The organism is Paraburkholderia tuberum STM678 (assembly GCF_902833905.1).
GTDB classification, from domain to species: domain Bacteria; phylum Pseudomonadota; class Gammaproteobacteria; order Burkholderiales; family Burkholderiaceae; genus Paraburkholderia; species Paraburkholderia tuberum.
This window is the reverse complement of record NZ_CADFGP010000018.1, coordinates 1-57,296: the sequence shown is the minus strand read 5'-3', so window position 1 is coordinate 57,296 and position 57,296 is coordinate 1. Positions and strand designations below refer to the sequence as shown.

The 57,296-nt window shown below is 65.0% G+C and carries 50 protein-coding genes and 2 tRNA genes (1 of these 52 running past the window's edge); 17 read left to right on the top strand and 35 right to left on the bottom strand.

Annotation, left to right across the window (positions count from 1 at the left end):
• On the top strand, nt 1–749 hold the 3' portion of the coding sequence (gene iolB / locus HWY30_RS17560; protein ID WP_090801051.1) for a 5-deoxy-glucuronate isomerase. The gene continues 52 nt to the left of window position 1, outside the view; only the last 749 of its 801 coding nucleotides appear in the window; the start codon falls outside the window, past its left edge; its stop codon occupies nt 747–749.
• 22 nt (nt 750–771) lie between these two features.
• Here iolB and HWY30_RS17555 read toward each other — a convergent pair whose 3' ends face one another.
• From HWY30_RS17555 to HWY30_RS17515, 9 genes are all read right to left on the bottom strand, one after another.
• Nucleotides 772–1,497 (bottom strand): ABC transporter ATP-binding protein, encoded by a 726-nt coding sequence (locus tag HWY30_RS17555; protein WP_090801053.1) that lies wholly within the window; start codon nt 1,495–1,497, stop codon nt 772–774.
• The gene (locus tag HWY30_RS17550; protein WP_090801055.1) at nt 1,494–2,294 is read right to left on the bottom strand and encodes an ABC transporter ATP-binding protein; all 801 of its coding nucleotides are present in this window, start codon (nt 2,292–2,294) and stop codon (nt 1,494–1,496) included. The genes HWY30_RS17555 and HWY30_RS17550 overlap by 4 nt, the downstream gene beginning before the upstream one ends.
• On the bottom strand, nt 2,291–3,652 hold the full coding sequence (locus HWY30_RS17545; RefSeq protein WP_244144931.1) for a branched-chain amino acid ABC transporter permease: 1,362 nt from the start codon (nt 3,650–3,652) through the stop codon (nt 2,291–2,293). Before HWY30_RS17545 ends, HWY30_RS17550 begins: the two co-directional genes overlap by 4 nt.
• Nucleotides 3,645–4,583, bottom strand: coding sequence for a branched-chain amino acid ABC transporter permease (locus HWY30_RS17540; protein WP_090801056.1), 939 nt, complete (start codon nt 4,581–4,583; stop codon nt 3,645–3,647). Before HWY30_RS17540 ends, HWY30_RS17545 begins: the two co-directional genes overlap by 8 nt.
• A gap of 4 nt (nt 4,584–4,587) precedes the next feature.
• Nucleotides 4,588–5,037 carry an acyl-CoA thioesterase gene (locus tag HWY30_RS17535; RefSeq protein WP_090801058.1) on the bottom strand — a complete coding sequence of 150 codons (450 nt, stop codon included), beginning with the start codon at nt 5,035–5,037 and terminating at the stop codon, nt 4,588–4,590.
• Nucleotides 5,038–5,065: 28 nt separating this feature from the next.
• Nucleotides 5,066–6,214, bottom strand: coding sequence for an iron-containing alcohol dehydrogenase (locus HWY30_RS17530; protein WP_090801060.1), 1,149 nt, complete (start codon nt 6,212–6,214; stop codon nt 5,066–5,068).
• Between the two features lie 184 nt (nt 6,215–6,398).
• Nucleotides 6,399–6,929: an NUDIX domain-containing protein gene (locus tag HWY30_RS17525; protein WP_090801064.1), complete on the bottom strand. Its 531-nt coding sequence runs from the start codon at nt 6,927–6,929 to the stop codon at nt 6,399–6,401.
• A gap of 126 nt (nt 6,930–7,055) precedes the next feature.
• Nucleotides 7,056–8,087, bottom strand: coding sequence for a threonine aldolase family protein (locus tag HWY30_RS17520; RefSeq protein ID WP_090801065.1), 1,032 nt, complete (start codon nt 8,085–8,087; stop codon nt 7,056–7,058).
• Between the two features lie 87 nt (nt 8,088–8,174).
• Nucleotides 8,175–9,488, bottom strand: coding sequence for a YbfB/YjiJ family MFS transporter (locus tag HWY30_RS17515; RefSeq protein WP_090801067.1), 1,314 nt, complete (start codon nt 9,486–9,488; stop codon nt 8,175–8,177).
• Nucleotides 9,489–9,589: 101 nt separating this feature from the next.
• Between HWY30_RS17515 and HWY30_RS17510 the strand changes: the two genes are divergently transcribed.
• Nucleotides 9,590–10,510, top strand: coding sequence for a LysR family transcriptional regulator (locus HWY30_RS17510; protein WP_090801069.1), 921 nt, complete (start codon nt 9,590–9,592; stop codon nt 10,508–10,510).
• Nucleotides 10,511–10,579: 69 nt separating this feature from the next.
• On the opposite strand, the gene alaS is transcribed toward HWY30_RS17510, so the two are convergent.
• The gene (gene alaS / locus HWY30_RS17505) at nt 10,580–13,216 is read right to left on the bottom strand and encodes an alanine--tRNA ligase (RefSeq protein WP_090801071.1); all 2,637 of its coding nucleotides are present in this window, start codon (nt 13,214–13,216) and stop codon (nt 10,580–10,582) included.
• Between the two features lie 289 nt (nt 13,217–13,505).
• Between alaS and HWY30_RS17500 the strand changes: the two genes are divergently transcribed.
• Complete coding sequence (locus HWY30_RS17500) at nt 13,506–14,726, top strand: CaiB/BaiF CoA transferase family protein (RefSeq protein WP_090801073.1); 1,221 nt, start codon at nt 13,506–13,508, stop codon at nt 14,724–14,726.
• Between the two features lie 18 nt (nt 14,727–14,744).
• On the opposite strand, the gene HWY30_RS17495 is transcribed toward HWY30_RS17500, so the two are convergent.
• Complete coding sequence (locus HWY30_RS17495; RefSeq protein ID WP_279613290.1) at nt 14,745–14,954, bottom strand: RBBP9/YdeN family alpha/beta hydrolase; 210 nt, start codon at nt 14,952–14,954, stop codon at nt 14,745–14,747.
• A 55-nt stretch (nt 14,955–15,009) separates the two neighbouring features.
• Nucleotides 15,010–16,806: a gamma-glutamyltransferase gene (gene ggt / locus HWY30_RS17490; RefSeq protein WP_090805395.1), complete on the bottom strand. Its 1,797-nt coding sequence runs from the start codon at nt 16,804–16,806 to the stop codon at nt 15,010–15,012.
• 350 nt (nt 16,807–17,156) lie between these two features.
• Here ggt and HWY30_RS17485 point away from each other — a divergent pair, with 350 nt between their 5' ends.
• Together HWY30_RS17485 and HWY30_RS17480 are read left to right on the top strand one after the other, a co-directional pair.
• On the top strand, nt 17,157–18,866 hold the full coding sequence (locus tag HWY30_RS17485) for a glutamine--tRNA ligase/YqeY domain fusion protein (protein WP_090801075.1): 1,710 nt from the start codon (nt 17,157–17,159) through the stop codon (nt 18,864–18,866).
• A gap of 105 nt (nt 18,867–18,971) precedes the next feature.
• Nucleotides 18,972–19,961 carry a transporter substrate-binding domain-containing protein gene (locus HWY30_RS17480; protein WP_425199385.1) on the top strand — a complete coding sequence of 330 codons (990 nt, stop codon included), beginning with the start codon at nt 18,972–18,974 and terminating at the stop codon, nt 19,959–19,961.
• A 16-nt stretch (nt 19,962–19,977) separates the two neighbouring features.
• On the opposite strand, the gene HWY30_RS17475 is transcribed toward HWY30_RS17480, so the two are convergent.
• The 5 genes from HWY30_RS17475 to HWY30_RS17455 form a co-directional block, all read right to left on the bottom strand.
• Nucleotides 19,978–20,427, bottom strand: a complete 450-nt coding sequence (locus tag HWY30_RS17475; protein WP_090801079.1) for an NUDIX hydrolase — start codon at nt 20,425–20,427, stop codon at nt 19,978–19,980.
• Between the two features lie 46 nt (nt 20,428–20,473).
• Entirely contained in the window at nt 20,474–20,857 is a 384-nt protein-coding gene (locus HWY30_RS17470; RefSeq protein ID WP_090801080.1) for an RT0821/Lpp0805 family surface protein, read from the bottom strand.
• 114 nt (nt 20,858–20,971) lie between these two features.
• Nucleotides 20,972–22,537, bottom strand: coding sequence for a methyl-accepting chemotaxis protein (locus HWY30_RS17465; RefSeq protein ID WP_090805397.1), 1,566 nt, complete (start codon nt 22,535–22,537; stop codon nt 20,972–20,974).
• 190 nt (nt 22,538–22,727) lie between these two features.
• Nucleotides 22,728–22,804: transfer RNA gene (locus HWY30_RS17460), tRNA-Arg, on the bottom strand.
• Between the two features lie 119 nt (nt 22,805–22,923).
• Nucleotides 22,924–23,754, bottom strand: coding sequence for an undecaprenyl-diphosphate phosphatase (locus tag HWY30_RS17455; RefSeq protein WP_090801083.1), 831 nt, complete (start codon nt 23,752–23,754; stop codon nt 22,924–22,926).
• Nucleotides 23,755–24,340: 586 nt separating this feature from the next.
• Here HWY30_RS17455 and HWY30_RS17450 point away from each other — a divergent pair.
• The 5 genes from HWY30_RS17450 (at nt 24,341) to HWY30_RS17430 (ending at nt 29,261) form a co-directional block, all read left to right on the top strand.
• Nucleotides 24,341–25,249 (top strand): aldose epimerase family protein, encoded by a 909-nt coding sequence (locus HWY30_RS17450; protein WP_090801085.1) that lies wholly within the window; start codon nt 24,341–24,343, stop codon nt 25,247–25,249.
• A 154-nt stretch (nt 25,250–25,403) separates the two neighbouring features.
• Nucleotides 25,404–26,126, top strand: coding sequence for a peptidoglycan DD-metalloendopeptidase family protein (locus HWY30_RS17445; RefSeq protein WP_090801087.1), 723 nt, complete (start codon nt 25,404–25,406; stop codon nt 26,124–26,126).
• 94 nt (nt 26,127–26,220) lie between these two features.
• Nucleotides 26,221–26,547, top strand: a complete 327-nt coding sequence (locus HWY30_RS17440; protein ID WP_090801089.1) for a hypothetical protein — start codon at nt 26,221–26,223, stop codon at nt 26,545–26,547.
• A 996-nt stretch (nt 26,548–27,543) separates the two neighbouring features.
• Nucleotides 27,544–27,852, top strand: a complete 309-nt coding sequence (locus HWY30_RS17435) for a DUF2288 domain-containing protein (RefSeq protein ID WP_090801091.1) — start codon at nt 27,544–27,546, stop codon at nt 27,850–27,852.
• Nucleotides 27,853–27,878: 26 nt separating this feature from the next.
• Nucleotides 27,879–29,261, top strand: a complete 1,383-nt coding sequence (locus HWY30_RS17430) for an MATE family efflux transporter (protein WP_425199386.1) — start codon at nt 27,879–27,881, stop codon at nt 29,259–29,261.
• Between the two features lie 43 nt (nt 29,262–29,304).
• On the opposite strand, the gene HWY30_RS17425 is transcribed toward HWY30_RS17430, so the two are convergent.
• Nucleotides 29,305–29,472 (bottom strand): hypothetical protein, encoded by a 168-nt coding sequence (locus tag HWY30_RS17425; protein WP_167368601.1) that lies wholly within the window; start codon nt 29,470–29,472, stop codon nt 29,305–29,307.
• Between the two features lie 178 nt (nt 29,473–29,650).
• Between HWY30_RS17425 and HWY30_RS17420 the strand changes: the two genes are divergently transcribed.
• The 5 genes from HWY30_RS17420 to HWY30_RS17400 all read left to right on the top strand — a co-directional run bounded on the left by HWY30_RS17420 (nt 29,651) and on the right by HWY30_RS17400 (nt 32,189).
• Nucleotides 29,651–29,827 (top strand): hypothetical protein, encoded by a 177-nt coding sequence (locus HWY30_RS17420; RefSeq protein WP_018421224.1) that lies wholly within the window; start codon nt 29,651–29,653, stop codon nt 29,825–29,827.
• Between the two features lie 386 nt (nt 29,828–30,213).
• Nucleotides 30,214–30,372, top strand: a complete 159-nt coding sequence (locus HWY30_RS17415) for a DUF3309 family protein (RefSeq protein WP_090801093.1) — start codon at nt 30,214–30,216, stop codon at nt 30,370–30,372.
• Between the two features lie 101 nt (nt 30,373–30,473).
• Nucleotides 30,474–30,550: transfer RNA gene (locus HWY30_RS17410), tRNA-Pro, on the top strand.
• Between the two features lie 212 nt (nt 30,551–30,762).
• Nucleotides 30,763–31,221 (top strand): SixA phosphatase family protein, encoded by a 459-nt coding sequence (locus tag HWY30_RS17405; protein ID WP_018421227.1) that lies wholly within the window; start codon nt 30,763–30,765, stop codon nt 31,219–31,221.
• Between the two features lie 155 nt (nt 31,222–31,376).
• On the top strand, nt 31,377–32,189 hold the full coding sequence (locus HWY30_RS17400; protein ID WP_090801095.1) for a GNAT family N-acetyltransferase: 813 nt from the start codon (nt 31,377–31,379) through the stop codon (nt 32,187–32,189).
• 93 nt (nt 32,190–32,282) lie between these two features.
• On the opposite strand, the gene ppx is transcribed toward HWY30_RS17400, so the two are convergent.
• Complete coding sequence (ppx, locus tag HWY30_RS17395) at nt 32,283–33,935, bottom strand: exopolyphosphatase (RefSeq protein ID WP_090805400.1); 1,653 nt, start codon at nt 33,933–33,935, stop codon at nt 32,283–32,285.
• 204 nt (nt 33,936–34,139) lie between these two features.
• Here ppx and ppk1 point away from each other — a divergent pair, with 204 nt between their 5' ends.
• A complete protein-coding gene (ppk1, locus tag HWY30_RS17390) occupies nt 34,140–36,203 on the top strand; it encodes a polyphosphate kinase 1 (RefSeq protein WP_090801097.1) in 2,064 nt (687 codons plus the stop codon).
• Nucleotides 36,204–36,320: 117 nt separating this feature from the next.
• Here the strand turns inward: ppk1 and phoR are convergent, their stop codons facing one another.
• The 11 genes from phoR to HWY30_RS17335 all read right to left on the bottom strand — a co-directional run bounded on the left by phoR (nt 36,321) and on the right by HWY30_RS17335 (nt 48,668).
• On the bottom strand, nt 36,321–37,634 hold the full coding sequence (phoR, locus tag HWY30_RS17385) for a phosphate regulon sensor histidine kinase PhoR (RefSeq protein WP_090801098.1): 1,314 nt from the start codon (nt 37,632–37,634) through the stop codon (nt 36,321–36,323).
• An 85-nt stretch (nt 37,635–37,719) separates the two neighbouring features.
• Nucleotides 37,720–38,421 carry a phosphate regulon transcriptional regulator PhoB gene (phoB, locus tag HWY30_RS17380; protein ID WP_008922879.1) on the bottom strand — a complete coding sequence of 234 codons (702 nt, stop codon included), beginning with the start codon at nt 38,419–38,421 and terminating at the stop codon, nt 37,720–37,722.
• Between the two features lie 26 nt (nt 38,422–38,447).
• On the bottom strand, nt 38,448–39,152 hold the full coding sequence (gene phoU / locus HWY30_RS17375) for a phosphate signaling complex protein PhoU (RefSeq protein WP_027198295.1): 705 nt from the start codon (nt 39,150–39,152) through the stop codon (nt 38,448–38,450).
• 28 nt (nt 39,153–39,180) lie between these two features.
• A complete protein-coding gene (gene pstB, locus HWY30_RS17370; RefSeq protein ID WP_090801100.1) occupies nt 39,181–40,029 on the bottom strand; it encodes a phosphate ABC transporter ATP-binding protein PstB in 849 nt (282 codons plus the stop codon).
• Nucleotides 40,030–40,045: 16 nt separating this feature from the next.
• Nucleotides 40,046–40,942: a phosphate ABC transporter permease PstA gene (pstA, locus tag HWY30_RS17365; protein ID WP_090801102.1), complete on the bottom strand. Its 897-nt coding sequence runs from the start codon at nt 40,940–40,942 to the stop codon at nt 40,046–40,048.
• Nucleotides 40,939–41,940: a phosphate ABC transporter permease PstC gene (gene pstC / locus HWY30_RS17360; RefSeq protein WP_090801104.1), complete on the bottom strand. Its 1,002-nt coding sequence runs from the start codon at nt 41,938–41,940 to the stop codon at nt 40,939–40,941. The genes pstA and pstC overlap by 4 nt, the downstream gene beginning before the upstream one ends.
• Nucleotides 41,941–42,100: 160 nt before the next feature.
• Nucleotides 42,101–43,132, bottom strand: coding sequence for a phosphate ABC transporter substrate-binding protein PstS (gene pstS / locus HWY30_RS17355; protein ID WP_090801106.1), 1,032 nt, complete (start codon nt 43,130–43,132; stop codon nt 42,101–42,103).
• A 422-nt stretch (nt 43,133–43,554) separates the two neighbouring features.
• On the bottom strand, nt 43,555–44,913 hold the full coding sequence (glmM, locus tag HWY30_RS17350; protein ID WP_090801109.1) for a phosphoglucosamine mutase: 1,359 nt from the start codon (nt 44,911–44,913) through the stop codon (nt 43,555–43,557).
• Between the two features lie 29 nt (nt 44,914–44,942).
• A complete protein-coding gene (gene folP, locus HWY30_RS17345; protein WP_090805401.1) occupies nt 44,943–45,842 on the bottom strand; it encodes a dihydropteroate synthase in 900 nt (299 codons plus the stop codon).
• An 83-nt stretch (nt 45,843–45,925) separates the two neighbouring features.
• Nucleotides 45,926–47,815, bottom strand: a complete 1,890-nt coding sequence (gene ftsH / locus HWY30_RS17340; RefSeq protein ID WP_018421239.1) for an ATP-dependent zinc metalloprotease FtsH — start codon at nt 47,813–47,815, stop codon at nt 45,926–45,928.
• A 190-nt stretch (nt 47,816–48,005) separates the two neighbouring features.
• Nucleotides 48,006–48,668 (bottom strand): RlmE family RNA methyltransferase, encoded by a 663-nt coding sequence (locus tag HWY30_RS17335; RefSeq protein ID WP_090801111.1) that lies wholly within the window; start codon nt 48,666–48,668, stop codon nt 48,006–48,008.
• Nucleotides 48,669–48,865: 197 nt separating this feature from the next.
• Here HWY30_RS17335 and HWY30_RS17330 point away from each other — a divergent pair, with 197 nt between their 5' ends.
• Nucleotides 48,866–49,393 (top strand): YhbY family RNA-binding protein, encoded by a 528-nt coding sequence (locus tag HWY30_RS17330; protein WP_090801113.1) that lies wholly within the window; start codon nt 48,866–48,868, stop codon nt 49,391–49,393.
• 201 nt (nt 49,394–49,594) lie between these two features.
• Here the strand turns inward: HWY30_RS17330 and HWY30_RS17325 are convergent, their stop codons facing one another.
• From HWY30_RS17325 to HWY30_RS17305, 5 genes are all read right to left on the bottom strand, one after another.
• Entirely contained in the window at nt 49,595–50,104 is a 510-nt protein-coding gene (locus HWY30_RS17325) for a DUF4149 domain-containing protein (RefSeq protein WP_026225946.1), read from the bottom strand.
• A 20-nt stretch (nt 50,105–50,124) separates the two neighbouring features.
• Nucleotides 50,125–50,601 (bottom strand): transcription elongation factor GreA, encoded by a 477-nt coding sequence (gene greA, locus HWY30_RS17320; protein WP_026225947.1) that lies wholly within the window; start codon nt 50,599–50,601, stop codon nt 50,125–50,127.
• Between the two features lie 153 nt (nt 50,602–50,754).
• Nucleotides 50,755–54,009 carry a carbamoyl-phosphate synthase large subunit gene (carB, locus tag HWY30_RS17315; protein ID WP_090801115.1) on the bottom strand — a complete coding sequence of 1,085 codons (3,255 nt, stop codon included), beginning with the start codon at nt 54,007–54,009 and terminating at the stop codon, nt 50,755–50,757.
• 158 nt (nt 54,010–54,167) lie between these two features.
• On the bottom strand, nt 54,168–55,322 hold the full coding sequence (gene carA, locus HWY30_RS17310; protein WP_090801117.1) for a glutamine-hydrolyzing carbamoyl-phosphate synthase small subunit: 1,155 nt from the start codon (nt 55,320–55,322) through the stop codon (nt 54,168–54,170).
• A 462-nt stretch (nt 55,323–55,784) separates the two neighbouring features.
• Nucleotides 55,785–57,026: an MFS transporter gene (locus HWY30_RS17305; protein WP_090801119.1), complete on the bottom strand. Its 1,242-nt coding sequence runs from the start codon at nt 57,024–57,026 to the stop codon at nt 55,785–55,787.
• Nucleotides 57,027–57,296 lie beyond the last annotated feature (270 nt).

Sequence of the window (57,296 nt, the reverse complement as noted above, 5' to 3'; positions counted from 1 at the left end):
CGCCGCAGTCGGCCTGTTGGCGCTATGTGGGATTCGCCGCGTACCGGCTCGGCGCGAACGAACTCGTCTACGTGTTCGAGCCGGCGCGTGAAGCTTGCATCGTCGTGCTGAGCGGCGCGGTCGATATCGAAACGCCGGGCACGACGTGGAGTTCGCTCGGCTCACGCGACAGCGTGTTCGAAGACGCGGCGCCGTACGCGGTGTATGTGCCGCCGAATGTGCGCGCGACGGTGCGCGCATGCCGCGACGCGGAGATCGGTGTCGCGAGCGCGCCGGCCAAGGGCGAGTATCCGGCGCGGCTGATCGAGCCGGCGTCGATAAAGCGCTCGACGCGCGGTAAGTCGCTGAATACGCGTTACGTGTGCGACATTCTTCCGCACACCGAGCCGGCGGAATCGCTGCTGGTGGTCGAAGTGAGAACGCCGGGCGGTCACGCGTCGAGCTACCCGCCGCACAAGCACGACACCGACAATATCCCGCTCGAAAGCTCGCTCGAAGAAACCTATTACCACCGGCTCGATCCGCCGCAAGGCTTCGCATTCCAACGCGTGTACACCGACTCACGCGATATCGACGAATCGATGGCCGTCGAGGATCACGACGTCGTGATGGTGCCGCGCGGCTATCACCCGGTCGTCGTGCCGTACGGCTACGACTCGTATTATCTGAACGTGATGGCGGGCAGCCAGCGGGTCTGGCATTTCCATAACGATCCGGCGCACGAATGGATCATCAACAAGGATGCTTGACTAATTTGATCGTAGTCGCGCGTCAGCCCACCCCGAGCCATTCGCGCATCACGTCGTCGCGCGACATAAACGACGCCAGCGCGCCGTCGAACACGATCTCGCCGTGCCCCATCACCGCGACGCGGCACGCGATGTCCCGCGCGATCACGAGCCTCTGCTCGATCAGCAACATCGCGACGCCACGCTCGCGCAGCGCGTGCAGACAGGCGGCGACCTGCTGCATCACGAGACTCGCGAGCCCTTCGCCGGGCTCGTCGATCAACAGCAGATCGGGATCTCCGAGCAGCGCCCGCGCGAGCGCGAGCATCTGTTGCTCGCCGCCGGACAGCGCGCCGGCGCGCGTGCGCTTGCGCCCGGCGAGCACGGGAAAAAGCGCGTACGCGTCGTCGAGCGTGAAGCGCGGCGCGCGGCCGCGCGCACGCGATGCGGCAGCCGGCGCAATGCCGAGCAGCAGGTTTTCATGCACGCTCAGCGCGGCGAACACGTCGCGATGCTCGGCCACATAGCCGAGCCCGAGCCGCGCGATCTCGAACGTGCGCCGACCGGCGAGCGAACGCCCCGCGAAACGCAGTTCGCCCTCGCAGCGCACGAGGCCCATGATCGCGCGTGCGAGCGTCGAGCGGCCCGAGCCGTTGCGGCCGACCAGCGCGACCACTTCGCCTGGCTCGATGCTCAGCGTGACGCCGTGCAACGCCTGGCTCGCGCCGTACCACGCATTCAGGTCGCAAATGTCGAGCAGCGCGCTCATAGGCCTGCTCCGTGGTCCGGTTCATCACCCGCCCGCGCGCCTGAGCCGACGTCGAAGCGTTCACCCAGATACGCGGCCCGTACCGCCGCGTCGGCGCGAATCGCGGCCGGCGATCCACTTGCGATGATGCGCCCTTGCACCAGCACCGAAATGCGATCGGCGATCGCGAACACCGCATCCATATCGTGCTCGACCATCAGCAGCGTGCGGCCGGCGGTGGTGTCGCGGATCAGCTCGATCGCGCGTGCCGCTTCTGCGCGGTTCATGCCCGCCGTCGGTTCGTCGAGCAGCAGCGTGTGCGCGCCGCCCGCGAGCGCGATGCCGAGGTCGAGCGCGCGCTGCTCCGCGTAGCTGAGCGTGCCGGCCGCGACGTCGCGGCGCGCGCCGAGGCCGACCGCGTCGAGCACGTCGGCCGCGCGCGCATCGACCGCGGCCGTGCCGGTCAGACGCTGCCACCAGCGCGTGCGATCGCGCTCGGCAAGCTGCGCCGCGCAGCGCAGGTTGTCGAACACGGACAGCCGCGCGAACACGCTGGTGCTCTGAAAGCTGCGCGCGAGGCCACGGCGCGCGATCGCGGCCGGCGCGAGCCGCGTGATGTCCGCGCCGAACAGGTGGATACGCCCCGCGCTCGGCCGCGCGCCGCCCCCGATCAGGTTGAACAGCGTGGACTTGCCCGCGCCGTTCGGGCCGATCAGCGCGTGCCGCTCGCCTGGCTCGATCGCGAGATCGACGCCGCGCAGAATTTGCGTCGAGCCGAAACGCTTTTCGATGCCGTGGAGCGCGAGTGCGGGGATCATCGTGCGGCTCCGGGGAATCGTGCCGCGCGTGCGTGGGCCGTGACGCGCGCATGCGCGCGCAGCGCATGGCGCGTGGTCAGCGCAGCCAGAGCGGCGAGCGCAACGAGCGCCAGCGCAAGAGGAAGCGGCGAGGCGGCAAGCGCCGACAGCGGCGGCGCGACGGTGACATCGGTACCCGCGCCAGCGCCCGCACCTGCACCGGCGCCGAACCATGCGCCGAACAACCCACCTGAAGCCGCACCTTCGTCCGCGCCGAACTGCGCCGCATAGGCCCACTGCACCGCGAACACGATGGCCGCGAGCCACAGCAACCCCGCCGCCGCGCTCCACCAATACGCGGCGCGACAACGTCGCCAGCCGTTGGCGGCAATCCGCGCCGTCTGCCGCGAGGCAAAGCCGGCGAGCCCATCCGGCGCGGCCAGCACGACGACGACGAAAAACAGCCCGAGATAGAACAGCCACGCCCGCGTGACACTGGCGACCACCACGCTGAAAAACGTCAGCACGATCGCCCCCGCGACCGGCCCGAAGAACGCCGCCGTGCCGCCGATCACGGTCGCGATCAGCACCGCGCCCGAGCGCATCATGCCGACGCTCTCAGTCGATACGAGCTCGATATTGATCAGCCCGAGCGTGCCCGCGACGCCCGCGAAAAACGCCGACAGCACGATCACGCCATAGCGAATCCGCCGCGGATAGCAGCCGATCGCCGCCGCGCGCGCCGGGTTGTCGCGCACAGCGTTCGCGAGCCGCATGAACGGTGAGCGCGACAGCGCGAACAGCGCGACACTGGCGACGACGCTCCACAGCGCGATCAGCACATAGGCCTCGCGCGCCGGACCGAAGCTCCAGCCGCCGAAGAGTGGCCCGCTCGCACGATCGATCGCGACGCCCGCCTCGCCGCCAAACCAGCCCGGCAGCGTCCACGCGGCCGCGACGACGAGCTCGCCGAGACCGAGCGTGATCATCGCGAATGCGGTGCCGGCACGGCGCGTCGCGATGAAGCCGAACAGCACGCCGCACAGCGCGCCGCCGATGCCGCCGACCAACGGCAGCAGCACGAGCGGCATGCCGCCCGCGTTGAACACCCGCGCGGCGATCAACGCGCCGAGCCCCGCATAAGCGGCGTGCCCGAACGACAGCAGCCCGGTCCCGCCGAGCAGCAGGTTGTACGACAGCGCGAACACGATCATCGTCGCGCTTTGCGCGAGATAGCCGAGCAGCCAGCTGTGCGGCCAGATGAAAGGCGGTACGGCCAGAAAGGCGACGAGCGCGAGCCACGGCGCGAGCGCACGGCCGCCCCCGCGAGGCGGCACCTCGCTTTCCAGCGCGTTTGACGACCCGCTCCGCTTACGCATGATCGTCACGCCGTCCGAACAGCCCGCGCGGCCTCGTCGCCAGCACCGCGACGAGCAGCAGGTACGGCAGCAGCGGCGCCAGTTGCGCGAGCGTCAGCGCGTCCCATTCGGGCGGCAGCACCGCGCCGGCGAGCGACACCACGTCGCCCAACGACAGATCGCTCGCGACCGCCAGCGTTTGCAGGCACCCCACCAGCAGCGACGCGACGAGCGCCCCGCTCAGCGACCCGAGCCCGCCGATCACGACCACGACGAACACGATCGAGCCGAGCGACTCCGCCATCGCCGGCTCGATGACGAACAGCGGCGCGCCGATCACGCCGGCCAGCGCGGCGAGCGCGGTGCCGGCCGCGAACACGCCGGTGAACACGCGCGGCACGTCGTGCCCGAGCGCTTCGACGGCCTGCGCATGCGTGAGCGCGGCGCGCACGATCAAGCCAGTCTTCGACACGCGCAGCATCGCGACGAGCGCCGCGAGCATCGCGAGCGACACCGCCATCATGAACGCGCGGTAGCGCGTGAAGACCGCGCCGTACAGCGAGAACAGCGGACCGTCGAGCACCGCCGGAATCCTCGCCGACAGCGGACCGAGCCCCCAGCCGAGCTTGACGAGTTCGCCGAGCAGATAGGCGGCGCCGAACGTCAGCAGCAGTTCGGGCAGATGCCCGTGCCCGCGCACGCGCCGCAGCAGCCAGCGTTCGAGCGCCGCGCCGAGCAGCCCGACGAGGAGCGGCGCAACCACCAGCGCGCTCCAGAAGCCGGCGCGCGACGCCACCGAAAAGCCGACGTACGCGCCGAGCATATAGAAGCTCGCATGCGCGAAGTTGAGCACGCCGAGCATGCTGAAGATCAGCGTCAGCCCGGCCGACAGCATGAATAGCAACAGCCCGTAGCTCAGGCCGTTGAGCAGAGTGATGATGAACGACTGCACGCGTCTAGTCCGCCGGCCCGACGACGCACAACGGTTCGAGCGCCGCGCGCAGCTCGGCGGGCAGGTTCACGGGACGGCGCGTCGCGCGATCCACGTAGACGTGCACGAAGTGCCCTTGCGCGGCGGGCTCGGCGTCGCCGTCGCGAAATAGCCCCACCTCGTAGCGCACGCTCGACGTGCCGAGCCGCGCGACGCGCAAGCCCGCGTCGATGCGATCGGGAAACACGAGCGGCGCGAAGTAGTTGCACTGCGTCTCGACGACCAGCCCGATCGTCGTGCCGTGTTCGAAATCGAGTACGCGCGCGCGGACCAGATACTCGTTCACGACGGTGTCGAAATAGCTGTAGTAGACGACGTTGTTCACGTGGCCGTAGACGTCGTTGTCCATCCAGCGCGTGGTGATCGGCAGGAAATGCGGATACGCGGCGCGGCCGGCGGGGGCGGGTTTGTTCATCGGACGTGGCGGTGGGTGGATGCGAGGATCACAGCGACTCGGTCAGCATGCGGCGATAGTCGTCGGCGCTCGCCTCGCGCGGATTCGTGCGATGACAATGGTCGACCAACGCGCCCTGCACGACCTTGTCGAACATGCTTTCGTCGACGCCCATTTGCCTGAGGCCGGTCGGCAGTCCAAGCCGCGCCGTCATGTCGAACAGCGCCTGCGCGAGATCCGCATGCTCGGGCACCCCCATCACGCGACGCATGCGCGCATAGCGACGCTCGGCCACCACGCTCGGCGCGCGCTCGTTGAAGCGCAGCACCGCGGGCAGCACGACCGCGTTCAGCGTGCCGTGATGCAGCGACGTGCGGCCGTTCACCTTCAGGCCGCCCAGCGGATGCGACAGCGAGTGCACACAGCCGAGGCCCTTCTGGAACGCCATCCCGCCCTGCATCGACGCGCTCATCATATTCAGGCGCGCCTCGCGATCGCGGCCGTCCGCGCACGCGCGCTCGATGCTGTGCCACGCGCGTTCGAGGCCGTCGAGCGCGATACCGTCGGCGGGCGGATTGAAGGCCGGCGCGAGGAAGGTCTCGATGCAATGCGCGATCGCGTCCATGCCGGTCGCGGCGGTCAGCCCCGGCGGCAGGCCGAGCGTGAGACCGGGATCGCACAGCGCCGATTTCGGCAGCAGATTCCACGAGTGAAAGCCGAGCTTGCGGCCGTCGTTCAGGATCACGATCGCGCCGCGCGCGACTTCGCTGCCAGTGCCGGCGGTGGTCGGAATCGCGATCAGCGGCGCGACGGCGTCGGTGATCTTCGCGCTGCCGCCTTCGATCGTCGCGTACTGCGTGAGCGGCCCCGGATGCGTGGCCGCGATCGCGACGCCCTTCGCGAGATCGATCGACGAACCGCCGCCCACCGCGATCAGCCCGTCGCAGCGCTCGTCGCGATACACCTGGGCGGCCGCGAGCACCATTTCCTCGGTCGGGTTCGACGGCGTGTCGTCGAACAGCGGCACGTCGCCGAGCTTCAGCGCGTCGAGTGCCTGCCGCGCGATGCCGGCCGCGACGACGCCTTTGTCGCTGATCACCAGAGGCCGCTCGATGCCGATGCGCGTGCACTCGGACGGCAGTTGCGACAGTGCGTCGTAGCCCAGATGAATATGGGTCAGGTAGTAGATGTAGGCCATGCCGTTTTCTCCCTGAGCGTGCGCTCATTGACCGCCGGTTGACGTGGATGATCGGTTCGGTGATGCGTCGATGGATGTGCCGAGTCGTGTGGTGTCGCGTGCGTTGTGGGCTGTCTCCATGTTGGCTGTGATTTCTGCGTCGTCTGTGTGCTGGCGAATGTTGCGGCTCGACGGGCCGAACGCCTCACTGCCCCGGCCGCTCGACGAATTCGAACGGCAACCCGCGTCGCCGCATCCATTCGCCGAGCGCCTGGCCGGTGCCCGCGCGCCACGGCCGCAGCTTCGCGGGCTCGACGAGCCGGTATTCGAGCAGTTCGGGCGACAGCGCGATCGTCCCATGCGCCTTTACGTGATACGCGATGATCAGCTCGTTCTTGCGGATGAATTCGTACACGCCGATCAGCTCGACCGACCCGGCGTGCAGCGACGTCTCCTCCATCACTTCGCGCGCGATGCCCTGCTCCGGCGTCTCGCCGTTTTCGAGGAAGCCGGTGATCAGCGCGAACATGCCCTCGGGCCACGCGGCATTGCGCGCAAGCAGGATCTTGCCCTCGTACTCGACGATCGCCGCGACGACCGGCAGCGGGTTATTCCAATGGACGTAGCCGCACTCGGTATCGGGACAGCTCTGACGGACGCGGCCGCCCTCGTGGTCGGGGTCGGCGCGTTCGGTCAGGGGTTTCGCGCAGCGGGGACAGAATCGGTACTCGGTCATGGCGGGGGACGTCTCTTTGTTTCGTGTTTTCTGGCGGGGCGTAGTTGGGTGGCTTTGCGAGTGTGCCGAGTGGTGCATCGAGGCGCCGGTGGTAACTCGGGTTCCAGCAACCTCACGCGTCTTCCATCACGCGACGCACAGCCCGCGCACGTCGGCGGCCAAACGCTCGACCGTGTCGGGCTGCGTGTCCCACGCGCACATCAGCCGGCAACCGCCCGCGCCGATGAACTCGTAGAACTTCCAGCCGCGCGCGCGCATCGCCTTCGCGGCATGCGGCGGCAACTGCGCGAACACCGCGTTCGATTCGCTCGCAAACATGATGCTCACGCCGGGGATTTCCTGCAACCGCGTCTCCAGCAGACGCGCCATCGCGTTCGCGTGACGCGCATTGCGCAACCACACGTCGTTGTCGAGCAGGCCGAGCCACGGCGCGGAGATGAAGCGCATCTTCGATGCGAGCTGTCCCGCCTGCTTCAACCGATAGGCGAAATCGTCGGCGAGCGCGCGGTCGAAGAACACCACCGCCTCGCCGACCGGCAAGCCGTTCTTGGTGCCACCGAAACACAGCACGTCGACGCCCGCGCGCCACGTAATCTCCGACGGATGCACGTCGAGCGCGGCGACCGCGTTCGCGAAGCGCGCGCCGTCCATGTGCACCTTCAGATGACGACGCTTCGCGATCGCCGCGATGGCGCGCACTTCCTCGACGCTGTAGACGGTGCCGACCTCGGTCGACTGCGTCAGCGTGACGACCTTGGGCTTCGGATAGTGGATATCGGCGCGCCGCGTGACGATGGACTCGATCGCATCGGGCGTGAGCTTGCCGGCGATGCCCGGCGCCGTCAGCAGTTTCGAGCCGCCCGAAAAGAACTCGGGACCGCCGCATTCGTCGGTCTCGATGTGCGCGAGTTCGTGGCAAATCACCGAGTGGTACGACTGGCACAGCGACGCGAGCGCGAGCGAATTGGCCGCCGTGCCGTTGAACACGAAGAACACTTCGCAATCGGTCTGAAACAGGTCGCGCAGACGGTCGCAGACCTGGTTGGTCCAGGAGTCGTCGCCGTAGGACGGCTCGTGGCCGCTGTTGTTGGCTGCGATCAGCGCGTCGAGCGCTTCGGGACAGATGCCGGCGTAGTTGTCGGACGCGAAATGTTGCATGGTCGAGCGACGCGCCCGGCGACAGGCGCGAGGGAATGACGGAAAGCGGTCATTTTAGTGCGCTCGTGCGAGATTTGTTTTCGCGTCTTAGCTGCAACCGCAATCCGGCATGCGGCCACGGCGCGGGCCACGCGGCACGCGCGTCACTGCGATCAGGCCCGCCGCCCCCGCCAGCAGCGCGCCCGCGGCAAGCCACAGCGCCAGCGAAAACGACCCCGTGTGCGCGGCAATCGGCGCGGCCACCAACGGACCCGCGATCTGACCGATGCCATAGGCCGCCGTCGCATAACCCATCAGCCCGGCCGCGTCGTCGCCGCGCAGACGCCGCGCCTCGCGCATCGCGAATAGCGTGATCGCGGTGAACGGCAGGCCGATCAGGATGCTGCCGAGCGAGAACCCGCCCGCCGTCGGCCATACGATGCCCAGCGCGATGCCGAGCGCCTGCAGCACATACGAGCCCGCGAGCAGCGCGCGGTTGTCCCAATGCACGGGCAAACGCGCGGCGAGCAACGCGCCGACGATCAGCGCCGCACCGAACATCGGCCAGAACAGGTCCGGCCACGCCGAGCCCGGCAACGCGTGGCGCGCGATGACCGGCAAAAAGGTCGCGGTGATGATGTAGCCGAAGCCCGGGATACCGTAGAGCAGGACCAGCCAGAACGCGTCGGTACGGTGGACGGCATGGCTCGTCTGAATGCCGGCCGTACGAGGCGGCTGGTTTGCGCTGGCGCGCGATCCGGTGGCGGGCTTTGCGGTTGCGGAGCTTGCAGCGGCAGGCTTCGCCGTTCCCGCACGCCGCGCTTCGCCAAACACCGGCCACACCAGCACCGACAGCACCGCGCCGATCACCGCAAAGCCGATCCATCCGACCACCGCGCCATAGCCACCCGCGACGCTGACCAGCAAGCCGGTGCCGACGATGCCCACGCCCGGCCCCGTATAGATGACGCCGCTCCACGCTTGCGCGCCGAGTTCGGCGAGCCGCCGCAAGCCCCACTGCGACGCGAACACGAAGGTCCATGCGCTGACCGCGCCGGCGACGAAGCGCACCAGCGCCCACACCCAGAACTGGCCGGTAACGCCCATCGCGAGCGTCAGCAGCACGGTCGCAGCGAGTCCGACGCGCACCATCCGCGCGGGCTCAACCCGCAGCGCCGCGCACGTCATCGCGCCGGCGAAATAGCCGGCGTAATTGAACGACGCGAGCCAGCCGCCATGCTGGATATCGATCTGCGGCTGGCCGAGCGCGGCGCCGTGCAGCATCAACGGCAGCAGCGGCGTGAATGCGAAGCGCCCGATACCGAGCGCGACGGCCAGCGTGACCATGCAGGCGAGCGCCGCGCGCCGGGCGGCGTGCGGTTCGTGGAACCGCGGGTACGCGTGGGAAGCGAGATCGTTCATGATCGGACGGTCAAACGGCGATGGTATGAATCCATACTAGCTTGACCTCTGAATCACGAAAAATGAATAATTAGGATGTTATCCATCGCCCGGAGAGAATCATGGATCTGGCCGCTCTGACCATTTTTCGCGCGGTCGTGCGCGAAAACGGCGTGACGCGCGCCGCGGCGAAGCTCAATCGCGTGCAATCGAACGTGACCACGCGCATCAAGCAGCTCGAGGAGCAGCTCGGCACCGAGCTGTTCATCCGCGACGGCCGCCGCCTTGTGCTGACGCCGGCCGGCGAGACGCTGCTGCCCTACGCGGAACGGCTGCTCGCGCTCGCCGACGAGGCGCGGCACGCGGTGCGCGAGGATCGTCCGAGCGGGCGTCTGCGTCTCGGCACGATGGAAAGCGTCGCGGCGACGCGTCTACCGGGCCTGCTCGCGCAATATCACCAGCAATGGCCGGCCGTCGAACTGGAACTGGAGACCGGCACGACCGGCAGGCTGATCGAGCGGGTGCGCGAGTTCGAGGTCGATGCGGCGCTGGTCGCGACGCCGCTCGATCCGGCCACGCTCAGCGATCTGTTCGAGACCGTGCCGATCTTCCGCGAGGAACTCGTGATGCTGACGCCGCGCGGTCATCGGCCGATCCGCGAAGTGCGCGACATCGCGCTATCGACGCTGATCGCGTTCGAGCGGGGCTGCGCGTATCGCGCGTATATCGAGAAGTGGTATCTGGAGCACGGCACGCGGCCGCAACGGGTGCTGGAACTCGGCTCGTATCACGCGATCGTCGCGTGCGTGGCGGCCGGCGCGGGCGTCGCGGTCGCACCGCGCTCGGTGCTCGATCTGCAGACCGACACGAGCAATATCGCGGTGCACGAATTGCCCGATATCGGCATGATCGACACGCTGCTGGTGTGGCGACGCGGGCATTTTTCGTCGGCGCTCAATGCGCTGCGACGCACGCTGGTGGCGTCACAGGAAGGGACGGCCGAGGTGGATGCGGTGGCGTCCGCGGATGCGAACGTGGTCTGATCGTTGAATCCGCCCCGCCGACCAGGTTCGACGCAACCCGGTCGGCTTCAGCAAAAGCGACCATCAGAATCAAAGCTGCCCTTCGACCCAGCCCTTGACGCCCGCGAGCGCCGCCGGCAGGTTGGCCGGCTCGGTACCGCCGGCCTGCGCCATGTCCGGACGGCCGCCGCCCTTGCCGCCCACCTGCTGGGCCACGAAGTTGACCAGTTCGCCCGCCTTGACCTTCTTGCTGGCGTCGGCGGTCACACCCGCGATCAGGCTGACCTTGCCGCCTTCCACCGACGCGAGCACGATCGCCGCGCTCTTCAGCTTGTCCTTGAGCTTGTCGACCGTTTCGCGCAGCGTCTTCACATCCGCGCCTTCGAGCGTCGCCGCGAGCACATGCACGCCGCCGATTTCGATCGCCTGGCCCGCGAGTTCGTCGCCCTGGCTCGACGCCATCTTCGACTTCAGCGCGCCCAGTTCCTTCTCGAGCGCCTTCACCTGGTCTTGCACCTGGCCGATGCGCTGCGTGAGTTCCGCCGGTTGTGCCTTCAGCACGGCCGCGGCCGCGTTGACGCGCGCTTCGAGCTCCTGCACGTAGCGCACCGCGTTGTCGCCGGTGATCGCTTCGACGCGACGGATACCGGCCGCGACGCCGCCTTCCATCACGATCTTGAAGAAACCGATGTCGCCCGAGCGATTCACGTGCGTACCGCCGCACAGCTCGCGCGAGAAGCCGAGGTCGAGCACGCGCACTTCGTCGCCGTACTTTTCGCCGAACAGCGCCATTGCGCCGCCCTTCACCGCCTCGTCGTACGACATCACACGCACGATGCCGGGCGCGTTCGCCAGCACTTCGGCGTTGACGATTTCCTCGACGCGGTGGATCTGCTCGTCCGTCATCGGCGCGTTGTGGGCGAAGTCGAAGCGGGTCTTGTCGGCGTCGACGAGCGAGCCCTTCTGCTGCACGTGCGAACCGAGCACTTCGCGCAACGCCTTGTGCATCAGGTGCGTGGCCGAGTGGTTGCGCGCCGTGCGGGCGCGGCGCACCGCGTCGATTTCGGCCTTGACGATGTCGCCGAGCTTCAGCGTGCCCTGCTCGAGCGTGCCGTGGTGGCCGACCACGTCGGCCTGAACCTTGAGCGTATCGACGACCGCAAAGCGCGTGCTGGCGTTCGCGAGCACCCCCTGGTCGCCGACCTGGCCGCCCGACTCCGCGTAGAACGGCGTGTGATCGAGCACGACGACCGCCTGCTGGCCGGCCTGCGCCTGCTGCACCGACGCGCCGTCCACGTACAGCGCGACGACCTTCGCGTCGTCGAAGACGATTTCTTCGTAGCCGTGGAAGGTGGTCTTCGCACCCGAGTATTCGAGGCCCTGCGCCATCTTGAACTTGCCCGCCGCGCGAGCCTGCTCGCGCTGACGCGCCATCGCGTCGTCGAACGCGGATTCGTCGACCGTCACTTCGCGCTCGCGGCAGACGTCCGCGGTCAGGTCGAGCGGGAAGCCGTAGGTGTCGTGCAGCTTGAACGCGAGTTCGCCGTCGAGCGTCTTGCCGCTGGTTTTGCCGCCTGCGGCGTCGAGATCGGCCAATGCGGCCTCGAGAATCGACATGCCGTGTTCGATCGTCTCGAAGAAGCGCTCTTCTTCCTGACGCAGCACGTCGGTCACGCGCTGCTCGGCCTGCTTCAGTTCAGGGTAAGCGTCGCCCATCTGCGCGACGAGGTCGGCGACGAGGCGATGGAAGAACGAACCCTTCTTGCCGAGCTTGTAGCCGTGGCGGATCGCGCGGCGCACGATACGGCGCAGCACGTAGCCGCGGCCTTCGTTGCCCGGAATCACGCCGTCGACGATCAGGAACGAGCACGCGCGGATGTGATCGGCGATCACCTTCAGCGAGTTGTTGCCCAGATCGGTCACGCCGGTTTCGCGGCCAGCGGCTTGAATGAGCGCCTGGAACAGGTCGATCTCGTAGTTGCTGTGCACGTGCTGCAGCACCGCGGCGATGCGCTCGAGGCCCATGCCGGTGTCCACGCATTGCTTCGGCAGCGGCGTCATGTTGCCCTGCGCGTCGCGGTTGAACTGCATGAACACGAGGTTCCAGATTTCGATGTAGCGATCGCCGTCTTCCTCGGGCGATCCCGGCGGCCCGCCCCACACGTCCGGGCCGTGGTCGTAGAAGATTTCCGAGCACGGGCCGCACGGGCCGGTGTCGGCCATCTGCCAGAAGTTGTCCGATGCGTAGCGCGCGCCCTTGTTATCGCCGATGCGGACGATGCGCTCGACCGGCACGCCCACTTCCTTCGCCCAGATGTCGTGCGCTTCGTCGTCTTCCTGGTAGACAGTGACCCAGAGCTTGTCTTTGGGCAGCTGGTAGACGCCGGTCAGCAGTTCCCACGCGTAGTGGATCGCGTCGCGCTTGAAGTAGTCGCCGAACGAGAAGTTACCGAGCATCTCGAAGAACGTGTGGTGACGCGCGGTGTAGCCGACGTTCTCGAGGTCGTTGTGCTTGCCGCCGGCGCGCACGCTGCGCTGCGCGGTCGTGGCCCGCGAATACGGACGCGATTCCGCGCCGAGGAACACATCTTTGAACTGCACCATCCCCGAATTGGTGAAGAGCAGTGTCGGGTCGTTGCCGGGCACGAGGCTCGACGAACGGACGATCGTATGGCCCTTCGATTCGAAGAACTTGAGGAATTTCTCGCGGATTTCAGCGGCTTTCATAGCGGGCGGGGGGCGGTCCTGACGGTTCCTGACGGAGACTGGCGGTCGGTGGGATGCGCCAACTGTCGGTTTCTTTAAACGACTGATTATACGGGATCGGCAAGCGCGCGCGGCACCGCGCGCCGCCTGGTTGGCGCTCGCGTGTCCGCTCGTCCGATCCGCGCCATGACGTTCGGCTGACTGCGCCCGCAAGCGCGAATCGCTTAAGATGACTTCCACGAAACTTCGCGCGAAATAACGCATGGCAGCTCGCCGCGCGGCCTGCAACCATCAGGAGACATTCAGGAACATGGGCGCTCTCAGTCACATCCGCGTGCTGGATCTCACCCGCGTGCTCGCCGGTCCGTGGTGCGCGCAGACGCTCGCCGATTTCGGCGCCGACGTCATCAAGATCGAACGCCCCGAGGTCGGCGACGACACGCGCCACTGGGGGCCTCCCTATCTGAAAACGCCGGACGGCGCGGACACGCGCGAGGCCGCCTACTATCTCGCGGCGAACCGCAACAAGCGCTCGGTCACGCTCGACATCGCGTCGCCCGAGGGTCAGCGGATCGTGCGCGAACTGGCCGCGCAAAGCGACGTCGTGCTCGAGAACTACAAGGTCGGCCAGTTGAAGAAGTACGGCCTCGACTATGACTCGCTCAAAGAGGTCAAGCCCGACCTGATCTACTGCTCGGTCACGGGCTTCGGGCAGACCGGCCCGTATGCGCAGCGCGCCGGTTACGACTTCATCGTGCAGGGGATCGGCGGCTTCATGAGCATCACCGGCGAGCGTGACGCTCAGCCGGGTGGCGGCCCGCAGAAGGCCGGCGTCGCGATCGCCGACCTGATGACCGGCATGTACTCGACGATCGCGGTGCTGACCGCGCTCACGCACCGCGACCGCACCGGCGTTGGCCAATACATCGACATGGCGCTGCTCGACGTGCAGGTCGCGATGCTCGCCAACATGAACTCGAACTACCTCGCGAGCGGCCAGCCGCCGGCGCGCTGGGGCAATGCGCATCCGAACATCGTGCCCTACCAGACCTTCCAGACCAGCGACGGCTGGATCATCGTCGCGGTCGGCAACGACGGTCAGTTCCGCAAGTTCGTCGAAGTGGGCGGCCGCCCGGAACTCGCCGACGACGAGCGTTTCGCAACCAACCCCGCGCGCGTGCGCAACCGCGAACTGCTCGTGCCGATGCTCGCGGACATGGTCCGCCTGCAGGGCAAGCAGCAATGGATCGCGGCGCTCGAAGCGGCCGGCGTGCCGTGCGGGCCGATCAACAACCTCGACGAAGTGTTCGACAACGAGCAGGTGGTCGCGCGCGGTCTGCAGGTCGATCTGCCGCATCCGTCGGGCGGCACGGTCAAGCTCGTGCGCAACCCGATCACCATGACCGGCACGCCGCCGCAGGCGCTGAGCCATCCGCCGCTGCTCGGCGAGCATACCGAGCGGGTGCTGAGCGACGTGCTCGGATACGACGCGCAGACGATTGCCGAGTTGAAGCGCAAAGCGGTGATCTGATCGAGGAGGCGGCGAGACTCAGCGCATCGCCGTTAGCGAAGCCAGCCAGCCGCGCCCCTCGTCCCAATCGTCGAGACCGCTGTCGGCGTTGATGTGGCCGCGCGCGCCGATCCCGATCCAGCGGCTGCCCCACGCGTTCGCGCAGGTTTGTGAAAACGGCACGCCGCCAAAAGGATCGTCGCTGCTCGCCACCACGATCGTCGCAAACGGCGGTTGGTGTTCGCTCATCGTGCTTCCCCGTGTTCGGCTTATCGCCCGCTCGCGGGATAGCGCGGCGGGCCGTCTACCGTATCACGCGTGCCACGCCGCCACCACGGGGATCGCTCGCGGGCTCGGGTGTCGTGCCGTCCACGCGGATCATCTGCACGTCGCCGTTGAACGACTGCTGCTCGACCGTGAAGCCGAGCGCCTTCAATTGCGTGGCGAGCTCATCCGGCGCGGGACGGTACGGCTCGAAGTAGATCGTCTTTTGCGGCAGCAGTTGATGATGGAAACGCATCGCGGCGAGCGCGTCCGTCGGTGACATGTCGAAGTCGTACAGATTCGTCATCACCTGGAAGATCGTCGTCAGGATGCGAGAGCCGCCGGGCGTGCCGATCGCTAGCGCGATCTTGCCGTCCTTCAGCAGCAGCGTGGGCGTCATCGACGAAATCGGGCGGCGGCCCGGCGCGATCGCATCCGGCTCGGCATCGGCGGCGCCGGGTGTCGACGCCGCGCCCGTCGCGCCAGCGCCGGCTGGCTTGATCACGAAATCGTCCATCGCATCGTTCAGCAGGAACCCGCCGCCGTCCACCACGACGCCCGAGCCGAAATCGCCGTTCAGCGTGTAGGTGTTCGACACCGCGTTGCCCCATTTGTCGACCACCGAGAAATGCGTGGTTTGCGCCTTCTCCGTCGCCGCGCCGCCGTCGACACCGGGTTTCACCGTCGCGCCGGCCGGCGCTTCGTCGGCTTTGACTTCGGCCGCGCGCTGCGCGAGGTAGGCGTCGTCGATCAGCTTCGCGACCGGCACCGGCGAGGCGTCCGGGTCGCCGATATGGCGCTGCCGGTCCGCGAACACGCGATCCTCGATCTGCGCGATCAGATGGATGTACGGCGCTGAATTCAACGCAAGGCCGTCGAACGCCGGCTGCAGATCGGCCCGCATCTTCAGCATCTGGATCAGCCCGAGGCCGCCCGAGCTCGGCGGCGGCGCGGTGATCACGCGGTAGCCGTGCCAGTCGGCCGCGAGCGGCTCGCGCCACAGAGCCTTGTACTGGCTCAGATCCTGGCTCGTGATGAGGCCGTGGCCGTACATCTGCGCGGCGATCATTTGAGCGGTGCGGCCCTCGTAAAACTCGCGGCCGCCGTCGCTCGCGATCCGCCCCAGCGTCTGCGCGAGTTCCGGTTGGCGCAGCATCGCGCCCGCCTTCAGGTTCGCGAAGTAGGCGTCGAAATTGGTTTTGCCGGCGAAGCTCTTCGCGGCCGCGTCGCGTCGCTGCTGCAGCCGCGGGTCGACCTGGAAGCCGTCGGTCGCGTAATGGATCGCGGGCGCGAGCACCTGCTTCCATTTGAGCTTGCCGAAGCGCCGCTGCGCTTCCCACATGCCATCGACAGTGCCCGGCACGGCCGCCGCGCGATGCCCGACCGTGCTCATGCCCGGCGCCACGTTGCCCTTGTCGTCGAGGTACATGTCGCGGGTCGCCTGCTGCGGCGCGCGCTCGCGATAGTCGAGAAAATACGGCTTGCCGTCGACCAGCAGCGTCATGAAACCGCCGCCGCCGAGGTTGCCCGCATCGGGCCGCGTGACGGCGAGCGTGAAGGCCATCGCAACCGCGGCATCGACCGCGTTGCCGCCTGCGGCGAAGATCTGCTGCGCGGTGTCAGCGCTGTAGCTATCCGGCGCGGCGACGGCCGACGCATCGAGCGCCGGCTTCGGCGCCGGTGTTTTCGCGGCGGCGGACAGCGGCGCGGCCACGTTCACGGCAAGCGCGGCAAACCAGGCCGAAGCGAGCACACGACGGTTACGGCAAGAAAATCGGGCGCTAGCCAAAGCGCGGGCAAAAGGCGCGCGAAACGCGCCGTGCGTCGGGACAGACATCCGAGAAAACTCCGGCAACGAGGCGAGCATGGCGCACGAGCAGCGGAGCCTCGTGCAGGAAGATGAAGGACAGCGTGGACGGCTCGGGCAAGCCCGCCCCGCGCGAAGGCCCAGCACAGGCGCGCGGGCCGCGCGCAGCAGCGCATCCTAAGTCGGCGCGGCGCGCGTCGCCAACCCGTTTTACCTCCTGTTACAGCCCCGCGCGCCGGCTTCCCTGACTCCGGCAGCCGCGCCAAACCCACTGCGCCGTTGGCTGCGCGCCGCAACCACCTGCCGCGAACGGGCTCGTCGGGTAGAATTGACGGCTACACGGGCGCATTGCGCGCCCCCACGGACTCTCATCTTCTCGCATGAATACCGAACGCAACGACGCGCCCGCGACATCCAATTTCATCCGCAACATCATCGACGACGACAACCGCACCGGCAAATGGAGCCAGCGCGTCGAAACGCGCTTCCCGCCGGAGCCGAACGGCTATCTGCACATCGGTCACGCCAAGAGCATCTGCCTGAACTTCGGCGTCGCGCGCAGCTACGGCGGCGTGTGCCATCTGCGCTTCGACGACACCAATCCGGAGAAGGAAAGCATCGAGTACGTCGAGTCGATCATCGACTCGGTGCGCTGGCTCGGCTTCGAATGGGAAAAGGACCGCACCGAGCATCTGTACTTCGCGAGCGACTACTACGACAAGCTGTACGAGTTCGCGGAGCTGCTGATCCAGCGCGGCAAGGCATACGTGGATAGCCAGTCGGCCGAGGAAATCCGCGCGAACCGCGGCTCGGCCACCGAAGTCGGCACGCCGTCGCGCTTCCGCGAGCGTTCGGTCGCGGAAAACCTCGACCTGTTCCGCCGCATGAAGGCGGGCGAGTTCAAGGAAGGCGAGCACGTGCTGCGCGCGAAGATCGACATGTCGTCGCCGAACTTCAACATGCGCGACCCGATCATCTACCGCATCCGTTTCGCGCATCACTACCGTACCGGCGACACCTGGTGCGTGTACCCGATGTACGACTACACGCACTGCATCTCGGACGCGCTCGAAAACATCACGCATTCGCTGTGCACGCTCGAATTCGAAGACCATCGGCCGCTGTACGACTGGATCCTGAACGAACTCGCCGAGGCCGGTGTCTTCGGGCGTCCGCTGCCGCAGCAAATCGAGTTTTCGCGCCTGAACCTGACCTATGCGATCACCAGCAAGCGCAAGCTGCTGCAACTCGTCAACGAAGGCCATGTGGAAGGCTGGGACGACCCACGCATGCCGACCATCGTCGGCGTGCGCCGGCGTGGCTTCACGCCCGAGTCGATCCAGCTGTTCTGCGAGCGCATCGGCGTGACCAAGGTCGACTCGTGGATCGACATGAGCGTGTTCGAAGGCGCGCTGCGCGACGATCTCGACGAGAAGGCGCCGCGCATCGCCGCCGTGCTCGATCCGGTCAAGCTGATCATCGACAACTTCCCCGAACGCCTTACCGAGCCGTGCCACGCACCGGTGCATCCGCATCATCCGGAACAGGGCATGCGCGAGTTTCCGATTTCGCGCGAGCTGTGGATCGAGCGCGAGGACTTCACGCAGACGCCGCCGAAGGGCTACTTCCGCCTGTTCCCGGGCAACAAGGTGCGGCTGCGCTACGGCTACGTGATCGAATGCACGCACGCGGACAAGGACGAGAACGGCAATATCGTCGCGGTGCACTGCAACTACTTCCCGGACAGCAAATCGGGCACCGAAGGCGCGAACAATTACAAGGTCAAGGGCAACATCCACTGGGTCAGCGCGGCGGCCGCGTGCCCGGCCGAAGTGCGCATCTACGACCGGCTGTTCAAGGAACCGCAACCGGACGCCGGCGGCCGCGACTTCCTCGAAGCGCTGAATCCGGACTCGAAACGCGTGGTCCAGGCCTACCTCGAAACCGGCGCGCGCCATGCGCTGCCGGAGCAGCGCTACCAGTTCGAGCGCCACGGCTACTTCGTCGCCGACCGCGTCGATTCGAAGCCGGGTAAGCCCGTATTCAACCGCATCGTCAGTCTGCGCGACAGTTGGGGCAAGCCGGCCTGAGCCCGCGCCAGCGAGGGCCCGGCGTTGCGGGCCCATCCGGGTTGCCGGATGTTTCGATCGACACTCACTGCGCGCTCGCCTGAGCGCGCCGGTCCGGGAGGTCCGATGAAGGTTGCAGACCGCCACGGGGAAGGGTCTGAAGGTAGGGTTCACGTCGCACGGAGCGCGTGCGGCTCACGCTTCCCGCGTCTGCTGCGCGGCATGCACAGCGTGCTGCTTACGCTGGCCGCCTGCGGCGCGCTCGCGTTCGCCGGCCCCGCCCGCGCGGATGAACTGAGCGGCACGCTGAGAAAGATCCACGACGACGGCGTCGTCGTGCTCGGCGTGCGAGAGGCGTCGATCCCGTTCTCGTACTTCGACGGCAAGCGCACGGTCGGCTACTCGCAGGCGATCGCGATGCAGATCGTCGATGAAATCAGGAAAACGCTCGGCATGGCGCAGCTGCGCGTTCACGAAGTCACGGTCACGTCGTCGAACCGCATGCCGATGCTGCTGAACAACCAGATCGATCTCGAATGCGGCTCGACCACGCACACGGTCGAGCGCGAAAACGTCGCTGCGTTTTCAGACAGCTTTTTCCAGTACGCGGTGCGCATGATCACGCGCAGGAACAGCGGCATCACCGATTTCCCCGATCTGGCCGGCAAGCCGGTCGTGACGACCGCGGGCACGTCCGACGAGCGCCTGCTGCGCAGCCTCAACACCGACAAGCAGCTGAACATGCGCATCATGAGCGTGCGCGACCATCAGGACGCCTTCAACGCGATGAAGGACGGTCACGCGGTGGCGTTCGTGATGGACGAGCCGATCGTCTACGGTTTCAAGGCGACCGACCCGCATCCCGACGATTTCATCGTGACGGGCACGCCGCTTGGCTACGAGGTTTATGCGTGCATGTTCCGCAAGGGCGACGAGCCGTTCCGCGCGCTCGTGAATCGCGTGATCGTGCGCTCGCAGACGTCCGGCGACGCCGAGCGTCTGTATCGGCAGTGGTTCACGCAGCCGATCCCGCCGCATGGCATCAACGTCAATTTCCCGCTGTCGGAGCAGAACCGCGCGTTGTTCGCGCATCCGAACGACCACGCGCTCGATTGAAGGCGGCGTGCGCCGTCTATAGCGACCGGTGCAACTCCGTGAGCGACAGCGTCGTCTCGAAGAGCCGCGTCAGACTACGGCTCGCATAGCGCGGCACCTCTTCGATCGACGCCCAGCGGTAATCATCCATTTCGGGGATCAGCGTGCCGTCCGAGCGGCGCGGAAACAGCGACGTGCAGGTGCACGTGCTCAGATCGAGCTCGCCGGCACCCGCGCGCGCCGCGAACAGATGCAGGTCCTTGTCGCGCCGGTAGACGAACAGGCCGAGATCCTTCAGCCGATCGGCCTCGAGCGCGATGCCGGTTTCCTCGACCAGCTCGCGCAGCGCCGTCACGTGCGGCGCCTCGCCGTCCTCGCCCTGGCCTTTCGGGATGTCCCAGTGCGTCGTTTCGGTGGCATGCGCGAGCAGCACGCGTCCGTCGGGATCGAGCAGCACGATCCCGCACGAGACGATTCGCGGGCTCATCGCGCAGCCTCACTGCATGCACCTCTCGCGCCGCGCTCACGCATGCTCAACGCTTCTGCAGCTGCCAGGCGCCACCTTCCTTGCAGAAGTTCGGACGCAGGTTCATCGATTGCCCTTTCGCATTGAGTACGACCCCGAGGGTGCGGCAGGTGCGTCCGCCGTCGGTCGAGGTGCTGTCCATCGAGATGGTCGCGTCGATCTTCACGCTATTGCCGGTGCCGTCGTTGACCCACGTGAAGCTCTCGCCGTCCTTCCTGTCATTGAGCGCGCTCATGACCGCATGCTTGATCGAGGCGTTGTCACGCTGTCTCATATAGGTGATCGGCGTGTCGCTCAGAAAGCCGAGGTTCGCCGCTTGCGCGCCGATCGCCGCGCCGAGCAGGAGGCTCGCGGCACTGAGGTGGAACAGCACACGGGTTCGCGTCGACATGTAGGACTCTCCTCGAAGTGTGCACGGCGCGCACGGGCGCACGGCGGCTTTTGATCCTGACCTCAAAAGCATAGCATGCACACTTCGGCAGGCAGCGCGCCATCGACGCGGCCATCAACGGGCGGCGGCCGTCCCCTGCAGGCGGAACGTGTTGACGACGTCGCGCAGCATCTGCGCCTGCTCCTGCATCGACTGCGCGGCGGCCGCCGCCTGTTCGACCATCGCCGCGTTCTGCTGCGTGGTCTCGTCCATCTGCGCAATCGCGAGATTGACCTGCTCGATGCCGCGGCTCTGCTCGTCGGACGCGGCGGAAATCTCGCTGATGATGTCGGTCACGCGCTTCACCGCATCGACGAGCGACTCCATCGTGCCGCCCGCCTTCTCGACGAGCGTCTTGCCGCTGCCGACGCGCGCGACCGAATCCTCGATCAACGTCTTGATCTCCTTGGCCGCGTCGGCGCTGCGGCGCGCGAGGTTGCGCACCTCGCCCGCGACGACCGCGAAGCCGCGGCCCTCCTCGCCGGCGCGCGCGGCTTCGACGGCCGCGTTCAGCGCGAGGATGTTGGTTTGAAACGCGATGCTTTCGATCACGCCGATGATATCGACCACCCGCGCCGAGCTCGCCGCGATGCTCTGCATGTTCGCGACGACGTGCTGCACGGCCTCGCCGCCCTCGCCCGCGAGCTGCGACGCCGAGCGCGCCATGCGATTGGCCTGCAGCGCGTTGTCGGCGTTCTGCTTGACGGTCGCCGTCAGCTGCTCCATGCTCGCGGCCGTTTCGCCGAGCGACGACGCCTGCTGTTCCGTTCGCGCCGACAGATCGAGATTGCCCGCGGCGATCTCTTCGGCCGCGACCGTGATCGTTTCGGTGCCGCCGCGAATGCGCCGGATCGCGTCGGCGAGGCGGCTTTGCATGCGCTGCATCGCGTACAGCATGCTTTCCTGATCGTCGCCGGCCAGCGTGACCGGGCACGACAGATCGCCGTCGGCGATCGTCTCCGCGACGCTCGCCGCATAGGCGGGCTCGCCGCCGAGACTGCGCTTCACGTTGCGGATGATCAGCACGAGCGCGAGGGTGCTGAAGCTGCCGATCGCGAGGATCGTCAGCAGATAGCGCAGCAGGTCGGCGCGGAACGCCGCGTCGATGTCGTTGACGTAGACACCCGAAATCAGATACCAGTCCCACGCGGCAAAGCGCTTGACGAAGCTGATCTTCGGCACGCGCTCGTTGTTGCCGGCGAGGCGGCCCATGTAATCGACGAAGCCCTGCCCGTGCGCCTGCGCGACCTTTACCATTTCGACGAACAGCAGCTTGCCGTCGCTGTCCGCGTAGTGCGACACGTCCTTGTTGCGCAGATCGGCGAGCATCGGATGCATGATCACGACCGGCGTGGCAGTCGACACGATCATGTAGCCGCTGCCGGGGTAGCGCATCGCGGAGAGCCGCGCCAGCGCCTGCTGCCGCGCCTGTTCGGGCGTCAGCTCGTGCTGGTCGGCGCGCTGCGCGTAGTCGGCGACGATGCCGTAGGCGCTTTCCACGACGTTCTGCACCGCCGACTTGCGCTCGGCCAGCATCGTCGCGCGCGACTGCCATGCGGCCCAGCCGCCGAGGCCGAGCAGGCCGAGCCACGTAATCAGCAGCGCGAGCCAGAGTTTGGTGTTGAGGCTAAGTCGGTTCACGCTGATTCCTCCATCGCGGCGCGTCACACGGTTCTGTTGGATTAACGGCGCCGCGCGCGATTTCCTGAGTCGGGAAACACCCGAAGCGAGCCGTACGAACACGCGACAGCCTGACAGCCACCGGGCGCGCAACATGGCACAAAAACAAAAAAGGGTTACAGGCCCGAAACCTGTAACCCTTCGATGATTCTGGTACGGCAGGAGGGGCTCGAACCCCCGACCCTCGGCTTAGAAGGCCGATGCTCTATCCAGCTGAGCTACTGCCGTATGGATCGATATCTGCATGAAACCGGCACTCGCGGCGAGCCGCCCGATTTCCCACAAACTAAAATTCTAACTGACCTGCAACCAACCGGGCCCGGATTATAACCGATCGCCCGGCGCGCTCAGACCGGCTGCGGATGCAGCATGAACCAGCCGAGGAACAGGATCCCCGCGACCGCGCAGTACGCGCCGAACGACGCGAGACGTCCGCGGCCTTCGAAATAGCGCATCAGGAAACGTACGCTTAGGTACGCTGCGATCGCGGTCAGCACGCCGCCGAGCACCGCGTCGGCAAGCTGGCTCGGCGCGTGAAGCAGCTTCGGCAGTTCGAGTACGCCAGCCGCGAAAATGATCGGCGTGCCGAGCAAGAACGAAAACTCGGCGGCTTTCTCGGTGGTGAGGCCGGCCGCATTGCCGGCGATCATCGTCAGGCCACTGCGCGAGAAGCCCGGAATCAGCGCGCCGATCTGCGCGAGGCCGACGAAGAACGCTTGGCGCAACGTCAGCTTTTCCGGCGGTTGATGCGCGCGCGCGCGTTGCAGACGATCGCCGAACCACAGCAGCACGCCATTCACGATCAACGCAATCGCGACGATCCGCAGATCATGAAAAAGCGCCTCGAGGCGCTTTTCCAGCACGAGACCGACGAGGCCCGCCGGAATCGTACCGATGATCAGCGCCCACATCATGTGACCGTCGTCGTTGCGGCGGCCGCCGAGCGACGCTAAGAAACCGCGCACCAGCGCGTACCAGCGCGCGCGGAAGTACCACAGCAGCGCGAACGCGGTGCCGAGATGCAGGGCGACGAGGAACGGCAGCAGTTGCGGCGCATGCTTGTCGATATGCATGTCGAACAGGGCTGGCACGAGCAGCGTGTGACCAAGGCTGCTCACCGGAAACAGTTCGGTAACGCCTTGCAGCACGCTCAGAAAAATGAGAAACGACAGGTTCACGCGGCGGTCCTTGTAAGCAAAGTGTCGGGAACTGCGCGCCGCACAAAAGGGGCAGCCGGCGCGTCAAAAGCGCACCGATTATGCCTGGCTACACACCCAGCGCCAAGCGGTTAGGCCACATTCGGAGAGATATTGACGCGCCGCGTCACAACTCGACACCGTTGTTACGCGAGAGCAAGAAAGCGGGCGGCGGATTCGTCGCGGGCGTGCTGCGAAAGCAGGGAATGAAACCAGCGGATCAGCGTTTGAGAGAATGGAAGAAGTAGTACGTGCTGGCGGTGAATATACCGAATAAGGCCACCGCCATTGCCGTTGCGAGATCCATGATGCCTCCTGAGCCGATTCGCCCGGGAGTCGGATGGACCGGACGCTCCGACGGATTATCAATAGGATTCTCCCTTTTCCGACACCCGCAATTTCCCGGGAAGGGTTTCCCCGTAGCGCAAAGCAGCGCAAAATCGCGGTTTCGCCGCGCGAGACGCAGTCGCAGCGAATGGCGCAAAACGCCGCTTCCATGCAGATGCAACGGCCGACCCACGCGGCCGCTTTGCGCGACCCTCAACCTCTATCTGGCTAGCTATTGACCATGCCCCTCTCCCCGGAACAGGACATTCTCGAGATCGCCCAGGACGCCTCGGTGCTCCGTTTTTCGCCGCAAGCCGGCGGCCGTCTGCTGTCGTGGACGATCGACGGCGAAGAGGTGATTCACTGGCCCGAGCACGCCGACTGGAGCGTGCCCGCGCGGATTCGCGGCGGCAATCCGCTGCTGTTTCCATTTCTCGGCCGTCATCGCGTCGACGGCAAGATCGGCTATTGGCGTGACGCGCGGGGCACCGTGCGCGAGTTGCCGATGCACGGCTTCGCGCGCGACCTGCCGTTCGAGCCTCACGCCGACGTGCATGGCGCCGGCCTGCGGATGGTTCTGACCGACAGTGAAGCGACCCGCGGCTCCTATCCGTTCGGCTTCCGCTTCGAGGCCGCCTACGAGCTCATCGATCCGCGCACGCTCGACGTGACGCTGACCACCACCAATACCGGCGACGCGCGCCTGCCCTACTACGCCGGCCATCACTTCTACTTCACGCTGCCGCACATGCAGCGCGCGCAAACGACGCTCGAACTGCCGCGCACCGAGCGGTGCCGTCAGCTCGAGGACGGCTCGATCAGCCCCGCCGAGCCGGGCGAAGCGAGCTACACGCTCGACGAAGACCGCATCTACGACCGCTTCCATTGCCTGACCGGCACGCCCGATCGACCGGTGAGGGTCGAGGCGCCGGGCATCGATCGCGTGATCACGATCGATCTGCAGCGGCCCGGCTCGGTGCCCTGGTACGCGGTGACGACGTGGACTGAAACGCCGCAGTCGGACTTTTACTGCGTGGAGCCGTGGCTCGGGTTGCCCGATGCGATCCACAACGGCCGAGGTTTGCGCTGGCTCGAGCCGGGACAAACCGAAACGGCGGCACTGCGCATTGCCGTCGAGAAGACCAGCTGATACGCCGGCGCCGGCGGCGAGCCGCTCGAAGCGGCCGCCCGCCACTTCGCTCCCCTCGCCGGGGGGGCGCAACACAAAACCGTTAGAATCGAACGCTTTGTCAGTCTGTGCCGCGTGATCGGGATCAGCGCGCGGCAGTGCTTTGCGAGGTCCAATGCTGGAAACGACAAGAATCAAACGACTCGGCTGCGCGGCATTGCTCGCGCTGCTCGCCGCGTGCGGGTCGGCGCCGGTGGGGCCGGGCTACTACCGGGTCGAACGGGGCGACACGCTGTCGAAAATCGCGCGCGGCAACCGGCAATCGGTGCAGAACATCGCACGCTGGAACAACCTGACCAATCCCGACAGCATCGAGGTCGGCCAGGTGCTGCGCGTCGCGCCGCCAGGCGGCGCGGCGTCGACGAGCGGCGCGATCCGCAGCGGCGGTGGCGGTAGCAGCAGTGGCAGCGCGAGCGCGGCGGTCGCGCCGCGTCCTGCGCCCGCGGACACTGCGCCGGCGACCGCGCCCGCGCCGATCTCGCTGGTATGGCCGGCCGACGGCACGGTGTTCCGCCGTTTCGACGGCGGCAACTCGAAGGGTATCGATATTGCCGCGGCGGCCGGCACGCCCATCGTCGCGGCGGCGCCTGGCACCGTCGTCTATGCGGGCAACGGTCTGCGCGGCTACGGCAATCTGCTGATCCTCAAGCACAACGCCGACTATCTGACCGCTTACGCGCATAACCGCGCGCTGTTGGTGAAGGAAGGCGAATCGGTCAAGCGCGGCCAGAAAATCGCCGAAATGGGCGACACCGATACCGATCGCGTAATGCTGCATTTCGAACTGCGCTACCAGGGCCGTTCGATCGATCCGTCGAAACAACTGCCACCGCGCTAGGCGGCGGGCGCGGGAACCCGCCGTGCTATAAACGCTCAATTCGAAGCGGCGTGGCTGCGCGCCACGCCCTTCCGTTATTTGCAAGGAATCTGAAATGAAAAGCCCATTGGCGCGCGTCGCGGCGGCTGCGACGATCAGTCTTGGCCTCCTGACGCTCGGCGGCCTCGGCGGCTGCTCGACCACGACCACGATGACCTATCTGCCGAGCGGCGACACCGGCTTCGCGATCAACTGCAGCGGCAGCGACGCCAGCACGAGCTGGGCCGAGTGCTACAAGCGCGCGGGCGAAACCTGCGGCAACTACGGCTACGACGTGGTTTCGAAAGACGTCGACAACGGCGCGACGTCGGGCGGCACGATCGGTGGGATTTTCGGCGCGAATGTGAAAAACCGTTCGATGGTCATCCGCTGCAAGCAGTAAAAGGCGGCGCGCCGTGCGGCACGCGCGGCCGTCGAGCGGCAGAGCGTCACCGCTTAGCGGCGTCGCCAGCGCCCGGAGCGCGGATCGATGCGCGCGGCGAAGCGCACCAGCAACGCGAGCGCGATTAGCCACACGCCGACAAAAATGATCACCCCGGTCATGAGTCTCGCGCCGAAACAAATAATCCGCCATCATCGGCCGCCCATGTGAATTCGCGGTGAAGATCGCTGCGGCAGGTTAAACATCCGCGTAAATCCATTAAAAAAAAGCCCGGCACGAGGCCGGGCTAACGGGGGTTCGGCGCATATCGGCAAAGGACCGGTTCACCATGCGCCAGAACGAAATCTAACAATCCGCATTTCCAAGCGCAATGGATTAATTTTGCGGCCAATGTTACACGGCGTACGGATTCCGCAATCCGTGAATCGGAAATGTCGGAATCAGACCGGCTTAATGCGCCGCAGCTGGGATACTCCACACGCCAAATCATTCAAACCAGGAATGTCGGAGTATCGCACCGGCTAATGCTCCTGGGCTATCGGCGGAAAGTCCCGCCGAACCAGCAGAGGAAAGACGTCTGGCCGAATAACACTAACTCATTCGGCAATAACGCCGCTTTGGCTTGCGAATATTAACTTGGTGCGCAAACGCACGTAACGCATCGATTAGTCGCGGCAGCTCTTCCGAATAAGCGCCGATACGTTTTCACAACAAATTCGCGAATAGTGAAATCTTTAACATTGACAATTCCGCCGACAATATTGAAACCGCATTCAAACTCGTTTCAGTTTTGAATATTCGGACGATTAATAGCCGGTGCTGATGGGCGGCACGCCTCGTGTGCCGCCGTCGTTGAATCCGCCGGCATCCAGGTTCAGAATCCGATTCAGTCCGCGCTGCATAAAAGGCCGCCCGGCGCGTTGCGCAAGGCCGCCACGCGGCCCGCCGGTCCTTGCCAATAGTTTATAGTGACGGCCCCGTCCGACCCTGTCCACGATGACTTCCAACGACGCCTCCCAAAGCCCCCTTTATGCGAAGCTGCTCGGCGAAACCGCCAAGATCGGCTGGAGCGAACTCGAACGTTTTTTTGCGCGCGGCATACTGCTGCACGTCGCGCGCGACCTCGATCTCGTGAGCGTCGCCGAGGCAATCGCCAACGACGACACCACCCGGGTCGCCCAATGGTTGTCCTCCGGCCTCGTCGTGCGCGTTCAGTCGGAGACGGCCGCCGATTTCGCCGCGCGCGACCCCGAGCTGTGGGCCGTCGTCGTCTCTCCTTGGGTGTGCGTGCAGGAGCGCTCTTGAACGACGCGAGGACGCCCGATGCCGGCATGCCCGATGCCGGTATGCCCCCCGCCGCGCGATCCGAAACCGCCTCACACCCAGCCAGCGCGCCCGCGCTGCCGGTGCGCTGGCATCGCCGGGTGCTCGCGCTCGCGTTGCCGATCGTCCTCGCGAATCTGACGCAACCGATCCTCGGCGCGGTCGACACCGCCGTCGCTGGTCATCTGGACAGCGCCTCTTACCTCGGCGGCGTCGCGCTCGGCGGGCTCTTCTTCAACTTCGTGTTCTGGGGCTTCGGCTTCCTGCGCATGGGCACGACCGGCCTCGTCGCGCAGGCGCACGGCGCGGGCCGCAGCGACGAGTTGCGCAACACCGTCGTGCGCGCACTGCTGATGGCGGCCGCGATCGGCGCACTGGTGCTGCTCGTGCAGCAACCGCTGATCGACTATGCGCTGCGGGCGATCGGCGGCAGCGACGCCGTGCAGCGGCACGCGCAGGTTTATTGCCACGCGCGCATCTGGGCCGCGCCGCTCGCGCTCGGCAACTACGTGATACTCGGCTGGCTGCTCGGCACGCAGCAGGTGCGGCTCGCATTGCTGTCGCAGGTCTTCATCAACAGCGTGAACATCGCCGCGGTGCTGCTGTACGTGTACGCGTTTCATTGGGGCGTGGCCGGCATCGGCGCGGCTACCGCGACCGCCGACGCGCTCGGCTTCGTGCTCGGGCTCGCCCTGCTATGGCACGGCAGGCCGCGCGGCCTGCCCGCGCTGAATCGCGCCGCCTTGTTCGACGCCGCCGCGCTGAAGCGGCTCGTCGTGCTCAATCGCGACATCTTCGTGCGCACGCTGTGCCTGCTGTCGTCGTTCGGCTGGTTCGCGCATCTCGGCGCGCGGCAAGGCGACGCGACGCTCGCCGCGAACGCATTGCTACTCAATTTCCAGACCTTCATGGCGTACGGGCTCGACGGTTTCGCGCACGCGGCCGAGGCGCTGGTCGGCGCGGCGATCGGTGCGCGCGATCGTCACGCGTTCGCGCAGGCGGTCAAGGTCACCGCGCTGTGGTCGGCGCTCGGCGCGATCGGCTTCTCGTGCGTGTACTGGGGCGCGGGCGCGTGGATCATCGAGCGGCTGACCGATCAGGCCGCCGTGCGTGCCGCGGCCGAAACCTATCTGCCGTGGGCGGCGCTGTCGCCGGTCATTTCGGTGTGGGGCTTCCTGCTCGACGGCGTGTTCATCGGCGCGACGCGTACGCGCGAGCTGATGATGTCGATGACGGTGTCGCTTGCGGTGTTCGTGGCGGCGTCGTCGGCTTTGCTCGCGTGGCACGGCAATCACGGGCTGTGGATCGCGCTGCTGATCTTCATGGCCACGCGTGGCGCAACGCTCGCGCGTTACCTGCCGGGCGTGTCGCATGGGATTGCGGCTGCCTAGCGCGGTGCGCTGGGCACCCGCTCGTTTTCACTTCAACGAGCGCTCACTGCGCGACGGGCGCGGGCACCATCGCGGGCGGCCGATCGTCGGTGGGCACGCCGTGGTAGTCGGCGGGATCATGTGGTGGGCTGCCGCGATGCGCGGACGGATTGTCCGCACAGCCGGCGACGCCGGCGCACAACAGCAAGGCAAGAGTCAGAACGCGGGTCATTTTGCAATCGTCTCCAGGACAAAGCGATGGCGGACGTCCGCCGGCGCGCCGAGAGTCTAACCGCAAAGCGCGTTCGGCGACGCCATCACACACCTTGTGCGTCGCCCGTTCCAATTCGTGAGATTTCGCCGGACCTGCGCTACTATGGGTTCATGGCTGAACCTACCGGGAGACTGCCATGGACGGTGAATCGATCGCGGGCCTGATCGGGCTCGCAATAGGCCTGATCGTGCTGGTGGCGTTGTCGATCTTCGAATCGCGGGCCTACCGGCGTGAACACGATGGCGAGGGCATGCTGCACCACTGGACGCATCAGCATCTACATATGCCGCATTGGAGGCGTCCAAGGCATTGATGCGGGTGATCTTCGACTCTGACCGAATGGCCTCTGGCCGCGGCACCGGCATGTCACGGTGCGTCAGTCGCGCGTCCGCTCGATGACGCATTGACCGGCGTTGCGGCGCCTGCGCGCACATCGAGGTCCGCTGGACGTGCGCAACGCCTTTCCGGTTCTTTGGGCATACCTACATCGAACGACGACGCTTCCTGCGTCGCTCTCTCCTTCTGCGCTTTCGTCCAAGGCCTCACTGCATCGAGCTTAACGGGTGATGGGCACATGCCTTGCTGGTTCCGATCCAGCAACAGACGCGCGACACGCGCGTCGATTGTCGCGGCGCGCGCGCCAAACCAGCGTGAAGATGCGGCCAGCGATTTCGCGGCCCCCTCAAAAAGGAGAACGCCATGACCGTCGGAACCATTCTGCTAATCGTGCTCATCCTGCTGCTGATCGGCGCGTTGCCAAGCTGGCCGTATAGCAGCGGCTGGGGCTATCGGCCGACTGGACTCGTCGGCGTCGTGCTGATCATCGTGATCGTTCTGCTGTTGATGGGGCGTATATAGCCCACCGCGAGCCCGCTATGGTGAACGTCGTTGCCCGTGCGGTTTTGGGGCCGCCAAGGGATTGACGCTCCTGCCCGCACCCCCTATACTCTCGGATTCGTCGGAGCGTAGCGCAGCCTGGTAGCGCATCTGATTTGGGATCAGAGGGTCGTAGGTTCGAATCCTATCGCTCCGACCACGAAAAGCAGCTCGAAACCCGCGAAGCCTCCGGCTTCGCGGGTTTTTGCTTTTTTGGCTCGCGTTCACGTGGACGCCGACAGCCGACCCGTCAGGCACTCGCCTTGCAAATCATCACCTGCGCATGCGACAGTGCTTGAGGCAGGTACCTCGCTGCGAAGACGCGCAAGCCCGCCGCAACGCCATCCCAAGCCGCTCAAAAAGGAGACTCCCATGGACCTGATCCTCTGGCGTCACGCCGAAGCAGAAGATGTCGCCGCGAGCGATCTCTCCCGCGCGCTCACCACGCGCGGCCGCAAGCAGGCGCAGAACGCCGCGAAATGGCTGCGCGCCCGTTTGCCCGACGACGCGGTCATACTCGCGAGCCCCGCCGTGCGCACCATCCAGACCGCCGAGACGTTGAGCGACCAGTACCGCGTCGTGCGCGAACTCGCGCCGAACGCGAGCGCGAACGACGTCCTGGAAGCGGCCGGCTGGCCCGGCGGTATCGCGCAAACCGTGGTGATCGTCGGCCATCAACCGACGCTCGGCCACGTCGCCGCGCAACTGCTCGGCGACAGCCGCGCGAGCTGGCCACTGAAAAAAGCCGGCATCTGGTGGATCGAGAGCCGCGAGCGCAACGGCGAAGATGAGGCGGTGTTGCGCGCCGCCATCAGCCCCGATCTGATCTGAGCGCGCGTGTCGCGCGACACCTCCGACATTACAGGCACCCACGCGAGGGCTTACGGGCAGTCATCCAATCGTCACGGCTTTGCCATGCGAGCGTCACCGCGCGTTACTACATTGGCGAAAAAAGAAATCCTCACTCTTTTCGACCAGGACAGCCAATGCGAGAACTGCCGACGCCCACCCTGCCCTTCACCTCGCTTTTCGAACCGCGCCGTCTGCCGCGCGCCGAGGAAACGGTCACCGCGCAGCATCGCCTGCAAGTGTCGTGGGCGCGTACCGACGAAGAGCTGCGTGAAGCGCAGCGTCTACGCTATCGCGTCTTCGCCGACGAAATGGGCGCACGCCTCAGCGGCCCCGCGGGCCTCGACGTCGATGCCTTCGATTCGTACTGCGACCATTTGCTGGTACGCGATCTCGACACGTTGAAAGTAGTCGGCACGTATCGCGCTCTGCCGCCGCATCAGGCCGCGCGCATCGGCCGTCTATATGCGGAAAGCGAGTTCGACGTGTCGCGTCTCACGCATCTGCGCGCGAAGATGGTCGAGGTCGGCCGCTCGTGCGTGCATCCGGACTATCGCAGCGGCTCGGTGATCATGTCGCTATGGGCTGGGCTCGCCGCGTACATGAAGCACAACGGCTACGAGACGATGCTCGGCTGCGCGAGCGTCGCGATGGCCGACGGCGGCCACTATGCGGCGAACCTGTATTGCTCGCTGCGCGACAACGCGCTGACCGCGCCCGAATATCGCGCGTTCCCGCATACGCCGCTGCCGGTCGACGAACTGCAGACGGGTGCCGCCGTCGCGCCGCCGCCGCTCGTGAAGGGCTACTTGCGTCTCGGCGCGAAGATTTGCGGCGCACCGGCGTGGGACCCCGACTTCAATACCGCGGATTTCCTGACGCTGTTCCGTCTGTCCGATATCAACGCGCGCTATGCGCGGCACTTCCTCGGCGATGCGTTGCCGCGATAAGCTGCGCCGAGATACGAAAAAGCCCTGCATTTGCAGGGCTTTTTTTGTTCGTGCACTCGCCGCGAATCGACGCGTGCGTCGATCCGCATCGCGTCAATCGTCCGTATAAACGACACGGTACGGAATCCCGACTTTCTCCCACTCCGCCGCCTCCTGGATCAGGCTGTAATCCGTCAACGGATTGTTGGCGACCCACTCGTTCGGCAAACGCACCTCGTAACCGCCGTTCGCCTGAGCAACCGTGATGCCCGGCAGGCCGACGTCCGCGCGTCGACGGCACAGCAACGCCGCGAGCCGCAGACAGAACAGCAGCGGCCATTCGACGTCGCGCGTCTGCGACAGCTTGCCGAGCTTGCCCGCGTGGCCGAGCACGAGCGCGGCGAGGCGCGCCTGGTCGGTACGCGAAAAGCCCGGCATATCGGCATTGCTCGCGATATAAGCCGAGTGTTTGTGATACGCGCTATGCGAGATCGACAGCCCGATTTCGTGCAGCGACGCCGCCCAGCCGATGAACATGCGGTTTTCCGCGCGGCGTTCCTCGTCCGGTTCGACGAACTGGTCGTAGAAGCTCGTCGACAGATCGCGGATGCGCCCCGCCTGCGGGCGATCGACGCCATAGCGGCGCATGAAGCCCTCGACCGTCACCGTACGCATGTCCTCGTGCTGCGAACGGCCGAGCAGGTCGTACATGACGCCGAGGCGCAGCGCGCCGTCGGTGGTGTCGACATAGTCGACGCCCAGTTCGTCGAACACCGCGATCATGATCGACAGCCCGCCCGCGAGCACCGGCACGCGGTCGCTCTTCAGCGCAATCAGTTTCAGCCGGTTGACGTTTTCGGCCTTGATCAGCGCGCGCTTGAGCCGCTCGAGGCCGCCGCGCGAAATGCCGTGGGTGACGCCCGCATCGTTGAAATTGTTCGCCTCGACCAGTTCGGCGAGCGCGCGCGCGGTGCCCGACGAGCCGATCGCCTGCTCCCAGCCGGTCTTCTTGTATTCGGCGGAAATGATCTGGATTTCGCGGCGCGCGGCGAGCTCGGCCTGGCGCATCGTGTACTCGTCGACGTTGCCGGCCGGGAAAAACGCGCGGCTATGGCTCACGCAGCCGATATACAAGCTCTCCATCATGATCGGCGTATAGTGCGAGCCGATGATGAATTCCGTCGAGCCACCGCCGATATCGACGACGAGCCGCTTGCCCGCGCTCGCCGGCACCGAGTGCGCGGCGCCCGCATAAATCAGGCGTGCTTCCTCGCGCCCGGCGATCACTTCGATCGGAAAACCGAGCGCGGCCTGCGCTTCGCCGAGAAATTCGCCCGCATTCTTCGCGATGCGCAGCGTATTGGTCGCGACCGCGCGCACGTGGTCCGGATGAAAATCGCGCAACCGCTCGCCGAAGCGCTTCAGCGCATCCCAGCCACGCACCTGCGATGCGCGATCGAGCATCTTGTCGCTCGATAGCCCGGCCGCGAGCCGCACCGGCTCGCGCAAGGCGTCGACCTGATAGATCTGGCTGCCCGCGTCGGTTTCCTCGACCCGGCCCACGATGAGCCGGAAGCTGTTCGAACCGAGATCGACGGCGGCGAGGAGATGAGGAATATTGACCATCGGGTAAGCGTACTCCATGCGCGCGAGCGCCGCGGCTGCGGCCGAGGGCGTGGCGGCGGACTCCGGCAGCGCCACGCGCCGGCCCGGCGCCTTCGGCGCATGGTGCGCGTCGCGGCCAGCCGCACTGTTCAAAGACGCCATTCTAAGCGTAGCAGCCTTCACGGTGTCACCTCGCGGCGCAGGGAGTTCGGTATCGTCGCATAGGTAGCGCGTCATATTGACGACAGACGACGATTGCGGCATAAAATGTTAAAAACATCGCCGATGTCATCAGGACGTCATCAAACCGTGAGAATTTCCGAGCGTCTTTCCGTCTCCATTTCAGACATTCCAATCTCGCCGCCGATGTCCGTCCGCTATCCCCTATTGAATCGCGAGCTGGGCATTCTGGGTTTCAACGAGCGTGTGTTGGCGCAAGCCGCCGATCCCGCCGTCCCCTTGCTCGAACGTCTCCGCTTTATCTGCATCACCAGTAGCAACCTCGACGAATTCTTCGAAGTCCGCATGGCCGGGCTTCAGGAACAGATGGGCGACAACCCCGGCGCATTGTCGCCCGACGGCATGTCGCTGCTTCACATGTACGACCTCGTGGTCGAACGTGCGCAGAAGCTCGTGCATCGCCAGTACACGATGCTGCACGACACGGTGCTCACCGCGCTCGAACAGGAAGGCATCTATTTCCACGGCAACGAAGCCTGGAGCGACGCGCAGACCGAATGGGCGCGCAACTACTTCTTCAACGAACTGCTGCCGGTGCTCACGCCGATCGGTCTCGACCCCGCGCATCCGTTTCCGCGCGTGCTGAACAAAAGCCTGAACTTCGTCGTCGAGCTCGAGGGCAAGGACGCGTTCGGCCGTCAGGCGATGATGGGCATCGTGCAGGCGCCGCGCGCGCTGCCGCGACTCGTGCGCATGCCCCAGGAGCTGTCGGGTTATCCGCATGGCTTCGTGCTGCTGAGCTCGCTGCTCCAACACTTTGTCGGCGAGCTGTTTCCGAATCTCTTCGTGCGCAGCTGCAATCAGTTTCGCATCACGCGCAACAGCGAGCTGTTCGTCGACGAAGACGAAATCACCAATCTGCGCGTCGCGTTGCAGGGCGAACTGCCGGCGCGGCATCTGGGCAATGCGGTGCGGCTCGAAGTGTCGGCGGAAACGCCCACGCATGTGGTGCGGCGCCTGCTCGACGAAAGCGGTCTGTCGAACAAGGACTGCTACTACGTGAACGGCCCCGTCAATCTGGTGCGGCTGATGCAGCTGCCCGAGATGGTCGACCGGCCGGATCTGAAGTTCGTGCCGCACATTCCGTCGACGCCGAGGCAGATCGCCAACAGCGCGAGCATGTTCGACGTGATCGATCAGGGCGACGTGCTGCTGCATCATCCGTACGAGAGCTTCCAGCCGGTGCTCGAGCTGCTGTTGCAGGCGGCCAAGGACCCGAACGTGGTCGCGATCAAGCAGACCATCTATCGGACCGGCACCGACTCGCCGCTGATGGATGCGCTGATGCAGGCCGCGCGCAACGGCAAGGAAGTCACGGTGGTCGTCGAGCTGCTCGCGCGCTTCGACGAGGAAACCAACATCAACTGGGCCTCGCAGCTCGAAGCGGTCGGCGCGCACGTGGTCTACGGCGTAGTCGGCCACAAGTGCCACGCGAAGATGATGCTGATCGTGCGACGCGTGTCGGCAGGCGGCAAGGCGAGCCTGAAGCGCTACGTGCACCTCGGCACGGGCAACTATCACCCGCGCACCGCGCGCCTCTATACCGATTTCGGTCTGATGACCGCCGATCAGAAGATCTGCGAGGACGTGCACCATGTGTTCCAGCAGCTCACCGGCATCGGCGGCGAGCTGAAGCTGCACGAGCTGTGGCAGTCGCCGTTCACGCTGCATCCGAAGCTCGTCGACGCGATCCGCAAGGAAGCCGAGCATGCGCGCGCGGGCAAGAAGGCGCGCATCGTCGCGAAGATGAACGCGCTGCTCGAGCCGACGGTGATCGCCGAGCTGTACGAAGCATCGCAGGCCGGCGTGAAGATCGATCTGATCGTGCGCGGCGTGTGCTCGCTGCAGCCGGGCGTGCAAGGGCTCTCCGAGAACATCACGGTGCGCTCGATCGTCGGGCGCTTTCTCGAACACCATCGCATCTACTACTTCTACGACGGCGGCAAGGAACAGGTCTATCTGTCGAGCGCCGACTGGATGGATCGCAATCTGTTCCGGCGCGTCGAAGTCGCATTCCCGGTCAACAACCGGCGACTGAAGCGGCGCGTGATCGCGGAAGGGCTGTCGGCGTTTCTCGGCGACAACCAGTCGGCCTGGTTGATGCAGAGCGACGGTCACTACCGCCGGCGCCGGCCGGGCAAGGCGTCGCGCAATGCTCAGATGAGTCTGCTCGGCAAGTTCTGTTCGTAGTCGCCCGCGTTTCGGGTGCTCGCCGCGATGGCGGGCACCCGACGATCCGCGCGCATAAAAAAACCGCCTTTTTCAGGCGGTTTTTTTATGCGTCGACCAGTCGTACGACTGCCGCGTTCAAACCTGTGCGGTTTGACAGCGCGCCGTCCGATACACCGGAAAGCGCACCGTGAACGTGCTGCCGCGCCCTTCTTCGCTCTTCACGTCGAGTTGCGCATCGTGCCGTTGCAGTACGTGCTTGACGATCGCGAGACCGAGCCCGGTGCCGCCCGTGTCGCGCGAACGGCTGCGATCGACGCGATAGAAGCGCTCGGTGAGCCGCGGGATATCGGCGGCCGGAATGCCGAAGCCGCTATCGGTGACCGAGAACACCGCATGGCCACCCTGCGCACGCCAGTTGACCTTGATCGAGCCGCCGTCCGGCGTGTAGCGGATCGCGTTCGTCACCAGATTGCCGAATGCGCTGAGAATCTCGGTTTCGACGCCGGTGACGGTCAGCGCTTCGTCGGCATCGAAGACGATCTTGTGATGATCGCTGGACAGGCTCTGCGCGTCGTCATGCAGATGCCGCAACACCGCGCGCATGTCGATCATCTGATCGCTCGGCGGCTTGTTGTCGCCTTCGAGCGTCGCGAGCACGAGCAGATCGCTGACGATATGACGCATGCGCGACGCCTGCTGCTCCATCAGCTCGAGATAACGCGCGCGCTCGGCTTCGCCCAACGGCAGCTCGCGCATCGTCTCGAGAAAGCCGGACAACACCGTGAGCGGCGTTTTCAATTCGTGCGACACGTTGGCGACGAAGTCACGCCGCATCGCATCGGTGCGCTCGAGTTCGGTGATGTCCTGCGACAGCACGAGCTTGCGATTGTCGCCGTAAGGAAACACCTGCACCGACAGCACGTTCTGGCGCTTGTCGCCCATGCCGCGCATGATCAGCATTTCCTCGTACCGATGCGAATTCAGATAGCGCACGAAATCCGGATGACGCACCAGATGCGTGATGTGCTGACGCAGATCGCGCTTCGCATCGAGCCCAAAGTGGCTTTCGGAAATCGCGTTGCACCACTCGATCTGATCATGATCGTCGAGCATCGCGACGCCGTTAGGCGACGCCTGGATCGCCTGGATGAAACGCGAATGCTGCTGCTCGACCTGGCGCACCTGGGCATGCCAGCGCTTCGCGAGCTTGTGCAGACGGTAGTAGATTTCGCCCCAGATGCCGGGGGCGCTCGGCACTTCGCCGTACACCGGCGCGTCGAGCAGACGCCACAGACGCTGCTTGTGGAAGGTACTGAAGACACTCTGTACGAGCAGCAGGACGATGGCGAGAGCGAGCCCTGCCTTGACGTTCAGCAGTGCGCCGACCACCGCGCACAGAACAGCAAGCAGCACGACCGACACGATGGAGCGCGCCCAGATGATGTTCATGGTCTAGCGATCGAAGACAAAATACAGCGCAGGAGGGAGGTACGGCGGCACAGCGCCATGCGATGCAGCGCGCCGCCGACGGCTATCAGGCGCTCTTCGCCAGCCGGTAACCGCTGCCGCGTACCGTTTCAATCATAGCATCGCACCCGGCCGGCTTGAGTGCCGCGCGCAGACGCTTGATATGCACGTCGACGGTCCGCTCTTCGACGAACACGTGATCGCCCCACACCTGATCGAGCAGTTGCGTGCGGCTGTGCACGCGCTCCGGGTGAGTCATGAAGAAGTGCAGCAGACGGAATTCGGTCGGGCCGAGATCGAGCTTGATCTCGCTGCCTTCCGCATGCGCGGCGACGCGGTGCGTGGCCGGATCGAGCTTCAGGCCGTTGATTGCGACCACGTCTTCGGTCAGCTGCGGCGCGCGGCGGCGCAGCACCGCCTTGATGCGCGCCATCAGTTCCTTCGGCGAGAACGGCTTCGTCACGTAGTCGTCGGCGCCGATCTCGAGTCCGAGCACCTTGTCCTGCTCGTCGCCTCGCGCGGTCAGCATGATGATCGGGATATGCTTCGTACGCTCGTTGTTGCGCAGATCGCGCGCGAACGAAATACCCGATTTACCCGGCAACATCCAGTCGAGCAGCACGAGATCGGGCAGTACGTCGCTGATCAGGTTGTGCGCCTGCTCCGCGTTGTACGCGCGAATCGGGCAGTGCCCGGCGTGTTGAAGATTGACCGAAATCAGTTCGGAAATGGCGGGCTCATCTTCAATGACGAGAATGCTGCTGGGCATCGGCACCTCTGTTCCTTATCTCTGGATTAGCTGAGCGCTTCGCGTTCGAGCGCGTCGCGCGACTGGTGCCGCACGTCGGTACCCTTGACGATGTAGATGATGAATTCCGCGATGTTCTTCGCGTGGTCGCCGATCCGCTCGATTGCCTTGGCGATGAACAGGAAGTCGAGGCCCACCGAGATCGAACGCGGATCTTCGGTCATATACGAAATCAGCTTGCGCACGAACGCGCGGAATTCCTCGTCGATCGCCTTGTCGTCGCGCACGATCTGCGCGGCGGCGACCGTGTCCAGACGCGCGAACGCGTCCAGCGCACGGCGCAGGATCGACACGGCCATTTCGCCCGACAGCTTGATCTCGGCGATGTTGATGGTGCGCGATGCGCCGTCTTCCATCAGACGCTTGGTGCGCTTCGCGATCTTTTCGGCTTCGTCGCCGGCGCGCTCGAGGTTCGTGATGGTCTTCGAGATCGCGATCAGCAAGCGCAGATCGCGCGCGGCCGGCTGACGGCGCGCGATGATGTTGCTGCACTCTTCGTCGATCTCGACTTCCATCTTGTTCAGACGGTCTTCGGCGACGATCACCTGCTCGGCGATGTCGAGGTCGAATTCGTTGAGCGCCTGCATCGCGTTGACGATCTGCGATTCGACGAGGCCGCCCATTTCGAGCACCTTCGACGAAACGAGGTTGAGGTCGGCGTCGAACTGGCTGGACAGATGTTTATCGGACATGTCGTACTCCGTTGTATTGCCCGGCGGATTAGCCGAAGCGGCCAGTGATGTAGTCCTCGGTTTCCTTGCGGACCGGCTTGATGAAGATCTTTTCGGTGTCGCCGAATTCGATCAGTTCGCCGAGGTACATATAGGCAGTGTAGTCCGAACAGCGGGCCGCCTGCTGCATGTTGTGCGTGACGATCACCACCGTGTAGTCGCTCTTGAGTTCAGCGATCAGCTCTTCGATACGGCCCGTCGAAATCGGGTCGAGCGCCGAGCAGGGCTCGTCGAGCAGCAGCACTTCGGGGCGAATTGCAATACCGCGCGCGATGCACAGACGCTGCTGCTGGCCGCCCGACAAACCGTAGCCGCTCTGGCCGAGCTTGTCCTTCACTTCGTTCCACAGCGCCGCCTTGGTCAGCGCCCATTCGACGCGGTCGTCCATTTCCGAGCGTGACAGCTTCTCGAACATCTTCACGCCGAAAGCGATGTTGTCGTAGATCGACATCGGGAACGGTGTCGGCTTCTGGAACACCATGCCGATGCGCGCGCGCAGCAGCGAAATGTCCTGGCGCATGGTCAGCAGGTTTTCGCCGTCCATCACGATCTCGCCTTCCGCGCGCTGCTCCGGATAGAGCGCGTACATCTTGTTGAAGGTACGCAGCAGCGTGGACTTGCCGCAGCCCGACGGACCGATGAACGCGGTCACCTTGCCTTCGGGAATCTGCAGATTGACGTTCTTCAGCGCGTGATACTTGCCGTAGAAGAAGTTGAGGTCCTTGACCTCGATCTTCGGACGCGACGGCGTTTGCGCGTGAGCGCTGTGTTCGGGGTCGGAGCCCGCGGGCGCGGCTGCGTGCCCGATCGGATTGAGTTGGGTTTCTGCTACGTTCATCGGATTCACTCCGCCCTTACTTGTTCGAGAAGATCGTGCGCGCGAGGACGTTCAGTCCCAGCACCGCGAGCGTGATCAGAAAGACGCCGGCCCACGCGAGCGATTGCCACTGCGCGAACGGGCTCATCGCAAACTTGTAGATCGTGACCGGCAGGTTCGCGACCGGCTGGCCCATATCGACCGAGAAGAACTGGTTCGACAGAGCGGTGAAGAGCAGCGGTGCGGTTTCGCCGGCAATTCGCGCGACACCGAGCAGCACACCGGTGACGATGCCCGCGATCGACGCCTTCAGCGTGATCGACAGCACCATCTTCCACTTCGGCGTGCCGAGCGCGAACGCGGCTTCACGCATCGCATTCGGCACGAGCTTCAGCATGTTTTCGGTCGTGCGAATCACGATCGGAATCTGCAGCAGCGCCAGCGAGAGCACGCCGGCCCACCCGCTGAAGTGGCCCATCTTCACGACGACGAGCGCGTAGACGAACAGACCGATGACGATCGACGGCGCCGACAGCAGGATGTCGTTGATGAAGCGCGTGAGGTTCGCGAGCCAGCCTTTCTGGCCGTATTCGGCGAGATAGACGCCCGCCATGATGCCGATCGGCGTGCCGACGAAGGTCGCGAGCCCGACCAGCAACAGGCTGCCGACGATCGCGTTGGCGAGACCGCCGCCATCGGTGTTCGGCGGCGGCGTCGACTGCGTGAACAGTTCGACCGACAGACCACCGATACCGAGACGCAGCGTCGTATAGAGAATCCACACGAGCCACAGCAGGCCGAACGCCATTGCCGCGAGCGACAGCGTCAGCGCAAGCGCGTTGGTCATGCGACGGCGCCCTTGCAGACGCACGCGCATCGTTTCGAGCGTCGCGGCGTCCTTCAGACCCGGCATGTTCAGGGACGGCCCGCTCATTTCGCGCCCTCCCCTTTCTCGAGACGCAGCAGCATGATTTTCGAAATCGCCAGCACGATGAATGTAATCACGAACAGGATCAGGCCGAGCTCCATCAGCGCCGACGTATGCAGGCCCGGCTCCGCTTCCGCGAACTCGTTGGCGAGCGCCGACGTGATGCTGTTGCCCGGCGAAAACAGCGAAATATTGTCGAGCAGGTTGGTGTTGCCGATTACGAACGTGACCGCCATCGTCTCACCCAGCGCCCGGCCGAGGCCGAGCATGATGCCGCCGATCACACCGCTCTTGGTGAACGGCAGCACGATCTTCCACATCACTTCCCACGTCGTGCAGCCGATACCGTACGCCGATTCCTTCAGCAGCACCGGCGTCACTTCGAACACGTCGCGCATCACCGCCGCGATGTACGGGATGATCATGATCGCAAGGATCACGCCCGCGCACAGAATGCCGATGCCGATCGGCGGACCGGCGAACAGCGCGCCGACGATCGGAATGCCGCCGAGCACCGCGCCTAGCGGCTTCTGGAACCACACCGCGAAGATCGGCGCGAACACGAGCAGACCCCACATGCCGTACACGATAGACGGAATCGCGGCGAGCAGCTCGATCGCGATGCCGAGCGGCCGGCGCAGCCACGCGGGCGACAGTTCGGTCAGAAATAGCGCGATACCGAAGCTGACGGGCACCGCGATGAGCAGAGCGATGATCGACGTCGCGAGGGTGCCGTAGATCGGCACGAGCGCGCCGAATTGTTTGCTGGGTGGATCCCACACCGCCGTCCACAGGAACGCGAGACCGAACTCCCGAATCGACGGCATCGAGGCGACGATCAGCGACACGATGATGCCGCCGAGCAGCAGCAGCGTGACGATGGCGGAAAGGCGTGCGAGGCCGCCGAAGATCACATCGCCCGAGCGGCCAGGCGCTTTTTGCTGCGACGCGCGGCCAGGCGGAGTGGCCCGGCTCGTGCCGGACGCTAAATGAATATCGGACATGAGAGCCTGAGGGACCTGTTTCCAGTTGCCGGACGACACATGTCGGGCGGTCGGTGATGCATGCGGCGCATGCCGCGTGAAAGTCACAGGCCGTCCTCGCACGAGGACGGCCGGGGTGCTACAGGGCGCGGCCCAGATCGACCGCGCCAGCTTACGCCTGTTACTCGTCGAGCGTCTTGCCTGCCGAATCCTTGATCTTCTGCTTCCACTGCGTGCGGATTTCCGAGACGACCGACTGCGGCAGCGAGATGTAGTCCAGATCGTTCGCAGCCTGGCCGCCGTTCTTGAACGCCCAGTCGAAGAACTTCAGCGTTTCCGCGCCTTGCGGTGCCTTGTCCTGCGTCGTGTGCAGCAGCACGAACGTCGCGCCGACGATCGGCCAAGCGTTCTTGCCCGGCTCGTTCGTCAGGATCTGATAGAACGACTTCGACCAGTCGGCGCCGGCCGCCGCTGCCTTGAACGTGTCGGTCTCCGGCTGAACCACCGCGCCGGATTCGTTCTTCATCGCAACGTAGTTCATGTGGTTCTGCTTCGCGTACGCCCATTCGACGTAACCGATCGCGCCCGGCAGACGCTGCACGAAAGCCGCGACGCCGTCGTTGCCCTTGCCGCCCGTGCCGGTCGGCCAGTTGACCGTCGCACCTTCACCGACCTTCGTCTTCCATTCCGGGTTGACCTTCGACAGGTAGTTCGTCCAGATGAAGCTGGTGCCCGAACCGTCGGCGCGGCGCACCACGGCGATGTCCAGATCCGGCAGCTTGACCTTCGGGTTCAGCGCGACAATTGCCGGGTCGTTCCACTTCTTGATCTTGCCCAGGTAGATGTCGCCGAGCACTTCACCCGACAGTACCAGTTCGCCCGGCTTGACGCCCGGCACGTTGACTGCCGGCACCACGCCGCCGACCACCGTCGGGAACTGGAAGAGGCCTGCCTTCGCGAGTTCGTCGTCCTTCAGCGGAGCGTCCGAGCCTGCGAAATCGACGGTCTTCGCCTCGATCTGCTTGATGCCGCCCGACGAACCGATGCCTTGGTAGTTAACCTTGCCGCCGCCGGTCTTCTGATAAGCGTCGGCCCACTTCGTGTAAATCGGTGCCGCGAACGTGCTGCCCGCGCCGGTGATGTCTGCGGCTTGCGCTGCGATTGCGAAGAGCGCGCCAGCGACGCCAGCGAACACGGTTTGCATCAATTTCATGAGACCTCCAAGGGGGTGTGAGCGTGTGGTGTGAGCGTGAAACTCGAACACCGCGAAGCTTAGGGTCTCTTTATGACAAAAACGTGACTGATAATGAATCAAATGTGACAGTAATATTACCCCGTGAAAGGTGCCGAAGCCGCCGAATTGCCGCTGTGCCGATGCCCGTTGCATCGCATTTTTCGAGGTAGACAAAAAAAGATGGGGCGCGAACGTTTGCGCTGCGCGCGGAGGTCGTTTTTGTGCGGGATGTGCCGTCATTTTGGCGGCTGCGGAGTGGGGATTCGATGGGGTGAGGAACGAGCCTTCGTTGGGTGTGAAAGCCCGGCCGCCCAGTTTATGGAGCCCGCTGAATCTTCTGCCTGCGACGCTCAGGCAGGCGGCAAGCGGTCGCCACCGCCCGCCGTCGACTCGGGAATCGATCAGGCCGTCGCTACCCGCACGGCTTTGGCAATCGCTTCAGAATGCTCGAGCGCGTCCGCGACGTTCTGCGCCTCCACCATCACGCGCAGTACCGGCTCGGTGCCCGACGCGCGGATCAGCACGCGGCCGCGGCCGTCGAGCGCGCCTTCGGCCACCTTGATCGCACTGCGGATCGTCTCGCTGCCCTTCCAGTCCGAGCCGGGCTTCATGCGCACGTTGATCAGCTTCTGCGGAAACAGGGTGACACCGTCGAGCAGATCCGTGAGCGATTTGGCGCTGCGCTGCATCGCCGCCAGCACGAGCAGGGCGGACACGATGCCGTCACCGGTCGAATGGCGATCGAGTGACAGAATGTGGCCTGAACCTTCGGCGCCGAGCTGCCAGCCGTGCTCGCGAAGCTGTTCGAGCACATAGCGGTCGCCGACCGCGGCGCGCACGAACTTGACGCCGGCATTCTGCAGCGCGACCTCCACGGCCATGTTGGTCATCAGCGTGCCGACCGCTCCTTCCACGTGGCCGGCGGTCGCGATACGGTCCTTGACCAGCACGTACAACAGCTCGTCGCCGTTGAAAAGGCGGCCGGACTCGTCGACGACCTGCAGACGGTCGGCGTCGCCATCGAGCGCGATACCGAGGTCCGCGTGGTTTGCGCGCACCGCGCGAACCAGCGCATCCGGCGCGGTCGCGCCGACGCCGTCGTTGATATTGAAGCCGTTCGGCGAGACGCCGATCGGGATCACTTCCGCGCCGAGCTCATGGAACACGTGCGGCGCGACGTCGTACGCGGCGCCATGCGCGCAATCGACGACGAGCTTCATGCCGCGCAGGTCGTACGCGGCCGGGAACGTGCTCTTGCAGAACTCGATGTAGCGGCCACCTGCGTCATCGAGACGGCGCGCTTTGCCCAGTTGCTCGGAGGCCGCGCACGCGAGCGGCAGTTCGAGCTGCTCCTCGATCTGCGCCTCGACGTCGTCCGGCAGCTTGTTGCCGTCGGCCGAGAAGAACTTGATGCCGTTGTCGTAGTACGGGTTGTGCGATGCGCTGATCACGACACCCGCGGCAAGCCGCAGTGCGCGCGTCAGATAGGCGATGCCGGGTGTCGGCATCGGGCCGGCCAGCATCACGTCGACGCCGGCGGCCGAGAAGCCCGATTCGAGCGCGGCTTCGAGCATGTAGCCCGACACCCGCGTGTCCTTGCCGATCAGCACGGTCGGACGGGTGCCTGTTTTCGCCCATTGATCGGCGCCCGCGAGCACCTTGCCGGCCGCATAGCCGAGCCGCAACACGAATTCCGGCGTGATCGGGCCTTCGCCGACCTTGCCCCGAATGCCGTCCGTTCCGAAGTAACGACGTGCCATGTTTGTTCTCCCTGTCCGTGGCTGCGGGTTCAACCGTGCGCGCGGCTCTGCCTGTCCGCGTCGCGCAGGGTTGCCCATACTTTCAATGCATCGACTGTTTGCGCGACGTCGTGTACGCGCAGAATCGCGGCGCCCCGTTCGGCCGCGCACACCGCCGCGGCGATGCTGCCGGCCACGCGCTCCGGCGCCGGCCGCCCCGTCACCGCGCCAACCATCGACTTGCGCGACATGCCCGCAAGAATCGGATACGGCGAAGCGGCGCGCGGGGCCGTGTCGCGCAGATGCGCGAGCAGCGCGTAGTTATGCTCGACGACGACCTTGCCGAAGCCGAAACCCGGATCGACGCTGATACGCTCGCGCGCAATCCCCGCCTGCTGCAACGTCGCGACACGCTCCTCGAGGAAGTGGCGCACTTCGCCGACGACGTCGTCATAGTGCGGCTCGCCCACCTGCATGGTCTGCGGCTCACCTAGCATATGCATGACACAAAGGCCGCAGTCGCTGTCGCGCACCGCGTCGATCGCGCCGGGCATGCGGAAGCCCCAGATGTCGTTGATCAGGTCGGCGCCCGCGTTCAACGCATGACGCATCACTTCCGGCTTGTACGTATCAACCGACAATGGCACGTTCGCGCCACGCAGTTGCTCGACGAGCGGCAACACGCGCTCCAGCTCTTCGTCGAGCGGCACCGGTGGCGCGCCAGGACGCGTCGATTCCCCGCCGATATCGATGATGTCCGCGCCCTCCAGCATCATGCGCTCGGCCTGGCGCAGCGCATCGCCGCGCGTCGCGAACTTGCCGCCATCGGAAAAGGAATCGGGAGTGACGTTCAGGATGCCCATGACCAACGGGCGTTCGAACGTCAGCTTGAAGCGGCCACACTGCAGCGGCTCTGGAAGGGGTGCGGACGAGGAATCGACTTTCGACACGTAGCAATGCTTCACTTGGAACGGATAAATGCAAAACGGGCCGGTGTGTAGCACACCGGCCCGCACTTTCTACTGGCTGCCGATCAGGCCGGCGCGGTTGCGCTGCCCGGCTTGACTTCGGTGCCCGGGCTGCCGCCCGACGAGGCGTCGCTTGCCGACGGCGGCGAGCTCTTGGGCGAACGCGGCGGACGGCCTGCCATGATGTCGTTGATCTGATCGGCGTCGATCGTCTCCCACTCCATCAGCGCGGCGGTCATCGCTTCGACCTTGTCGCGGTTCTCTTCGAGCAGGCGCCGTGCGAGATTGTACTGCTCGTCCAGCACATGACGGATTTCCGCGTCGACCTTCTGTTGCGTCGCTTCCGAAATGGTCCGCGTGAAGCCTCGGCCGAACGGCGAAGCGTCGTTCTCGTCATCGACATAGACCATCGGTCCGAGCGCATCCGTCATGCCGAAGCGGGCAACCATTGCGCGAGCCGTCTGCGTCGCCTTGTTGAAGTCGTCCGACGCACCGGTGCTGATCAGGTTCAGGAACAGCTCTTCCGCGACGCGGCCACCGAACAGGATGGCAAGACGGTCGAGCAGATATTCCTTCGAGTACGTTTCGTTGTCATGCTCCGGCAACTGCCATGTGACGCCGAGCGCACGGCCGCGCGGAATGATCGTGACCTTGTGCACCGGATCGGCCTTCGGCAACAGCTTCGCGATCACCGCATGACCCGATTCGTGATACGCGGTAGCACGCTTCGATTCTTCGCGGATCACAGCCGACTTGCGCTCTGGACCCATGAAGATCTTGTCCTTCGCGTCCTCGAAGTCCGTCATTTCGACGATGCGCTTGCCGCGGCGCGCCGCGAACAGTGCTGCTTCGTTGACGAGGTTTGCGAGATCTGCGCCCGAGAAACCCGGCGTGCCGCGCGCGATCACTGCCGCATCGACGTCGTTCGAGATCGGCACCTTGCGCAGGTGCACCTTCATGATGTGCTCGCGGCCGCGAATATCGGGCAGACCCACGTACACCTGACGGTCGAAACGGCCCGGACGCAACAGCGCCTTGTCGAGCACATCCGAACGGTTCGTCGCGGCGATGACGATGACGCCCGAGTTCGCCTCGAAGCCGTCCATTTCGACGAGCATCTGGTTCAGCGTCTGTTCGCGCTCGTCGTTACCGCCGCCCATGCCGGCGCCTCGATGACGGCCGACCGCGTCGATTTCGTCGATGAACACGATACACGGCGCGTGCTTCTTGGCCTGCTCGAACATGTCGCGCACGCGAGCCGCGCCGACGCCGACGAACATTTCCACGAAATCTGAACCTGAAATGCTGAAGAACGGCACCTTCGCCTCGCCGGCGATGGCGCGCGCGAGCAGCGTCTTACCGGTTCCCGGCGGGCCAACGAGCAGCACGCCGCGCGGAATACGACCACCGAGCTTCTGGAATTTCTGCGGATCGCGCAGGAAGTCGACGAGTTCCGACACTTCTTCCTTGGCTTCGTCGCAACCGGCGACGTCGGTGAAATTGATTGCGTTGTTGTTCTCGTCGATCAGCCGCGCGCGCGACTTGCCAAACGAGAAGGCCCCGCCTTTGCCGCCCCCCTGCATCTGTCGCATCATGTAAAACCAGAAACCGATGATCAGGATCGTCGGTCCGAGGTAATACAGCACGGACATCAGTGCATTGGGTTCGTCGTCAGCCTTGCCGCTCACCTGCACGCCATACTTCATCAGATCGCCGACCATCCAGATGTCGCCGGGCGACACGATCTGGTACTTCTGGCCGTCTGCTGGAGTGACCGTGAGGTTCCGCCCCTGGACAATGACGTTCTTGACTTTGCCGTTCTTCGCGTCGTCCATGAACTGCGAATAGGAAACGCCTTCCTGGACACGGGGCTTGTCGAACTGCTTGAACACCGTAAACAGCACCAGTGCGATCACCAGCCACACTGCTGCTTTCGAAAACATATTGTTGTTCAAAGCACCACTCCTTCACTTAGACGGGCGCCTACATTTGCCTTGCGGCACCACGAAAGCATTCTAATCCAGTCCGCAGAGCCCTGCCATAAGGTTTCACTACCACGGAAATAGGGTAGCGGGCCGGCTTGACGCCCGTCTCCGGACGCGTCGGGCTCATTATTGGCAGAGATGGAACCGGCTAGCCGCATCCCTATGCGGGACACTTCAGATGCTTACCCAAAATAAATGTTTCTGACGATTTATCCCGCGACGCCTTCGGCTTGCGGGCCGCCACCACCTTGAATTGGCGTTTGAACTTTTCGACAATCTGACTATATCCGCTGCCGTGAAAGCATTTGACTAAAAGGGCACCATCCGGCTTCAGGTGATTTTGCGCGAATTCGAGCGCGAGATCGCATAAATGCTCGATCCGCGCCGCATCCGCGATCGCCACGCCCGACAGGTTGGGCGCCATATCCGAAATTACAAGGTCTACCTGGCGCGCACCGACCAATTCTTCGAGCTGGACCAGCACCGAGTCTTCGCGGAAATCGCCCTGGATGAAGTGCACGTCGGCCACCGGCTCCATTGGCAGAATGTCCAAAGCGATGATCGTGCCGTCGATGCCACCTTCGCGCTCCGCGTTGCGTTGCGAGCCGCCCGCGAGCTTGTTGCGCACGTACTGGCTCCAGCTGCCCGGCGAGGAACCGAGATCGACAATCACCTGCCCGGGACGGATCAGCTTGTCCTGCTCGTCGATTTCCTTGAGTTTGTAGGCCGCGCGGGCGCGATAACCTTCCCGCTGCGCCATTTTGACGTACGGATCGTTGATGTGGTCGTGCAGCCACGCGGTATTGAACTTGTTTTTTGCCATTAAAGATTTAACTATTGCTGCGTCGGGTCGCGCTTTAGGGGATAATACGCGGTTAATTCGCGCGGCCCCCGCCAGACTGGCGGCGATCCGCGATTCTGTTGTTCTGACGCGCGCCCTGCTGAATCGAGTCGCCCGAATCGCTCGGCGATCGGACGAAAACGCAGGAGCCGCCATTTTAGTCGAGTCTCCCACTTTCCATGCCAGCCCTCAAAGTCTCTTCCGACCAACGCGCCGAGTTGCGCTCCCAGGCACATGCGCTCAAACCGGTCGTGCTCGTCGGCGCCGAAGGCTTGACCGACGCTGTGCTCGCCGAAATCAAGGTGCACCTCGCCGCGCATCAACTGATCAAAATTCGCGTGTTCGGCGATGAGCGCGAGGAGCGCATCGCTATCTACGAAGAAATCTGCGACGCGCTGAACGCTGCACCGATCCAGCATATCGGCAAGCTGCTCGTGATCTGGAAGCCAGAATCGGCACAGCCGGCGGCAAAAGCGAAGCGCGGCGCGTTGCCGAGCGCCCGCGAAGCGGCAGCCGAAGAAACCCGGCCGGTCAAGGGACGCGCACCCCGCATCGTCAAGGTCGCCAAGCCGACCGACGTGCCGATGCGCAAGCCGCGAGCGAAAGCGGTGCTGGTGCGCGGCAATGAACGCGTGACGCAGGGCGGCAACATCAAGCGCGCGAAGAAGCGTCAAACCAGCGCGAAGCGTTCGCATCAGTCGAAGTAAGAGAACACGCGCCCAAGGTGCGGACCGACTCCGCACTGCGCATTGACGGCCTTGAGCGCGAGGCCCGAAGCAGCGCGAATGAACCGTAGTTGGACACCGGAATCGCGACAATTCGTCGCAATGTGAGGTTCATCGCGGGCATCGGCATCGACCCGGCGGCCATGGCACGCGCACCGTCACACCATCAGCCACCCGCGAGCTTCAGCCCGCCACCTTGCCCGTGACGCCGCGCGCGCCCTCTTCCTCGGCCGCGGCACCAACAGGCGCCGGCAGCAGCCAAACGAGCGCAACCCCTAGCAGGCTCTCGATCAGGTAGAACAGACTGGACACGCCATGCAGGATGCCGAAGCGCGTCGCATAAACGGAATGCCCGATGTCGCTGCCCGCCTCGAGCGCCGCCACGCGCATCGCGTTCATGAACGGCTGCAACGCGAAATAGCCAACCAGCACGCATACGAGCATACCGGCGAGCAGCCAGCGCAAGCGGCGATATGCGCCACTCCCGCGCCGCACGAGCAAATTGGCGAGACCGAGCAGCAAAATGCCGCACACGACGCCAATCACGCCCTGAATACGAAACAGCTGCGCGGCGACGGCGCCCGCCGTCATCCGGTCGAGCGTCGTGAACAGCACGGGCGCAACCGCATAGCCGATAGTCAACAGACTACCGACCCACACCACCGTCAACAGGCGGAAAAAACGATGCGGCATCAAAGACACCGGCGCCACCCTCAGATGTAGCTGACCGCGATGATTTCGTATTCGCGCACGCCGCCCGGCGCTTGCACCGACGCGACGTCGCCTTCCGACTTGCCGATCAGCGCACGCGCGATCGGCGAGCTGATCGAGATCAGGCCGTGGTCGATGTCCGCTTCGTCGTCGCCGACGATCTGGTATTTGACCGACGCACCCGACTCGAGGTCTTCGAGCTCGAGCGTCGCGCCGAACACCACGCGGCCGTCCGCTTCCACTTGCGACGGATCGATCACCTGCGCGCCCGCGAGCTTCGACTCGATTTCGGCGATACGGCCTTCGATGAAGCCCTGCTTTTCCTTCGCAGCGTCGTATTCCGCGTTTTCCGACAGATCGCCCTGGGCGCGCGCTTCCGCGATCGAGTTGATCACGGCCGGACGTTCAACCGATTTCAGGCGCTGCAATTCATCGCGCAGCATGTCTGCGCCGCGCTTCGTCAATGGAATAGTGCTCATAAACAACTCTGGAGGCAAAAAACGGCCATAAAAAAAATCACCGCGGTTAAGTGCATTCCGCGAAAGCCGCCGCCCCTGGACAAACCCGGGCCGCAGCACCTGCGGAACGCCGCTTAACCGCGGCACTTACATCTTGGACAGCTAGTCGAAGCCTTAGTTTAGGCGAGCATGGAGTCCTTGTAAATCATAGACTTCCAGGTTCTTCAGATAACGAAGACCCTCCACCGCCGCGCGTGCGCCCGACATCGTCGTGTAGTAGGTGACCTTGTTCGCCTGCGCGCTCATGCGGATCGAACGCGAATCGGCGATCGCCGCGCGCGTTTCGTCGACGGTCGTGAAGACGAGCGCGATCTCGCCGTTCTTGATCATGTCGACGATGTGCGGACGGCCGTCCTTCACCTTGTTGACGACCTTGACTGGCACGCCGGCCGCTTCGATCGCGGCAGCCGTGCCCTTGGTCGCGACGATCGGGTAGCCGAGCTCGTGCAGCATGCGCGCGACTTCGACTGCCTTCGGTTTGTCGGCGTCCATCACGGTCAGCAGCACCGTGCCCGATTCGGGCAGACGCGAACCCGCCGCGAGCTGCGACTTGAACAGAGCCTCGCCGAACGTCTGGCCGACGCCCATCACTTCGCCGGTCGAACGCATTTCAGGTCCGAGCACCGGGTCGACCGCCGGGAACTTGACGAACGGGAACACCGCTTCCTTCACGCTGAAGTACGGCGGCTCGACTTCCTTCGTCACGCCTTGCGCGGCGAGCTTCTGGCCGACCATCGCGCGCGCTGCGATCTTCGCGAGCGGCAGGCTGGTCGCCTTCGACACGTACGGCACCGTGCGCGACGCGCGCGGGTTCACTTCGAGCACGTAGATGATGTCGTCCTTCGAGCCGTCAGCCTGCGGTACCTGCTGAATCGCGAACTGCACGTTCATCAGGCCGACCACGTTCAGCGCCTTCGCCATCGCAGCGGTCTGGCGCTTCAGTTCGGCGACGGTAGCCTTCGATAGCGAATACGGCGGCAGCGAGCAGGCCGAGTCGCCCGAGTGCACGCCCGCCTGTTCGATGTGCTCCATCACGCCGCCGATGAACACGGCATCGCCATCGGAAATGCAATCCACGTCGCATTCGATCGCGTCGTTCAGGAAGCGGTCGAGCAGCACCGGCGAGTCGTTCGACACCTTCACCGCCTCGCGCATATAGCGCTCGAGATCTCGCGGCTCGTGGACGATTTCCATCGCGCGGCCGCCCAGCACGTACGACGGACGCACGACGAGCGGATAGCCGATTTCGTCGGCGAGCTTCAGTGCTTCGTCTTCGGCGCGCGCGGTGCGGTTCGGCGGCTGGCGCAGACCGAGGTCCTGCAGCAGCTTCTGGAAGCGCTCGCGGTCTTCGGCCGCGTCGATCATGTCCGGCGACGTACCGATGATCGGCACACCGTTCGCCTCGAGGTCGAGCGCGAGCTTCAGCGGCGTCTGGCCGCCGTACTGCACGATCACGCCGACGGGCTTTTCCTTGTCGACGATTTCGAGCACGTCTTCGAGCGTCAGCGATTCGAAGTACAGACGGTCGGAGGTGTCGTAGTCGGTCGACACGGTTTCGGGGTTGCAGTTGACCATGATCGTTTCATAGCCGTCCTCGCGCATCGCGAGCGCGGCATGCACGCAGCAGTAGTCGAACTCGATACCCTGGCCGATCCGGTTCGGGCCGCCGCCCAGCACCATGATCTTCCTGTTGCTGGTCGGATTCGCTTCGCACTCTTCCTCGTACGTCGAGTACATGTACGCGGTCCTGGTTGCGAACTCGGCCGCGCAGGTGTCGACACGCTTATACACCGGACGCACGTTCAACTCGATACGACGCGCGCGCACGTCCGCCGGCTTCGCGCCGAGCAGCTTGGCCAGACGACGATCCGAGAAGCCGCTCTGTTTCAGATACTTCAGCTCCTCCTTCGTCAGGCTCGCCAGCGCGCGGCCTGCCAGCGCCTTTTCCTTCAGCACGATCTGTTCGATCTGCGCGAGGAACCACGGGTCGATCGCGGTTTCCTCGAAGATCTCTTGCGCGCTCATGCCCACACGGAACGCGTCGCCAACATACCAGATGCGATCCGGACCAGCTTCGCCGATCTCGCGGATGATCTCATCGCGATTGGCGGTCTTTTCATCGAGACCGTCGACGCCGACTTCGAGGCCGCGCAGCGCCTTCTGGAACGACTCCTGGAACGTGCGGCCAATCGCCATCACTTCGCCGACCGACTTCATCTGCGTGGTCAGGCGCGAATCGGCTTCACGGAATTTCTCGAACGCGAAACGCGGGATCTTCGTGACGACGTAGTCGATCGTCGGTTCGAACGACGCCGGGGTCTGGCCGCCGGTAATTTCGTTCTTGAGTTCATCCAGCGTGTAGCCGACCGCCAGCTTCGCCGCCACCTTCGCGATCGGGAAGCCGGTTGCCTTCGACGCCAGCGCCGACGAACGCGACACGCGCGGGTTCATTTCGATCACGATCATGCGGCCGTCTTGCGGATTGATCGAGAACTGCACGTTCGAGCCGCCCGTGTCGACGCCGATCTCGCGCAGCACCGCGAGCGACGCGTTACGCAGAATCTGGTATTCCTTGTCGGTCAGCGTCTGCGCCGGCGCGACGGTGATCGAGTCGCCGGTGTGGATGCCCATCGGGTCGAGGTTTTCGATCGAGCAGACGATGATGCAGTTATCCCCCTTGTCGCGGACCACTTCCATCTCGTACTCTTTCCAGCCGAGCAGCGACTCTTCGATCAGCAGTTCGCGCGTCGGCGACAGGTCGAGCCCACGCTTGCAGATCTCTTCGAACTCGTCGCGGTTGTACGCGATGCCGCCGCCCGAGCCGCCCAGCGTGAACGACGGACGGATCACGACCGGATAGCCGCCGCTGCCAGTTTCCGCGGCGATCTTCGCCTGCACCTGCAGCGCTTCTTCCATCGAATGCGCGGTGCCCGACTTGGCCGAACCGAGGCCGATCTTGGTCATCGCGTCCTTGAACTTCTGGCGGTCTTCCGCTTTGTCGATCGCTTCCGGCGATGCGCCGATCAGCTCGACCTCGTACTTCGCCAGCACGCCGTGCGCGTGCAGGTCGAGCGCGCAGTTCAGCGCTGTCTGGCCGCCCATCGTCGGCAGGATCGCGTCCGGGCGCTCCTTCGCGATGATGCGCTCGACCACTTCCCACGTGATCGGCTCGATATAGGTCACGTCGGCCGTGTTCGGGTCGGTCATGATCGTCGCCGGATTGCTGTTGACGAGAATGACCTTGTAGCCTTCCTCACGCAGCGCCTTGCATGCCTGCGCGCCCGAATAATCGAACTCGCACGCCTGACCGATGATGATCGGACCCGCGCCGATGATGAGGATGCTCTTGATGTCTGTCCGCTTGGGCATAACGCTCTCGCTAATGTATTCCTGAATTCTTTCCGTCGGCGCGCGCCGTTTTCACGTTGCGCGCGCTGTTTCGCGGCATGCCCGCCACGTAGCGCCGCGGGCTGCGGCCGCCGCCGCGAGCCGTTTCCGGCTGGCCTCTGCGGCCGGCCTGTACTACTTCAAGCCGCTGCGCTCTTGCCGTTCTTGTGCGCGTCCATCAACGCGGTGAAGCGGTCGAACAGGTACGCGATGTCGTTTGGACCGGGCGATGCTTCCGGGTGGCCCTGGAAGCAGAACGCTGGCTTGTCGGTCAGCGCGAAGCCCTGCAGCGTGCCGTCGAACAGCGACACGTGGGTCACGCGCGCGTTGGCGGGCAGCGTGTCGGCATCGACCGCGAAACCATGGTTCTGCGACGTGATCACCACGCGGCCGTCTTCGAGATCCTTGACCGGATGGTTCGCGCCGTGATGGCCGGTCTTCATCTTCATCGTCTTCGCGCCGACCGCGAGGCCCATGATCTGGTGGCCCAGGCAAATGCCGAAGGTCGGAATGCCGCGCTCGATGAACTCCCTGGTCGCCGCGATCGCGTAGTCGCACGGCTCAGGGTCGCCCGGGCCGTTCGACAGGAACACGCCGTCGGGGTTGAGCTCGAGCGCGTCAGCGGCGCTCGCTTGCGCCGGCAGCACGGTGACATGGCAGCCGCGCTCGGCCAGCATGCGCAGGATGTTCTGCTTGACGCCGTAGTCGAATGCGACCACGCGGTACGTCGGCGCTTTCTGCTCGCCATAGCCCGTGCCCAGACGCCATTCGGTTTTGGTCCACTCGTAGGTTTCCTGGGTCGACACGACCTTCGCGAGGTCCATGCCGGCGAGGCCCGGGAACGAGCGCGCGAGTTCGATGGCCTTCGCTTCGTCGTCGGAGCCAGCGAGGATCGCGCCGTTTTGCGCGCCCTTGTCGCGCAGGAGGCGGGTCAGCTTGCGAGTGTCGATGCCGGCGATGGCGACCACGCCTTCGTCCTGCAGATATTGCGGGAGCGTGCCCTCCATGCGGAAGTTCGACGCGAGAACCGGCAGATCACGGATGATCAGGCCGGCGGCATGGACTTTCGTCGCTTCGACGTCTTCGGCGTTCACGCCGACGTTGCCGATATGCGGGTACGTGAGGGTCACGATCTGGCGCGCGTAGCTCGGGTCAGTCAGGATTTCCTGATAGCCGGTGATGGCAGTGTTGAACACGACTTCACCGATGGTGTGCCCTGGGGCGCCGATCGAATAACCACGAAAGACCGTGCCGTCGGCGAGCGCGAGTAGAGCGGGAGAAAATGACGGCAACACGGGAGACTCCTTGGGGGAACACCCTGTTGCCACCTGTCTATCCGATTGCAAGCCGCAGCGAAACACATCGTGGATGCGCGCGCAGACTCGCTCGCGAGTTGCCGGTGACGCTGCAAGAGGCGCGATGGGTCCATTGTGTGGACGACTCGGCTGGGTGTGGAGCCCTTCTTGCTATGCCGTTGGCGCGCGGCGGATGAACGGTATGGGGGAGGTAGGCGCTAGGGTGCGGGTGGATAAGCTCAAACTTTCAAATTATAGCCTGAATCCACTGTTCCCTCCAAATGGGAGATAGGACGAGGCGTTGAGGCGATGTGCCTGGGCGGACCTTCAAAGCCTTGCCAGGCCGCGTCGCCAGGTACTTGCCACGCCTGTCTATGCGGTTCTGTCGAGACACCACTATTGACGGGGACCGAACCGCCGTGGCGGCCCCTCCGGGTCCGACGCAAGGCCTGGCGCGGCCGTTCAGGCCTCCTGCTCCGCGCGCATCTCGCCCGAACGGACAAGCTGCCGACCCGGCAACACGTACCAGATCGCACTCAGCACCTGCAGCGCGACGAGGATTTCCCACGCGCTCAGATGCGCGAGCGCCGGGTAATGCCCGCCGCTCGCCGGCCAGTGCGACAGCACCGCGCCAACGCCGATCTGGAAACCGAAGATCAGCAGAAAAATAATGAGCGTCAGCGTCGTGTTGACGCGGCCGATCATCTGCGGCGGGAAATGCCGCGCCATCACCGCGTAACTCAGAATCCCGGTGCCGCCGAAGATGCCGTAGGCGGCCCACAACAGGCTCGCCGGCAACGGCGCGTTAAACATGATGAGCATCTGCGTCAGCACATACAGCGCCATGCCGATGCCGCAGAACGCGTACAGCGAGAGGCCGCGCCGCTCGAGACTACGCGCCGCCGCGCCGAAACCGACGCAGCCGGCCATCATCGCGAAGCCGAGAATCGACACGAGCGCCGCCGCCTGGTGCGGCTCGAAGCCTTGTACGTCGCGCAGCCATGCTCCGACCCACAACGACTGCATCGCGTAGAAGACGCCTTGCGTAACGACCGAGAACGACGCGATTTTCCAGAATGCCGCGCTGCGCAGGATGTGCCACGTACCCTTGAACTGCGCGACGATGCTCGCCTGGCGATGCGTTTCGCGCGCGTCCGGAGCGAGCGTCCATTGCGCGAGCGCAACCGCTACCGTCAGCACACCGAGTCCGACGCAAACCGGGCGCCAGCTGGAAAAACCGAGCACCCACGTGAGCGGCGAACCGACCATCACGCCGCCGAAACCGCCGATCGCCATGACAAGCCCGTTCATCAATGGCAAACGCGCCACCGGAAAATGCTGCGCGAGCGCCTTGAACGCGGCGCCGAGGCACACCGACACGCCAACGCCGATCAGCAGCCGCCCGACCATCATCATGCCGAGACTGTGCGCGGCGCCGAATACCCAGATGCCGAGCGCGGCAAAAAGCAACGTGACGGAGGTCACGCGACGCGCGCCGAAGCGATCGAGCAGCACGCCAGCGGGGATCTGCGCGCCCGCGAAACCGAGGAAATACAGACTCGTCAGCACACCCAGATCGGCGGCTGACAGACCGAGATCGCGCGTGATGAACGGCGCGAAACCAAGATTGACGCCGCGAAACACGTAAGAGACGAAGTAGCCGGCGGAAAAAAGCAGGAAGACGCGCAGTTGGGTCGACGACATAAATCAGGAAGTAAACCTGGAAATGACCTCAAGAACCTCTCCCGAGGTTCGGACGGATCAGGACGGACCGGCACCCCGCGGCCAACGCGGCCAACGCGGCCAACGCGGCCGAAGCACGAACAATAAAGTAAATACCGCAAACGCGCAGGAATCGTCCGCGATCGGGTAGGAGGCGGGGTTGCCCCCGCCGTCCTCCCACAACACCGGACGTACGGATCACGTATCCGGCGTTTCCTGACGACTGGATTGCTCCAGCGAGCTTCGTTTCGT

What these genes read in the sequence shown, in the direction of transcription:
- phoU (WP_027198295.1), bottom strand. Translation starts at nt 39,152, where the DNA reads ATGTCCGATAAACATCTGTCCAGCCAGTTCGACGCCGACCTCAACCTC.
- HWY30_RS17555 (WP_090801053.1), bottom strand. Translation starts at nt 1,497, where the DNA reads ATGAGCGCGCTGCTCGACATTTGCGACCTGAATGCGTGGTACGGCGCG.
- HWY30_RS17435 (WP_090801091.1), top strand. Translation starts at nt 27,544, where the DNA reads ATGACTTCCAACGACGCCTCCCAAAGCCCCCTTTATGCGAAGCTGCTC.
- HWY30_RS17330 (WP_090801113.1), top strand. Translation starts at nt 48,866, where the DNA reads ATGCCAGCCCTCAAAGTCTCTTCCGACCAACGCGCCGAGTTGCGCTCC.
- HWY30_RS17305 (WP_090801119.1), bottom strand. Translation starts at nt 57,026, where the DNA reads ATGTCGTCGACCCAACTGCGCGTCTTCCTGCTTTTTTCCGCCGGCTAC.
- HWY30_RS17420 (WP_018421224.1), top strand. Translation starts at nt 29,651, where the DNA reads ATGGACGGTGAATCGATCGCGGGCCTGATCGGGCTCGCAATAGGCCTG.
- HWY30_RS17550 (WP_090801055.1), bottom strand. Translation starts at nt 2,294, where the DNA reads ATGATCCCCGCACTCGCGCTCCACGGCATCGAAAAGCGTTTCGGCTCG.
- HWY30_RS17335 (WP_090801111.1), bottom strand. Translation starts at nt 48,668, where the DNA reads ATGGCAAAAAACAAGTTCAATACCGCGTGGCTGCACGACCACATCAAC.
- phoR (WP_090801098.1), bottom strand. Translation starts at nt 37,634, where the DNA reads ATGAACATCATCTGGGCGCGCTCCATCGTGTCGGTCGTGCTGCTTGCT.
- HWY30_RS17405 (WP_018421227.1), top strand. Translation starts at nt 30,763, where the DNA reads ATGGACCTGATCCTCTGGCGTCACGCCGAAGCAGAAGATGTCGCCGCG.
- HWY30_RS17500 (WP_090801073.1), top strand. Translation starts at nt 13,506, where the DNA reads ATGGGCGCTCTCAGTCACATCCGCGTGCTGGATCTCACCCGCGTGCTC.
- HWY30_RS17450 (WP_090801085.1), top strand. Translation starts at nt 24,341, where the DNA reads ATGCCCCTCTCCCCGGAACAGGACATTCTCGAGATCGCCCAGGACGCC.
- HWY30_RS17445 (WP_090801087.1), top strand. Translation starts at nt 25,404, where the DNA reads ATGCTGGAAACGACAAGAATCAAACGACTCGGCTGCGCGGCATTGCTC.
- HWY30_RS17415 (WP_090801093.1), top strand. Translation starts at nt 30,214, where the DNA reads ATGACCGTCGGAACCATTCTGCTAATCGTGCTCATCCTGCTGCTGATC.
- HWY30_RS17485 (WP_090801075.1), top strand. Translation starts at nt 17,157, where the DNA reads ATGAATACCGAACGCAACGACGCGCCCGCGACATCCAATTTCATCCGC.
- ppx (WP_090805400.1), bottom strand. Translation starts at nt 33,935, where the DNA reads ATGGCGTCTTTGAACAGTGCGGCTGGCCGCGACGCGCACCATGCGCCG.
- pstC (WP_090801104.1), bottom strand. Translation starts at nt 41,940, where the DNA reads ATGTCCGATATTCATTTAGCGTCCGGCACGAGCCGGGCCACTCCGCCT.
- HWY30_RS17430 (WP_425199386.1), top strand. Translation starts at nt 27,879, where the DNA reads ATGCCCGATGCCGGTATGCCCCCCGCCGCGCGATCCGAAACCGCCTCA.
- pstS (WP_090801106.1), bottom strand. Translation starts at nt 43,132, where the DNA reads ATGAAATTGATGCAAACCGTGTTCGCTGGCGTCGCTGGCGCGCTCTTC.
- HWY30_RS17530 (WP_090801060.1), bottom strand. Translation starts at nt 6,214, where the DNA reads ATGGCCTACATCTACTACCTGACCCATATTCATCTGGGCTACGACGCA.
- HWY30_RS17475 (WP_090801079.1), bottom strand. Translation starts at nt 20,427, where the DNA reads ATGAGCCCGCGAATCGTCTCGTGCGGGATCGTGCTGCTCGATCCCGAC.
- glmM (WP_090801109.1), bottom strand. Translation starts at nt 44,913, where the DNA reads ATGGCACGTCGTTACTTCGGAACGGACGGCATTCGGGGCAAGGTCGGC.
- HWY30_RS17325 (WP_026225946.1), bottom strand. Translation starts at nt 50,104, where the DNA reads ATGCCGCATCGTTTTTTCCGCCTGTTGACGGTGGTGTGGGTCGGTAGT.
- greA (WP_026225947.1), bottom strand. Translation starts at nt 50,601, where the DNA reads ATGAGCACTATTCCATTGACGAAGCGCGGCGCAGACATGCTGCGCGAT.
- HWY30_RS17425 (WP_167368601.1), bottom strand. Translation starts at nt 29,472, where the DNA reads ATGACCCGCGTTCTGACTCTTGCCTTGCTGTTGTGCGCCGGCGTCGCC.
- carB (WP_090801115.1), bottom strand. Translation starts at nt 54,009, where the DNA reads ATGCCCAAGCGGACAGACATCAAGAGCATCCTCATCATCGGCGCGGGT.
- ppk1 (WP_090801097.1), top strand. Translation starts at nt 34,140, where the DNA reads ATGTCCGTCCGCTATCCCCTATTGAATCGCGAGCTGGGCATTCTGGGT.
- pstA (WP_090801102.1), bottom strand. Translation starts at nt 40,942, where the DNA reads ATGAGCGGGCCGTCCCTGAACATGCCGGGTCTGAAGGACGCCGCGACG.
- HWY30_RS17495 (WP_279613290.1), bottom strand. Translation starts at nt 14,954, where the DNA reads ATGAGCGAACACCAACCGCCGTTTGCGACGATCGTGGTGGCGAGCAGC.
- HWY30_RS17440 (WP_090801089.1), top strand. Translation starts at nt 26,221, where the DNA reads ATGAAAAGCCCATTGGCGCGCGTCGCGGCGGCTGCGACGATCAGTCTT.
- phoB (WP_008922879.1), bottom strand. Translation starts at nt 38,421, where the DNA reads ATGCCCAGCAGCATTCTCGTCATTGAAGATGAGCCCGCCATTTCCGAA.
- ggt (WP_090805395.1), bottom strand. Translation starts at nt 16,806, where the DNA reads ATGTCTGTCCCGACGCACGGCGCGTTTCGCGCGCCTTTTGCCCGCGCT.
- HWY30_RS17515 (WP_090801067.1), bottom strand. Translation starts at nt 9,488, where the DNA reads ATGAACGATCTCGCTTCCCACGCGTACCCGCGGTTCCACGAACCGCAC.
- HWY30_RS17470 (WP_090801080.1), bottom strand. Translation starts at nt 20,857, where the DNA reads ATGTCGACGCGAACCCGTGTGCTGTTCCACCTCAGTGCCGCGAGCCTC.
- HWY30_RS17545 (WP_244144931.1), bottom strand. Translation starts at nt 3,652, where the DNA reads ATGCGTAAGCGGAGCGGGTCGTCAAACGCGCTGGAAAGCGAGGTGCCG.
- HWY30_RS17510 (WP_090801069.1), top strand. Translation starts at nt 9,590, where the DNA reads ATGGATCTGGCCGCTCTGACCATTTTTCGCGCGGTCGTGCGCGAAAAC.
- HWY30_RS17400 (WP_090801095.1), top strand. Translation starts at nt 31,377, where the DNA reads ATGCGAGAACTGCCGACGCCCACCCTGCCCTTCACCTCGCTTTTCGAA.
- HWY30_RS17520 (WP_090801065.1), bottom strand. Translation starts at nt 8,087, where the DNA reads ATGCAACATTTCGCGTCCGACAACTACGCCGGCATCTGTCCCGAAGCG.
- alaS (WP_090801071.1), bottom strand. Translation starts at nt 13,216, where the DNA reads ATGAAAGCCGCTGAAATCCGCGAGAAATTCCTCAAGTTCTTCGAATCG.
- HWY30_RS17480 (WP_425199385.1), top strand. Translation starts at nt 18,972, where the DNA reads ATGAAGGTTGCAGACCGCCACGGGGAAGGGTCTGAAGGTAGGGTTCAC.
- HWY30_RS17535 (WP_090801058.1), bottom strand. Translation starts at nt 5,037, where the DNA reads ATGAACAAACCCGCCCCCGCCGGCCGCGCCGCGTATCCGCATTTCCTG.
- HWY30_RS17525 (WP_090801064.1), bottom strand. Translation starts at nt 6,929, where the DNA reads ATGACCGAGTACCGATTCTGTCCCCGCTGCGCGAAACCCCTGACCGAA.
- pstB (WP_090801100.1), bottom strand. Translation starts at nt 40,029, where the DNA reads ATGAACGTAGCAGAAACCCAACTCAATCCGATCGGGCACGCAGCCGCG.